Source organism: Desulfarculaceae bacterium, assembly GCA_020444545.1.
Taxonomy (GTDB): domain Bacteria; phylum Desulfobacterota; class Desulfarculia; order Desulfarculales; family Desulfarculaceae; genus Desulfoferula.
Genome location: JAHLKT010000003.1, coordinates 1 through 57,671 on the forward strand (window position 1 = coordinate 1; position 57,671 = coordinate 57,671).

The 57,671-nt window shown below is 53.5% G+C and carries 41 protein-coding genes, 2 pseudogenes, 1 riboswitch and 2 other annotated features; of the genes and pseudogenes, 20 read left to right on the plus strand and 23 right to left on the minus strand.

The features are described 5' to 3' along the window. Window positions 1-261 precede the first annotated feature (261 nt). Entirely contained in the window at window positions 262-708 is a 447-nt protein-coding gene (locus tag KQH53_08460; GenBank protein ID MCB2226697.1) for a hypothetical protein, read from the minus strand. A 554-nt stretch (window positions 709-1,262) separates the two neighbouring features. Here KQH53_08460 and KQH53_08465 point away from each other — a divergent pair. The 8 genes from KQH53_08465 to KQH53_08500 all read left to right on the plus strand — a co-directional run bounded on the left by KQH53_08465 (window position 1,263) and on the right by KQH53_08500 (window position 16,317). Further along, window positions 1,263-2,870, plus strand: coding sequence for an efflux RND transporter periplasmic adaptor subunit (locus tag KQH53_08465; protein MCB2226698.1), 1,608 nt, complete (start codon window positions 1,263-1,265; stop codon window positions 2,868-2,870). Between the two features lie 3 nt (window positions 2,871-2,873). Beyond that, on the plus strand, window positions 2,874-3,560 hold the full coding sequence (locus tag KQH53_08470) for an ABC transporter ATP-binding protein (protein ID MCB2226699.1): 687 nt from the start codon (window positions 2,874-2,876) through the stop codon (window positions 3,558-3,560). Then, window positions 3,547-4,794: an ABC transporter permease gene (locus tag KQH53_08475; protein MCB2226700.1), complete on the plus strand. Its 1,248-nt coding sequence runs from the start codon at window positions 3,547-3,549 to the stop codon at window positions 4,792-4,794. Before KQH53_08470 ends, KQH53_08475 begins: the two co-directional genes overlap by 14 nt. A gap of 207 nt (window positions 4,795-5,001) precedes the next feature. Beyond that, window positions 5,002-6,348, plus strand: a complete 1,347-nt coding sequence (locus KQH53_08480; GenBank protein ID MCB2226701.1) for a TolC family protein — start codon at window positions 5,002-5,004, stop codon at window positions 6,346-6,348. A 380-nt stretch (window positions 6,349-6,728) separates the two neighbouring features. Further along, on the plus strand, window positions 6,729-9,425 hold the full coding sequence (gene fdhF, locus KQH53_08485; GenBank protein MCB2226702.1) for a formate dehydrogenase subunit alpha: 2,697 nt from the start codon (window positions 6,729-6,731) through the stop codon (window positions 9,423-9,425). 426 nt (window positions 9,426-9,851) lie between these two features. Next, complete coding sequence (locus KQH53_08490; GenBank protein MCB2226703.1) at window positions 9,852-13,007, plus strand: FAD-dependent oxidoreductase; 3,156 nt, start codon at window positions 9,852-9,854, stop codon at window positions 13,005-13,007. Continuing rightward, complete coding sequence (locus KQH53_08495) at window positions 12,997-13,794, plus strand: hydrogenase iron-sulfur subunit (protein ID MCB2226704.1); 798 nt, start codon at window positions 12,997-12,999, stop codon at window positions 13,792-13,794. Before KQH53_08490 ends, KQH53_08495 begins: the two co-directional genes overlap by 11 nt. Window positions 13,795-14,370: 576 nt before the next feature. Next, a riboswitch (cobalamin riboswitch) is annotated at window positions 14,371-14,551 on the plus strand. Between the two features lie 275 nt (window positions 14,552-14,826). Next, on the plus strand, window positions 14,827-16,317 hold the full coding sequence (locus KQH53_08500) for a hypothetical protein (protein ID MCB2226705.1): 1,491 nt from the start codon (window positions 14,827-14,829) through the stop codon (window positions 16,315-16,317). A 1,086-nt stretch (window positions 16,318-17,403) separates the two neighbouring features. Here KQH53_08500 and KQH53_08505 read toward each other — a convergent pair. The 3 genes from KQH53_08505 to KQH53_08515 form a co-directional block, all read right to left on the minus strand. After that, on the minus strand, window positions 17,404-17,577 hold the full coding sequence (locus KQH53_08505; GenBank protein ID MCB2226706.1) for a hypothetical protein: 174 nt from the start codon (window positions 17,575-17,577) through the stop codon (window positions 17,404-17,406). Window positions 17,578-17,706: 129 nt separating this feature from the next. Next, the gene (locus tag KQH53_08510) at window positions 17,707-18,324 is read right to left on the minus strand and encodes a zinc dependent phospholipase C family protein (protein MCB2226707.1); all 618 of its coding nucleotides are present in this window, start codon (window positions 18,322-18,324) and stop codon (window positions 17,707-17,709) included. A gap of 28 nt (window positions 18,325-18,352) precedes the next feature. Then, window positions 18,353-18,694: a hypothetical protein gene (locus tag KQH53_08515; protein ID MCB2226708.1), complete on the minus strand. Its 342-nt coding sequence runs from the start codon at window positions 18,692-18,694 to the stop codon at window positions 18,353-18,355. Between the two features lie 626 nt (window positions 18,695-19,320). On the opposite strand from KQH53_08515, the gene KQH53_08520 reads away from it, so the two are divergent. After that, window positions 19,321-21,300, plus strand: coding sequence for a DUF262 domain-containing HNH endonuclease family protein (locus KQH53_08520; protein MCB2226709.1), 1,980 nt, complete (start codon window positions 19,321-19,323; stop codon window positions 21,298-21,300). A gap of 888 nt (window positions 21,301-22,188) precedes the next feature. Here KQH53_08520 and KQH53_08525 read toward each other — a convergent pair. Further along, window positions 22,189-23,070, minus strand: coding sequence for an IS110 family transposase (locus tag KQH53_08525; GenBank protein ID MCB2226710.1), 882 nt, complete (start codon window positions 23,068-23,070; stop codon window positions 22,189-22,191). Between the two features lie 405 nt (window positions 23,071-23,475). Between KQH53_08525 and KQH53_08530 the strand changes: the two are divergent. After that, a pseudogene (locus KQH53_08530) lies at window positions 23,476-24,694 on the plus strand (IS3 family transposase). Further along, window positions 23,754-23,870, plus strand: a sequence feature (AL1L pseudoknot). It overlaps the preceding pseudogene by 117 nt. A 141-nt stretch (window positions 24,695-24,835) precedes the next feature. On the opposite strand, the gene KQH53_08535 reads toward KQH53_08530, so the two are convergent. Beyond that, window positions 24,836-25,261 carry a hypothetical protein gene (locus KQH53_08535; protein ID MCB2226711.1) on the minus strand — a complete coding sequence of 142 codons (426 nt, stop codon included), beginning with the start codon at window positions 25,259-25,261 and terminating at the stop codon, window positions 24,836-24,838. Between the two features lie 436 nt (window positions 25,262-25,697). Between KQH53_08535 and KQH53_08540 the strand changes: the two genes are divergently transcribed. From KQH53_08540 to KQH53_08580, 9 genes are all read left to right on the plus strand, one after another. Beyond that, window positions 25,698-26,183 (plus strand): hypothetical protein, encoded by a 486-nt coding sequence (locus tag KQH53_08540; GenBank protein MCB2226712.1) that lies wholly within the window; start codon window positions 25,698-25,700, stop codon window positions 26,181-26,183. After that, window positions 26,180-27,694 (plus strand): type I restriction-modification system subunit M, encoded by a 1,515-nt coding sequence (locus tag KQH53_08545; GenBank protein ID MCB2226713.1) that lies wholly within the window; start codon window positions 26,180-26,182, stop codon window positions 27,692-27,694. Before KQH53_08540 ends, KQH53_08545 begins: the two co-directional genes overlap by 4 nt. After that, window positions 27,684-28,889, plus strand: coding sequence for a restriction endonuclease subunit S (locus KQH53_08550; protein ID MCB2226714.1), 1,206 nt, complete (start codon window positions 27,684-27,686; stop codon window positions 28,887-28,889). The genes KQH53_08545 and KQH53_08550 overlap by 11 nt, the downstream gene beginning before the upstream one ends. A 37-nt stretch (window positions 28,890-28,926) precedes the next feature. Beyond that, complete coding sequence (locus KQH53_08555) at window positions 28,927-29,811, plus strand: haloacid dehalogenase-like hydrolase (GenBank protein MCB2226715.1); 885 nt, start codon at window positions 28,927-28,929, stop codon at window positions 29,809-29,811. Next, window positions 29,808-33,092 carry a type I restriction endonuclease subunit R gene (locus KQH53_08560; protein ID MCB2226716.1) on the plus strand — a complete coding sequence of 1,095 codons (3,285 nt, stop codon included), beginning with the start codon at window positions 29,808-29,810 and terminating at the stop codon, window positions 33,090-33,092. Before KQH53_08555 ends, KQH53_08560 begins: the two co-directional genes overlap by 4 nt. A gap of 1 nt (window position 33,093) precedes the next feature. Continuing rightward, entirely contained in the window at window positions 33,094-33,822 is a 729-nt protein-coding gene (locus KQH53_08565) for a M48 family metallopeptidase (protein MCB2226717.1), read from the plus strand. A 104-nt stretch (window positions 33,823-33,926) separates the two neighbouring features. Next, the gene (locus tag KQH53_08570) at window positions 33,927-35,195 is read left to right on the plus strand and encodes an SIR2 family protein (protein ID MCB2226718.1); all 1,269 of its coding nucleotides are present in this window, start codon (window positions 33,927-33,929) and stop codon (window positions 35,193-35,195) included. Continuing rightward, on the plus strand, window positions 35,185-37,023 hold the full coding sequence (locus KQH53_08575) for an ATP-binding protein (protein MCB2226719.1): 1,839 nt from the start codon (window positions 35,185-35,187) through the stop codon (window positions 37,021-37,023). The genes KQH53_08570 and KQH53_08575 overlap by 11 nt, the downstream gene beginning before the upstream one ends. Window positions 37,024-37,032: 9 nt before the next feature. Then, window positions 37,033-37,245: a KTSC domain-containing protein gene (locus tag KQH53_08580; protein ID MCB2226720.1), complete on the plus strand. Its 213-nt coding sequence runs from the start codon at window positions 37,033-37,035 to the stop codon at window positions 37,243-37,245. Window positions 37,246-37,592: 347 nt separating this feature from the next. On the opposite strand, the gene KQH53_08585 is transcribed toward KQH53_08580, so the two are convergent. The 17 genes from KQH53_08585 to KQH53_08665 all read right to left on the minus strand — a co-directional run bounded on the left by KQH53_08585 (window position 37,593) and on the right by KQH53_08665 (window position 56,445). Continuing rightward, window positions 37,593-38,564 (minus strand): methyltransferase, encoded by a 972-nt coding sequence (locus KQH53_08585; GenBank protein ID MCB2226721.1) that lies wholly within the window; start codon window positions 38,562-38,564, stop codon window positions 37,593-37,595. A 97-nt stretch (window positions 38,565-38,661) separates the two neighbouring features. After that, window positions 38,662-40,026, minus strand: a complete 1,365-nt coding sequence (locus KQH53_08590) for a radical SAM protein (GenBank protein ID MCB2226722.1) — start codon at window positions 40,024-40,026, stop codon at window positions 38,662-38,664. A gap of 49 nt (window positions 40,027-40,075) precedes the next feature. Continuing rightward, entirely contained in the window at window positions 40,076-40,810 is a 735-nt protein-coding gene (locus KQH53_08595; GenBank protein MCB2226723.1) for a creatininase family protein, read from the minus strand. 1 nt (window position 40,811) lies between these two features. Further along, window positions 40,812-41,933, minus strand: coding sequence for a Gfo/Idh/MocA family oxidoreductase (locus KQH53_08600; protein MCB2226724.1), 1,122 nt, complete (start codon window positions 41,931-41,933; stop codon window positions 40,812-40,814). 74 nt (window positions 41,934-42,007) lie between these two features. Next, window positions 42,008-42,961 carry a GNAT family N-acetyltransferase gene (locus tag KQH53_08605; protein MCB2226725.1) on the minus strand — a complete coding sequence of 318 codons (954 nt, stop codon included), beginning with the start codon at window positions 42,959-42,961 and terminating at the stop codon, window positions 42,008-42,010. 69 nt (window positions 42,962-43,030) lie between these two features. Next, a complete protein-coding gene (locus tag KQH53_08610; GenBank protein MCB2226726.1) occupies window positions 43,031-45,328 on the minus strand; it encodes an SPASM domain-containing protein in 2,298 nt (765 codons plus the stop codon). A 168-nt stretch (window positions 45,329-45,496) separates the two neighbouring features. After that, window positions 45,497-46,444, minus strand: coding sequence for a methyltransferase (locus KQH53_08615; protein ID MCB2226727.1), 948 nt, complete (start codon window positions 46,442-46,444; stop codon window positions 45,497-45,499). A gap of 42 nt (window positions 46,445-46,486) precedes the next feature. Then, on the minus strand, window positions 46,487-47,368 hold the full coding sequence (locus KQH53_08620; GenBank protein ID MCB2226728.1) for a radical SAM protein: 882 nt from the start codon (window positions 47,366-47,368) through the stop codon (window positions 46,487-46,489). A 25-nt stretch (window positions 47,369-47,393) separates the two neighbouring features. Continuing rightward, window positions 47,394-47,882 (minus strand): hypothetical protein, encoded by a 489-nt coding sequence (locus KQH53_08625; GenBank protein MCB2226729.1) that lies wholly within the window; start codon window positions 47,880-47,882, stop codon window positions 47,394-47,396. Window positions 47,883-47,970: 88 nt separating this feature from the next. Further along, window positions 47,971-49,092 (minus strand): radical SAM protein, encoded by a 1,122-nt coding sequence (locus tag KQH53_08630; protein ID MCB2226730.1) that lies wholly within the window; start codon window positions 49,090-49,092, stop codon window positions 47,971-47,973. Between the two features lie 21 nt (window positions 49,093-49,113). Next, window positions 49,114-50,289, minus strand: coding sequence for an aminotransferase class I/II-fold pyridoxal phosphate-dependent enzyme (locus KQH53_08635; protein MCB2226731.1), 1,176 nt, complete (start codon window positions 50,287-50,289; stop codon window positions 49,114-49,116). A 74-nt stretch (window positions 50,290-50,363) separates the two neighbouring features. Beyond that, the gene (locus KQH53_08640) at window positions 50,364-51,071 is read right to left on the minus strand and encodes a sugar phosphate isomerase/epimerase (GenBank protein MCB2226732.1); all 708 of its coding nucleotides are present in this window, start codon (window positions 51,069-51,071) and stop codon (window positions 50,364-50,366) included. 154 nt (window positions 51,072-51,225) lie between these two features. Beyond that, a complete protein-coding gene (locus KQH53_08645) occupies window positions 51,226-52,563 on the minus strand; it encodes a hypothetical protein (GenBank protein MCB2226733.1) in 1,338 nt (445 codons plus the stop codon). A gap of 168 nt (window positions 52,564-52,731) precedes the next feature. Next, entirely contained in the window at window positions 52,732-53,493 is a 762-nt protein-coding gene (locus KQH53_08650; protein ID MCB2226734.1) for a hypothetical protein, read from the minus strand. A 36-nt stretch (window positions 53,494-53,529) separates the two neighbouring features. After that, window positions 53,530-54,663 carry a glycosyltransferase gene (locus tag KQH53_08655; protein MCB2226735.1) on the minus strand — a complete coding sequence of 378 codons (1,134 nt, stop codon included), beginning with the start codon at window positions 54,661-54,663 and terminating at the stop codon, window positions 53,530-53,532. Between the two features lie 253 nt (window positions 54,664-54,916). Beyond that, on the minus strand, window positions 54,917-55,657 hold the full coding sequence (locus KQH53_08660) for an integrase core domain-containing protein (protein MCB2226736.1): 741 nt from the start codon (window positions 55,655-55,657) through the stop codon (window positions 54,917-54,919). After that, window positions 55,543-56,445 (minus strand): IS256 family transposase, encoded by a 903-nt coding sequence (locus tag KQH53_08665; GenBank protein ID MCB2226737.1) that lies wholly within the window; start codon window positions 56,443-56,445, stop codon window positions 55,543-55,545. Before KQH53_08665 ends, KQH53_08660 begins: the two co-directional genes overlap by 115 nt. Here KQH53_08665 and KQH53_08670 point away from each other — a divergent pair. Then, window positions 56,438-57,656, plus strand: a pseudogene (locus KQH53_08670) (IS3 family transposase). The gene KQH53_08665 and the pseudogene KQH53_08670 sit on opposite strands and share 8 nt — an antisense overlap. Beyond that, window positions 56,716-56,832: a sequence feature (AL1L pseudoknot), on the plus strand. Its footprint overlaps the pseudogene before it by 117 nt. Window positions 57,657-57,671: the final 15 nt, after the last annotated feature.

Here is a 57,671-nt window from a genome sequence, read left to right on the forward strand (position 1 = left end):
TGGCCTACTGGCCCAAGCTGGCAACCTGGCTCCCCAGCATCGTCTACGACTAGGCAGGTAAGCCCGAAGAAAAAACCAGGCCAGCCGTTGCCGGCTGGCCTGGTTGATAAAGGAACGGGGAGCCAACCGCCGAGGTAGGCTCCCCGTAATTATTCGGCGCCCCCAGCGGGGCTCGAAGCATGTTTTGGGCGCGAGGGGCGGCCCCGGGGGGCGGCTATATCCTGGCCGGTTTCTTTAGCGATCCGCCCCCCCGCGAACCAGCTATGGCAGGGTAAAGGTGACGCTTCCCGAAACACCCTGGCCAAAGGACCCTTTTTTCACCACGTATTGGGCCGGTTTACCACTAAGGTGCTCAACATGGATTTTCCCGGCTTTGAGTTTTGCATGGCAAATCCCCTGCCCCACTCTGTAAACATAGCCAATATTATCCGAGGCATCGGCGTCTTGCTTGTAGATGACGATCTCGCAATCCGGCCCGTACAAAGCCAATTCGTCAACCGGTTCCAATAGAATCCATTTGTCTTGCACCCGGGACGCCTTGCCGTGACGGCAACTGTTCGCCTTGACAAACCAGCCTTCACCGCCGCCTTCAACTATAACGTTCAAGATGTCGCATTGAGCGGTGGGGTCGGCCGACGCCTGGCCGGCAAATCCCAAGGCCAGGCCAAAAATCATGGTCAGGGACAGTAGCGCCGCTTTTATCTTCATGATCGATCCTCTCGTTGTTCAGTTCCCGCGCGGATTCCGGCAAGCAAGAATTATGCGCCACATGCCGCATAGCAGCGCACCTCGAGCCGCCCGACACAGCTCATCACAAGGCTTATGCCTCAATGTCGGCCGGGCCGGCGTCTTTGGCCTTGAAGGTCCCCTTTGTCCTGAAAGTACGGTGAGCAAGCGTTTGGGGCAAGGAGTTTTTCAGCGCAGGGCAGTACACCCCCACAGCGTGTAGACAAAGAAAATTTCACCCAACCCGGCGGTGGGGGCAAGGCGGATACATCTTGCGCGGGCGGCGGAGGCCTGCCGTCCGCGAAAAAACCCCGGCCGCTGGCGCAGAACGGCCTCCGGCAACGCAACCTTGCTTGTGCTTCTGGCAACCCCTCCTGATGATTAACGATGCTGGATCCGCTTCCCAAGGGCCTTGGGAGCTTTGGGCGGCCTGGCCGTGGCGGACTGCCCATGAGGGGTGGCCGCGAACCCGGCCCCATCAGGCCGAGGGGGCCGGTGAAAGACCGCCCACAAGGGTTTCAACAGGACGGGGCGTAATGAAAAAGACTTGGCTAATCTCGGCTGTCCTCCTCGCGGCGGCCCTAGGGCTGGCCGCCCTCCTGATGGGAGGCGGCGAGGGGGACGCGGAAGCTTACCGCACCGTCACCGTGCGCAGGGGCGATATCAAGTCCACGGTGGCCTCCACCGGCAAGCTGGCTCCCCTGCACACCGTGGAGGTCGGGAGCCAGGTGTCGGGCAACATCAAGGAGCTGTATGCGGACTACAACTCGGCGGTCAAAAAGGACCAGGTGATCGCCCTCATCGACCCCGAGATCTACCAGGCCCATGTGAACCAGGCCAAGGCTCAGGTCAAAAAGGCCAGGGTGAACCTGCTCAGGAGCAAAAAGGAGACCGCCGCCGCCCAGGCCGCCGAGAACAACGCCAGGGCTCAACTCTTTGCCGCCCGCGCCGTCTTCCGGGAGGCCGAGCTCGACTACCAGCGCAAGGCCAAGCTCACCAAGCGCGGGGCCATCTCCGCCAGCCAGATGGACGCGGCCCTGGCCCGCAAGGACAACGCCCAGGGGGCGGTGCAAATGGCCCAGGCCAAACTGGTATCCGCCCAGGCCCAGATAGACCAGGCCCTGGCCCTGGAAAAGTTCGCCGCGGCGGAGATCGCCGCCCGGGAGGCGGAACTCCAACTGGCGGCCATGAAGCTGGACTACTGCACCATCCGCTCACCCATTGACGGGGTGGTCATCACCCGCAACGTGGACGCGGGGCAGACCGTGGCGGCGACCCTGCAATCGCCGGTGCTGTTCACCATCGCCGAAGACCTGAAGCACATGCAGGTGGAGGTGGATGTCAGCGAGGCGGACGTGGGCCAGATCAGGCCGGGGCAGGAAGTGGAATTCACGGTGGATGCCTTCCAAGACCAACGGTTTCAGGCCAAGGTCAATCAGGTGCGCAACTCGGCCACCAGTATCCAGAATGTGGTGACCTACAAGATCGTGGCGGACGTGGGCAACGACCAGTTGTTGCTGCGGCCGGGCATGACCGCCAACGTGACCATCGTGCTGGCCACGGTGGGCGACACCCTCAAGGTCCCTAACGCCGCCCTGCGCTTCAAGCCCCCGGGCAGGATAGGCCGGGCCAGGGAAAGCAAGCGGCCCCCCATAAACGAGAGGCCCTTATACAAGAAGATTGTCCAGGCCCTGGCCCTGGACGAGGCCCAGGCGCGGGAGCTGGTCAACATCCTGTCCCGCAGCGAGCAGAAGCTCAAGGCGGCCTATTCCCTGCCGGAGGACAGCCGGGACCTGCCCCAGGCCTTGCGCGCCTTTTTCAGGCAGGTTCTCAGCGAACTCCACAACATTCTGCGTCAGGACCAGTACGCCAAGTTCGCGGCCTTTCGGGCGGCTTTGAAAAAGGTGCGCAAGCGGTCGGACCGAGGCCAAGGCCGCCGCGCCACGATCTACGTGGCCGGAGAAAACGGCCCCATGGCCCTGCCCATACGCGTGGGCATATCCGATGAAACCGAGACCCAGGTGATCGGCGGCGAACTGAAGGCGGGCGACAAGGTGATCGTGGGGCTGGCCTTGGTTTCGGAGCGGGACGCGGCCTCCTCGGGGGGCGGCATGCTCATGAAGTTTTTCCGCAAGGGGAACTAGGCGATGGACGCGCCGGTGATCCGTTTCGCGGGGGTGGCCAGGACATACCCCATGGGAGGGGAAGAGGTCCAGGCACTGCGCGGCGTGGACCTGGAGATCGGGCAAGGCGAGTTGCTGGCCATCATGGGCCCTTCCGGCTCGGGCAAATCCACCATGATGCACATCGCCGGCCTGCTGGACACCCTGAGCCGTGGCAGCTACGAGCTGGAAGGCGAGGACGTCTCCTCCCTTTCCAAGAACCAGCGGGCGGACATCCGCAACCGGCGCATCGGATTCATCTTTCAGAGCTTCAATCTGCTGGCTCGTTGCAGCGCGCTGGAAAACGTGGAGCTGCCCATGCTCTATCACCGTCCCGGCTTGAATCAGCGCCGCGAGCGGGCCCTGGCGGCCCTGGAGGCGGTGGGCATGGCCGACCGGGCCCTTCATCTGCCGCGGCAGCTCTCCGGCGGCCAGCAGCAGCGGGTGGCGGTAGCCCGGGCCTTGGTGAACCGTCCGGCCCTGATCCTGGCGGACGAACCCACCGGCAACCTGGACACCCGCACCGGCCGCGAGATCATCAGGCTGCTGAGCTCCCTGCATGAACAGGGAATCACCGTGGTGCTGGTCACCCACGACCCCGAGGTGGGCCGCGCCATGCGGCGCCGGGTCTTTTTGCGCGACGGCCTGTTGGAAAGGGATGAGGCGTCCTGAGATGGAGATGCTGGGCACCGTCATTCGCCTGGCTCTGCGCGGGCTGCTGGCCTACAAGGCCAGAAGCCTGCTGACCATGCTGGGCATCATCATCGGCATCGGGGCGGTGATCGTGATGATCAGCGTGGGCCGGGGAGCCAACGCCAGCATCCAGAAGCAGATAAGCGACCTGGGGGCCAACATGCTGGTGGTCTACTCGGGCTCCGCCAAAAAGGGCGGGGTCAAGGGCGGCTACGGCAGCAAGCCCACCCTGCGGGTAGGGGACGCCCAGGCCATTGCCCGCGAGTGTCCGGCCGTGGCCGAGGTGACCCACATGACCATGCGCAGCGCCCAGATCGTGGCCGGGGAGAAGAACTGGAACACCTCGGTCTACGGGACCACGGCCAGTTACCCGGTGGTGCGTGACTGGCCCATCCAGGAGGGGGAGTTTCTGACCAACCAGCACCTGCGCTCGGCCTCCAACGTGGCCGTGCTGGGAAGCACGGTGGTGGAGAACCTCTTCACGCCCGGGGAGGCGGTGCTGGGGCGCAAGATACGCATCAGCAACGTCCCTTTCACCATTATCGGCGTCCTGTCGCCCAAGGGGAGCGATCCCCGCGGACGGGACCAGGATGACACCCTCTACGTTCCCTACACCACCTTTTCGCGCAAGCTGCACGGCCGCCGTCTGCCCGGAGTGGTGAGTATCATCTCCCTCTCGGCCCAATCCAAGCGTCTGGTGCCCGAGGCCAAGCGGGAGGTGGAACAGCTGCTGCGGCAGAAACACCGCATTCCGCCCGGGGCGGAAGACGACTTCTCGGTCCGGGCCCTGGACGAATACGCCCAGATGGCCGACAAGACCATGGACATCATGACCATCCTGCTCACCTCGGTGGCGGCCATCAGTTTGGTGGTGGGCGGCATCGGCATTATGAACATCATGCTGGTCTCGGTGACCGAGCGGACCCGGGAGATCGGCATACGCATGGCCGTGGGCGCGCGGGAGCGCGATGTGCTCATCCAATTTCTGACCGAGGCCATGACCATGAGCCTGCTGGGCGGCATTCTGGGCACCCTCCTGGGAGTGGGCGCCGCCAAGGCGGTGGGCTGGATGACCGGCTGGATGAGCCCCATCGACCTGGACGCCATCCTGCTGGCCACCCTTTTTTCCGCCGGGGTCGGGATTTTCTTCGGCTATTACCCGGCCCGCCAGGCCTCGCGCATGGACCTCATTGAAGCGCTGCGCTACGAATAAACGCCCCAAGCCGAGGGAGCCGGCCCGGGTGCATCGGCGAGAGCGAGGGATATGGTGAACCGGAAACCAAAGGCTTCGCAGAGAGCTTTTTCAAAAAGAGACTGGGCTGCCACTGGGCTAGCCTCTTGCCGCAGCGCGAGGGGGCTTGGGTGGTGGCTGAAGCGCATCGCGGGCTCGGGCCGCGGCTGGACCGCCCTGGGGCTCGGCTTGATAATGTTGCTCCTGGCCACCGCCCCGGCCTTGGCCCAGGAGAAGGCGATCCCGGCTCCCGGCCGGGAGATAACCTTGACCCTGGCATTGACCATGGCCCTGGATTACTCGCCCAACATCAAGCAGTACTTGGCGGCCATGGACAAGGCGGCCAGCCAGCAAAAAGAGGCCTTCACCTATTTTCTGCCCTCGTTTTCGACCAGCTACGGATGGCAGAAGACCCAGAACCCGCCCGAGTTCCGCACCGAAACCATCCACGTGGCGGTGAATGAAAACGAAATTTACAAATGGTCCACCGGCCTGAGCCAGCCCCTGTTCACCGGCTTCCGCCTATCAAGTCAATACGAACTGGCCAAGCTGGGGGTGGATTTGGCCGAGGTGAACCTCTTTCTGGCCTACCTGGACGTGGCCTTGAAGGTGAAGGAGCAGTACTTCCTGCATTTGCGCAACATCAAGGGGGTGGAGGTGGCCCGGGAGGCGGTGGGCCAGCTGGAGGCTCAGCTCCAGGTGAGCCGCGACTACCACGAGGTGGGCATGATCCCCATCAACGACGTGCTTAAAACCGAGGTGCGCCTGTCCGACGCCCGCCAGCGTTTGGTCAGCGCCAAGAACGACCGCGCCCTGAGCCGGGCCCGTCTCAACCGCCTGCTGGGCCTGCCCGTGGAGCGTTCCCTCCGGGTCAAGGACATCCTCAAATCCTACCCAATAGAACTGGACTTTCAGAAGTTCCGCCTGGTGGCCCTCAACGAGCGCCCGGAGATAAAGGCAGTGGATCTGCAACTCAAGCAGGCCGACCAGAGCATCAGGAAGGCCCAGAGCGGTTACTACCCCATGGTGAATCTCAAGGCCTCCTACAACTTCACCTCCAACGACGCCACCCTGGGCGATAGCGAATACAACGACCCGACCAACTGGGCAATCACCACCCAGCTGGACTGGGCCTTCTGGGAGTGGGGCCGCACCGCCCATCAGACCAGCCAGCAGCGGGCCGACAAACGCCGCCTGCAAGCAGCCAAACAGGAGCTGGTGGACGAGGTGGCCTTGCAGGTGAAGGAGGCGGCCCTGTTCTTGGGCGAGTCCCAGACCAACATCGTCACAGCCACCACCGGTGTGAAGCAGGCCCAGGAAAACTACCGCGTCACCTTCGAGCTCTATCGCGAGCAGCTGACCACTAACACCGAGCTGCTTGACGCCCAGCTGCTTTTGGCCCAGGCTCGCAACAGTTATTACAACGCCCTGGCCACCTTCAACATTGCCGAAGCCCGTTTGCAGCGGGCCATGGGGCATGGCCTGGCTCGGGTGGGCATCAAACCACCCCGGCCGGACACCAGCGTCTGGCCATGATCCGCCTGGAGCCGGGAACCGGTTTCTCTCTGCAAAGGGCCCCCGCTTAGTGCCGCTCGACAGTAGAAACTTCTATTGAAATATTCGATTTTACTTTCTTGATAAGCCATTCAATAATTTCGCATCTGTCTCACCCCAACCACATGGCGGCTGTCCATGCGACTGTTTTTCGGCTTTACCTGAACCTGCCCCTCGGAGTCTACCCGGGTCAGGTAGGTGGGAAAGCCAACGCCGCGTCTTAAGCTCTTCATTTTTCCCCGGCATAAAAAGCCCGTCCTAGCCTGAACTCCCGGGGTGCCCCGGCTCCGGTAAGCGGTATCGACCAGCAGCCGCCCGGCCGTACGCGGGCCCTTGTCCAAATCCAAGAAGGGAAAAAGAGCATGAGCTCCACCCAGGCAACCATGACCCTAAACGGCGCCACGGTCACCTTCACCCCTGGTCAGACCATCCTGGAGGCGGCCCGCGACCACGGCGTGAAAATACCCACCCTCTGTTATCTCAAGGGCTGCACCCCCACCGGGGCCTGCCGGGTGTGCCTGGTGGAGGTCAAAGGCGCCCGCACCCTGGTGGCCTCCTGCGCCATGCCCGCCGGAGCGGGCATGGAGGTGGAAACCGACACCCCCAAGGTGCGCACCGCCCGCAAGCTGGCCATCGAGATGCTCCTGGCCAGCGGGGACCACAACTGCCTCATCTGCGAGGCCAACGGCGAGTGCTCGCTCCAGGCCCTGGCCTATGAGTACGGGGTGGACGCGGACCGCTTCCCGCCCACCATCCCCGCCGAGCCCCTGATGGATGACAACCCCCTAATCATCCGGGACCAGGCCAAGTGCATCCTCTGCGGCCGCTGCGTGCAGGCCTGCAACGAGGTGCAGGTGAACCGGGCCATCGGCTTCGGCTACCGGGGGGCCCAGGCGCGCATCATCACCACCGGGGACCGCCCCCTGGACCAGAGCGACTGTGTGTTTTGCGGCCAGTGCGTACAGTCCTGCCCCACCGGCGCGCTCAGCGAGAAAAAGGCCAAGGGCCTGGGCCGCCCCTGGGAGACCAGCAAGGTGCGCACCACCTGCCCCTACTGCGGGGTGGGCTGCCAGCTCTGGCTGCACGTGCATAAGGGCCGCATCATCAAGGTCACCGCCGTGGAGGAGGCCCAGCCCAACCGGGGCCGCTTGTGCGTGAAAGGCCGCTTCGGCTACGACTTCGTGCACTCCTCCGAGCGCCTGACCACGCCGCTTATCAAGGAGAACGGCGAGTTCAGGGAGGCCTCCTGGGACGAGGCCCTGGACCTGGTGGCCACTAAGTTCTCGGCCATCATTGCCGAGAGCGGGCCCGACGCCCTGGCCGGGGTTAGCTGCGCGCGCAGCACCAATGAGGACTCCTACAACATGCAGAAGCTCTTCCGGGCGGTGATCGGCACCAACAACATTGATCACTGCGCCCGGGTGTGCCACGCCCCCACCGTGGCCGGCCTGGCCCGCTCCTTCGGCTCCGGGGCCATGACCAACAGCTTCGCGGACTTCGACCAGGCCAAGATGTTCTTCGTCATCGGCTCCAACATGACCGAGGCTCACCCCGTGGCGGCCACCTTTGTCAAAAACGCGGTGATGAACGGGGCCAAGATGGTTTTGGTGGACCCCCGGCGCACCGCCCTGGCTGAGTTCGCCACTTCGCATCTGCCGCTCAAGGTGGGCAGCGACGTGGCCCTGATCAACGGCCTGATGCACGTGCTGATCAACGAAGATCTCTACGACAAGGAGTACGTGCAAAGTTGCACCGTGGGCTTCGAGGAGCTCAAGGCCAAGGTGCTGGAGTATCCGCCCGAGCGGGCCGCGGCCATCAGCGGGGTGAGCGCCGAGCGCATCGTGGAGGTGGCCCGTTTGCTGGCCGCCAACAAGCCGGCCATGCTCATCTACACCCTGGGCATCACCGAGCACACCTGCGGGGTGGACAACGTGATGAGCACGGCCAACTTGCAGATGCTCCTGGGCAACGTGGGCTTCCGCTGCGGCGGGGTGAACCCCTTGCGCGGCCAGAACAACGTGCAAGGAGCCTGCGACATGGGCGCCCTGCCCAACGTGTATCCCGGCTACCAGAAGGTGGACGACCCCGCGGCTCAAGCAAAATTCCAGGAGGCCTGGGGCGTGGAGCTGGACGGCAAGATCGGCCTGATGATGCCGGCCATGTTCCGGGGCCTGAGCGAGGGCAGCATCCGGGGCATGTACATCTTCGGCGAAAACGTGGCCAACACCGAGCCGGACATAACCCACGTGGAGCGCTGCCTGGAGCAGGCCGAGTTCCTGGTGGTCAACGACATCTTCCCCAACGAGACCACCCGCTTCGCGGACGTGGTGCTCCCCGCCGCCGCCTGGGGCGAGGACGAGGGCACCTACACCAACAGCGAGCGCCGGGTCAGCCGGGTGCGCCAGGCGGTGGAAGCCCCTGGCGACGCCAAGCCCAATTGGTGGATCTTCAGGGAGATCGCCCGGCGCATGGGCCAGGAATGGGACAGCGCCTCGGGCCAGGAGATATGGGACAACGAGGTCTCGGCCCTGGCCCCCCAGATGGCGGGCATCAAGTATCGCCGCATCGAGGACGACGGCCTGCAATGGCCGGTGCCCGACCTGGAGCACCCGGGCACGCCCTATCTGCACAAGGAAGGCTGCTTCACCTGCGGCCTGGGCAATCTGGCGGCCCTGGATTGGCGGCCTCCCGCCGAGGTGCCGGACCAGGACTACCCCATGGTGCTATCCACCGGCCGCAGGCTCTACCACTACCACACCCGCACCCAGACCGGCCGCTCCGGCGGGCTCAACCAGCTGCTGGGCGAGGAGACGGCCGACATATCCCCGGCCGACGCGGCCAAGCTGGGCCTGGCCAACGGCGACAAGGTGAAGGTTAGCTCGCGGCGGGGCTCGGTGAAGGTGCCGGCCCGGGTGACCCCCGAAGTGCCGCCGGGCCTGGTGTGGATGGCCTTCCACTTCCGGGAAGGCTGCGCCAACTGGCTGACCAACCAGGCCTACGACCCCATCTCCCAGACCGCCGAATACAAGGCCTGCGCGGTGCGCCTGGAAAAGCTCTAAGCGATTGCCACCCCGCCGCCGGGGAGTCTTCCCGGCGGCGGGCCCATGGCCCAAAGCGATAGGCACCTAGCGGCCACATCGATATTAAGTATTTGACCAAAGGCGGGGCCTTGCGCTGTAATATAGCTATATTATAGCTCCAATCAGGCGGTAGGACATGCCAGTTCGCTTCGGCTTCACTTGAGTGCCCGTGGGCCACGCTACCCGGGCACGGTAGACCGAGAATGCCGAGGCTGTCCTAACCTAGTCCACGGGCCTTCGCCCGCCAGCCTTATTCAATCCTCCCTCCACCTCCCGGGTCGGCCCCCATCGGGGCCCTGGTTCCCTCCGGCGGTTTCGCCGGGACGCGTAGCGATAATTTCAGCCGACGCCCATAAGGCGGCAAGAACCCAAGCAGGCGGCTAGCCCGCCGGGGAAAAACAGACCATGAGTGAGGTGCTCAACGATCAAGTCCGGCAGCTCTGCCGTGGGGCGGAGAACGGCGAGTTCGGCGACGTGATGGTGGTGGGCGGCGGGATATCGGGCATCCAGGCCGCCTTGGACCTGGGCACTGCCGGCTTCAAGGTCTACCTGGTGGACAGCGCGCCCACCATCGGCGGGCACATGGCCCAGCTTGACAAGACCTTCCCCACCAACGACTGCTCCATGTGCATCGAGTCGCCCAAGTTCGTGGAGTGCAACCGCCATCCCAACATCGAGATAATGACCTACACCGAGGTGGATTCGGTGGAGGGCCGGGCGGGCGACTTCACGGTCACCCTGTTCCAGAAGCCGCGCTACATCATCGAGAGCAAGTGCACCGGCTGCACGGTGTGCGTGGAGAACTGCCCGGCCACCTACCCGGACCAGTTCAACCAGGAGATATCGGACAACAAGTCCATCCACATCTACTTCGCCCAGGCCATCCCCCTGAAGCCCTACATCGATCAAAGCTGTCTGTACCTGAAGGAAGGCAAGTGCCGGCTCTGCGAGGCGGTGTGCAAGACCGGGGCGATCGACTTTCACCAGAAGGGCGAGAGGCTCCAGGTCAAGGTGGGGGCGGTGATCCTGGCGGCCGGTCTGGAGCCCTTCGACCCTTCCGGGCGGCCGGAGTATCACTACGGCGAGTTCGCCAACGTGGTGACCAGCATGGACTACGAGCGCCTGCTCTGCGCCACCGGCCCTTACGAGGGCGAGATTCTGCGGGCCTCGGACGGCAAGCACCCCCACAACATCGCCTGGATCCATTGCATCGGCTCGCGCCGGGTGACTCCCGGGGACAACGGCTACTGCTCGGCGGTGTGCTGCACCTACACCCAGAAGCAGGTGATCCTGACCAAGGACCACGACGCGGAGGCCCGCTGCACCATCTTCCACAACGACATCCGCTCCTACGGCAAGGACTTCGAGCGCTTCTACGCTCGGGCCGAGGCTTTGCCGGGCACCCGCTTCATCCGGGCTTACCCCAGCATCGTGCGCGAGGACCCGGAGAGCAAGAACGTGACCCTGCGCTACGCCACCCCGGAAGGGGTCAAGGAAGAGGAGTTTGACATGGTGGTGCTCTCGGTGGGGCTCAACCCGCCCAAGGGCATGACCGCTTTGGCCGCCAAGTGCGGGGTGGAGCTGGAGCCCCACGGATTCTGCCAAAACCAGCCCTTCAACCCCATGCAGACCTCGCGGCCGGGCATCCTGGTCAGCGGCGCCCTGCAAGGCCCCATGGACATCCCCGAGGCGGTGGTCACGGCCAGCGGGGCGGGCTCCCAGTGCGGCCAATTACTCAACTACCGCCGGGGCAAGCTCTCGCGGGAGCGGGTCTACCCGGCCGAGCGCGACGTGTCCCAAGAAGAGCCGCGCATCGGGGTGTACGTGTGCCACTGCGGGGCCAACATTGGGCGCATCGTGGACGTGCCGGGCACCGTGGAGTACGCCAAGAGCCTGCCCCACGTGGTGCACGCCGAGGAGAGCCTGTTCATCTGCTCCACCGAGGCGGCGGCCATGCTGGCCGAGGACATCGAGCAGCGCGGGCTGAACCGGGTGATCGTGGCCGCCTGCACCCCGCGCACCCACGAGCCCCTGTTCCGCGACACCCTCAGGGAAGCGGGCATTAACCAATACTATTACGACATGGCCAACATTCGGGAGCACTGCTCCTGGGTGCACTCCAAGGAAAAGGAAGCGGCCACGGACAAGGCCCAGGACATCATCCGCATGTCCGTGGCCCGGGCCCATTTCCTGGAGGCCCTGCAAGAGTTCGACCTGCCGGTGGACGACCGGGCCCTGGTGGTGGGCGGCGGGGTGGCGGGCATGACCGCCGCCCTGTCCATCGCCGAGCAGGGGCACGAGGTGTTTTTGGTGGAAAAGGCCCCTGAGCTGGGCGGCCTGGCCCGGCGCATCCACCACACCCTGGAGGGCCGGGAAGTGGGGGGCTTTGTGCGCGATATGGCCGACAAGGTCTTCAAGCACCCCCTGGTCCACGTGTACACCAAGGCCGAGATCAGCGAGGCCAGCGGCTATGTGGGCAATTTCTTCACCAAGGTCGTCTCCTCGCGCGGCATCAGCGAGATCCGCCACGGGGCCACGGTGATCGCGGTGGGGGCCGAGCTCTACGAGCCCACGGAATACCTCTACGGCCAGGACCCCCGGGTGATGAACCACCTGGACCTGGAGGACAAGATCGTCGGGCACGATCCCCTGCTGCGCGAGGCCCGAGCGGTGGTGATGATCCAGTGCGTGGGCTGCCGCAACGAAGAGCGGGGCTATTGCAGCCGGGTGTGCTGCGGCGAGTCCATCAAGAACGCCCTGGCCCTCAAAGAGGCCGACCCTGAGCGCGAGGTCTACATCCTCTTCCGCGACATGCGCACCTACGGCTTCAAGGAGGACTATTACCGCGAGGCCAGCGAAAAGGGGGTGCGCTTCATCCGCTACACCCCTGAAGACCCGCCCCGGGTGGAGGCGACGGACGATGACGAGGGCCGGCCCGTGCTCAGGGTGTCGCTGACCGACCCTGTCCTGGCCGAGGAGCTGGCCATAGACGCGGACCTGTTGGCCTTGGCCGCGGCGGTGGTGCCCAACCAGGCGGCCAAGCAGATCGCCCAGATGTTCAAGGTGCAGCTGGGGCCGGACGACTTCTTCCAGGAGGCCCACGTCAAGCTCAGGCCCGTGGACTTCGGGGCCGAGGGGGTGTTCCTCTGCGGCATGGCCCACTACCCCAAGTACCTCTCCGAGACGATCAACCAGGCCTATGGCGCGGCGGGCCGCGTGCTGACCCTCTTGGCCAACGACACGGTGGTGGCCTCGGGCTCGGTGTGCGCGGTGGAGGCGGAGCGCTGCATGGGCTGCGGGGCCTGCGTGGAGGCCTGCGCCTATGGGGCCATCGAGCTCAAGAACACCAAGCAAGGCCCCAAGGCCGAGATCATCCCCATCCTGTGCAAGGGCGACGGCCTGTGCAACAGCAAGTGCCCCACCGAGGCCATCCAGCTGAAGCACTACACCGACCAGGAGCTGTCCCACCAGATACGGGCCGCCCTGCACCAGGAGTTGGACCTGAACCAAGGCGCGGAGCCCGCGCCCCCGGCCGGAAAGGCGGCTTCCCATGGGTGCTAGCGCAAAATTCACTCCCAAGATGGTGGGCATCATCTGCAACTGGTGTTGCTACGGCGGGGCGGACCTCTGCGGGGTCTCGCGCTTCCAATACCCCCCCTACATCCGTCTGATCCGGGTGATGTGCTCGGGCCGGGTGGACATGAAGCACATCCTGGGGGCATTCGCCGAGGGCGCGGACGCGGTGTTCATCGGCGGCTGCCACCTGGACGACTGCCACTACATCACCCACGGCAACTACGAGGCGCTGAGCATGGTGCAGCTCACCCGGCGTTTGCTGGAGCACGCGGGGGTGGAGCCGCGCCGCCTGCGCATCGAGTGGGTCTCGGCCGGGGAGGGCATCCGCTTCGCCAACCTGATGAACGAGTTCGGCCGGGAGATGGAAAAGCTGGGCCCCCTGGGGCAAAGCGAGGGAGTCGAGGCCGGGGAGCTGCAAGCCAGGCTGGGCGAGGTGCTGCGCCTGGTGCCCTACATCAAGATGGCCCAGCGGGAGAAGCTGGCCCTGCACCTGCGCGACAACCCGGCGGACTATGAGCAGCTCTACAGCGCGGAGGAGGTCGAGCGGCTCCTGCGCGAGGTCCCCATTTATGAGATCGACCCGGAGAAGTGCCAGGCCTGCATGATCTGCGCGAAACGCTGTCCGGTGGAGGCCATAACGGGGGCCAAGAAAACCCCGCATGTCATCGACCAGTCCCGGTGCATCAAGTGCGGCACATGTTTGGACGCCTGCCCGCCGCGCTTCGGGGCCATAAAGATGGAGTCCCCCCTATCTGAGGGAAGCCTCCCATAGCACGCATAAGGTGTCCGGAGGTGTTTCAAGGAGAGGCATGCAGGCCTGATAATGGCCAAGAAGCATTAACCTGCCGCCCACTCTTCTGATCAGTCATGAATCACCTCCGTCAAGCAAGTTACTCGCTTGGTTCGGTGTCCGACAAATCTGGGCTGGATCATCTGCCCAGCGGGTTTGTCCTTGAGTTGGCGCTTGGCCCGGCCCAGGATCGGCCCTACCCGTGGAACGCACCATGGCTTGTCCGCCTCGGGTTAAGCCGCGGGAGCCGGCCCCATAGTCCGCATGACCGCCGGCGTCACCCATCCTGCCGCGACCCGGAGCGGGGAACCCTTTGGTTTGTGCGTAAACAACTGGTCATTTTAGGTTATTATGCAAAGCTCCAACCGCACCCCAACCGCTTTGCTTTTATTTGCCACGTGACCGGCCATATAACCGTTCTATAAATTTAGCGTAAATTTATTTGGCCTACCTTTGGCCCCCGCCCTGACGCGCAATGGGGGGAGGCGGTCAATAACCTGTCAATAACAGGTTTTTACTGGAAAGGCCGAAAGATATATTGAATGCTCGCCCCTGTTTTGTTACAAAAAGAAATCCGGTGCCCGCAAGGGCTCAAAAGGGAAGACGGTAACAAGCCGTCGCGGTCCCGCCGCTGTAGCCGGGGACGAACGCCGCGAAATGTCACTGCCGCAAGGCGGGAAGGCGCGGTCAGTAGGGAGATCCGGGAGCCAGAAGACCTGCCGGACAGAACACGAGGACCCGCCATTGCCGCCGCAGACAGCGGTTCATGGGTTCACCATGGCCTATGGTGGAGGGCGCGTCCGGGAGACCAAGCGAAATCAGGGTGCAATCTCCCCAGCCCAAGCAGGGCTGGGTTTTGTTTTTGGCGGGGCGCATAGGCCCCGCGAGGCAAAAGGCGGCTTGGTTGGGTCAGCGCCCGGCCAACCGTCTGCCCGGCCCGAAAACACGGCACAGCCAAGGAATTCAGCGGTAAGACCACGATCCCACAACACATCATTAGGAGAACCACAAGAGATGATGACTAAAAAGAACGGCCTGCTGATAATTTTCACCCTGTTGCTGGCGCTGGGGGCCGGGTCGGCCTTGGCCGACCACCCGGTGGTGCCTTACAACCAGGGCCATCCCATCGCCTTTCCGGTGGTGACCACCTGGGTGGAGCCCCCGCTGGTGATGGCCAAGCCGGTGAACCCGGTGTACGTGCCCACCCTGCCGGGCCTGCTGGCCGGCAAGCCGGCCGTGAACTTCATGGGCGGCAAGATACCCAAGCACGACGGCCTGACCATCAAACAAAGCAAAGTGGCCGGAGGCAAGGTGACCATTCCGGTGGGTGGCTTTGTGTTCAAGTGGGATACCACCCGGGGCATCCTGCCGGTGGTGGGCTCCACTGAGTATGTGTTCGGCCCGGAGAACCTGTGGTACTACGTGGACTACCCTGGCGCGGTGATCGTCAAGGCCACCAACGTGACCCTCAAGAGGGGCGAGAAAAAGGTGGTGGGTGACAATGTCTTCCATTACCTATCGGCCACCGGCCACGGCTGCTTCCGCAACCCGGTGGTGGACCTGCGCACCGAGTCCGGGGTGGCCTGGGACTTCGTGGGCATGGCTCCGGCCACCTTCACCGTGGGCCTGACCAAGCAGGACCCGGGCAAGGACTTGCACTACGGCTATCCCGCGGGCAGCAAGCCCGGCGGCCCGCAAGAGGCGGTGCTGTTGGACTACAACCAGCTTTTCGCCTCGCGGGATAAGATCAGCGGCAAGCAGATCACCCTGGACACCATTTACAGCACCGACTTGCAGACCTGGACCATGAGCCCCACCCTGGCCTTCAAGGGCCGGGTGGCGGACGGCAAGACGGTCAAGGCCGGCGCTTATCAGGTGCAGGTGACGGAGGCCAAAGCCACGCCGGACAAGCAGAGCGCCAAGGTGCGCTTGCTCAAGGACGGCAAGGAGCTGGCCGCCAAGACCCTGGTCTGGCGCCCCAAGGCCGACCGCTACCTCTCGCCCTACAATGTGAAGTGGCAGAAGAATGTGCTGCTCAAGCACGATGGGGTCATCGTGCACCTGCTGGCCGCCCACTACCCCAAGATGTCCAACCCGGTCAACGCCCAGGGAGCCGAGCTGGCGGTGTACACCGATTGCATCGAGGTCAGCGACGGCAAGCCCTGCCCCTGGGACAAGCGCTTCGCCTTGGACTTCCAGCAATGCCCCCAGGGCCACGGCTTTGGCACGGTGTTCTGGAACACCATGCCCATCGTGCTGGACGCCAAGAATCCGGTGTTCAAAGGGCCGGCCGGTTACCTGAGCCTGGTCATCGACAAAATAGAGGGTGACCAAGTCACCTTCCATCTGGCCACGGCCAAGGGCAAATCCCTGGAGTTCACCAAGACCGGCAACGTGGACCTGATCCTGGGTCAGGGGCGGGCCCAAAAGGACCTGATCCGCGATCTGAATCACGCCACCGAGCGCGAGATGTACCGTCAGTTGGAGAAGAGCCGGGCCAAGTAGAGCCCAACCCGCGTGACCAAGACAGAGCCCCCGGCAACGGGGGCTCCGTTCTTTTCTAGGGGCATGCCTCGGCGGGCGGCTGTTCAGGTCCGCCGGGAGGGCGGGAGGTTGCTTGATCCGCCGCCGGCCGCAGGAAGAGATAGACTACATCCTGGCAATAGTAGGGGTGACTAGGGCCCTAGAATTGCCCCTCTCTTTGGTGGAACTGGCCCAATTATCCCGGGATGCCCGGTGCCAGCCTCCTGACCGATCATTTGTCCTCGCCCGCCGAGCTTAAAGTTAAAACCCGGGGTGCGCCGAACCCACGGCGATCTTTGCCCCGGCTCGGCTAAAAGTCCAAAATTTTCCTCAGAAATTCGCGCGGTTTTTCAGGCAATGGCAAAGAAAAGAGGCCAGCCGCAACCGGCTAACCTCTTTATATAATTTGGCAGTCCCAACGGGGTTCGAACCCGTGTCTTCGGCGTGAGAGGCAGCCCAGGGGGACGGATTCCGCCATTTTAAGCCGGTTTGGGCCGGTTTTTACCCCTTTTTACCGAGTAAACTGTAGCCAGAACTGTAGCCAAGACTACGATGCAGAAGTTGGAGAAGGTGTTCTCTGGCTTGTTTTCAAGGCCGTGAGGGTGAGTGAATCAAATTTTGGGACCTCGCTGGCTTATGGCTCAGATCGACATACAACCGCCGGGTCCAAAGTAAAGGCACAAGGCTGGCCCTGCTGGGCCTGCCAGTGATGGACCTCGAAGCGCGAGGTACAGCCGGCATCTTCCCAAAGAGCGGTCCGCCCTCGCGGGTCACAGACCAGCAATACAGCGTGACCCTGCCAAGTCTTGGTTAGCATCACGTCTCCCTGAAAATTAATTAGGAGGTCGCTGCTGTCAGCGCGATTCAGGCAGCTTGCAACCAGCTCTCGGTTCGCCAAACCTGGTGGCGGCCCACTTGGGTCTTGTAGGCAAGCCTCCAGAATACTAGTAACGCGGGAGAGTTCCGCTGCCCTTTGGTATATTGCCTCTGATTTGGGTTGACCGCAAATCGCACATCCTATGGTCATCAACAAGGCAAGGCCGGCCAGACAGCCCAGTGCCGCACGCATCACGCTTCCTCCCAGTAAACATGCTCACCATCGGCCTGGCGACCTGTGTCCAGGTTCCAACCCCGTGACGCCGATAGCGTTGGCTCTTCGGATCCAGCCAATTGCCGGTCAATGAGTTGCCACATGCCAAGCACGTTTTTCTGCCCGCGCTGGAAAATATCGTCGTAGCTCATGGGACCTTCTGGAGTCGCTACTCCATCTAAATATTGACGTTCCACCTCTGGCGGGCGTGGGTAGTTGAGCCCTAAACCCATGCTGAGATGCCTGGCCCACGTGACAAGCCGGTAGCCTTCGGAAGCGATTTAATCCATGACAAAGAGAAAGCCTCGGTGCCAGAGATCAGGGTCCGGTGGGTTAGAGGCAAACGCTTCAGAGTAGGCATCTTGCAGCATTCCTTGCCACAAGCCACGCACTCCCTCATGTATAGCCCTAGGACTTTGCTTGGATGTGCACCGAGCAATTCCGGAATCAAAGTATTCTGGAACCCCGACTTCGCCCAGGTTCAGCTGGGGAAAAATGAAAGCGTCTTGATGCAGTTCGCATATACGGTGCGCGGTCTCATTACCCTTGTATGGCCCGACCTTGAGCTCCACTACTGGATGCACGGTCATGTCCAAAACCACATGGGAAGCGTAGCCAAGAAACCAAGCCAAACATTTGCGCCGCTCATTACCTTGTAGGTTGCGCAGCCGGCTCACACCTGCGTTTAGAAGCTCAACGACTTGTTCGTAGTGCATCAGATCGGCCCAATCGTTGGCAGCTTCGTTGCCTAAGGCAAGGTAGGGGTAGTCAGGACTCACCGCCCCCAAATCGCAAAAGTGCGGGTAATAGAGAAAAGACGCGCGTACCTCGTTCGGGAGCTCCTGCATGTGGTCCCGCATTTTGGCGATAAGAGTCAGATGGGCATATGACGCCGGCATGGTCGTCCCCCTTTACCCTAACAAGGCGCTACCCGCCTGAAGCCAGCAGGCTAAATTGCTCTCGCTGCATGATAACAAACTGAACGACTTTGTTGTCACCCCGGCTCCAAACCATTTCCGCCCGCTCCAGCGGATTATCTCCTCTCTGAGAAAATCCGTTGGGGGTGGCGAAGCCAATGGAATGAGATTTAGGGACAAAACAGGCAAGCAAGACAGAGCTGGTCTTCACCTGCCTACTCTGCCAGATGGCGATCACGTCATGATCGCACTCAAGCTCTCTTGAGCCGAACCGATTAGCAAAATTAGCAGCATTAGCAGCAGTAGCATCAAAATATGGTTTTCGAAATAATGCAATATTGATCATGCCCAAGCTAGTCTTGCTAATCTTGCTAATCTTTTAAAATTAGGCAATTTTTCAAAGATAGTTACGGCAAGAATCAATTCAGCTTCACCAAACCGGAGACAGGGAGCCGGTGTAAGCTTCAATAACCTCATACATAGGTCCAGTGCAGGATCTTAGCTAGGTTGAAATATTGAACTGAGCGTCAACTTATTACTTGCAGGGCCTCCATTAAGACAATCTGGAGGGCAGAGGCCAGCACAGTAGGTCATAACGCATAGGCAAAACGACAGTTGACCACGGGCATATAGATGAATTAGCTTGGATGTGTCGGGAAACGAGATACTCTGGGGGGACCGTGACTATTATTCTACCCGCCAGTTTCCAAGCCAATCATCGCGATTTAAATCACAGGCGCAACAGGCTATTAGAACGCGTTAGCGATGATCGGCCGTTCCGAAACTTGTTTTGCATGTTGCAGAATCGTGGATTTGTTTAGGATATTTTACTTTAGGTTTGGCTCCTTCCACTTAAGTATTTATAAGTTTACGCTTGTGTTTCGGTGCCGTTAATGATCATGCTTAGTTAATCTGATGTAATTTTTAAGTTATTACCATAGCTCTGCTATAATAATATAACTCAAAGGAGAAGTGTAAGTGGAAACGCAAAAACCAATATTGGGCAATCTACTTAATAAGCAAATAAGATATGTTGTACCTGTGTTTCAGCGACACTATGTATGGACTGAAGAATATCAGTGGAAGCCTCTTTGGGAAGATATTAAAAATAAAATTGATGAACGGATTAATAATAATAAAATTCACCCTCATTACACAGGATCGATAGTCCTTAATCAAGAAATTGTCACTACTGATGTTCTGAGTACATACTGTGTTATAGATGGCCAACAACGCCTTACAACTTTCCAACTTTTTTTGATAGCCTTCAGGGAAGTATGCAGAGAACTTGAAAATAATGAAATTCTTTTGGGGTCTATAAACAAATATATTTTTAACGAACCAGCATATGGTGACAGCAATTATGATGCGCAAAAATACAAATTAATTCCCACTAAATTTGATATTGAAACCTTTAAGGACATTGCTGATTTAACATACGATGAATTTTTCAAAAAACGATTACAGCCCATTTTGAACGAGTATGGAATGGGGCCAAAAACATATAGAAATGAAGCGAAGAAAAGAAATGTAATTATGGGAGCTTATATGTTTTTTTACGATGAATTGTTAAGATATTTTAAACAAAATATTCACAACTTAGAACGGCCAAATTTGATTAAAACAATTCTTTTGTCTGTAACAAATGATTTTCAGTTTGTTGAAATCGGCCTTTCCCCTAACGATGATCCTCAAATGATTTTTGAAACTCTTAATGGGCGAGGCGCATCACTCACAGAAACAGATTTGATCAGAAATTATATTTTTATGCGGGCAGATTCTAACGGTGAGAACCTAAACGGTATTTACGAGAAGTACTGGGATGAATATGACGATCCTGTGTCTGAATATAAATGGCACAACAAAATGACAAGAGGTCGCTTTAGTGAGTCCAGGCTTCAATTTTTTCTAATTGACTATTTGATAGTAAAAATTCAAGAAGAAATCAGATATGATCAAATCTTTTACCGATACAAATCATTTATTGTTAATGCCGCCCCATTCCTCACAGCAGAAGAAGAACTTAAAGAGCTATTCAAATACAGTCGAATATTCAAAAAAATAACCAATCCATCCAATGATTCTGTTCTAGAGAAGTTCTCTATAAGATTGCTGGCTATGGATACAACAACAATATTTCCACTCCTTCTTTTTGTTGAGGGCGATGACGAAATAACTCAACCAGATAAAGAAAAAATATATTCAACTTTAGATTCGTTTATAACGCGAAGGTTCCTGTGTGGTTCTACGGCAAAAAACTACAACAACGTATTTTTAGACTTGCTAAAATTCATAACAAAAAACAAAACTGCAGATAGCCTGGTCACTTATTTGCAAACTAAAACAGCAGACTCCAATAATTGGCCTAATGACAATGCGTTAAAAGAAAAGATCATTAATCGTCCTATCTACAAGGAAGAAAAGGGGAAATCTAAAGTAATTATTAATATACTACTAGAGGTTGAACGTTCGCTGAGGACCTCAAAACAGGAGTCTATAGATATCTCGCCTGCCAATCTGACAGTTGAACATATTTTGCCTCAATCATGGTATGAACATTGGACCATTGGTAGCAAAGTTGTTACCGAAGAAGATTTTAATTTATCCGGGCAAAAAGTCTGGGGAGAAGATGATGAAAATGGTATTTTTCATCAAATCGAATATAGAAAAACTGCATTAAATACTATGGGTAATTTGACGATAATGACAAGTTCATTAAACCCCAGTATCAGCAACGCATCCTACACGATTAAAAGGCCAGAAATATTAAAGCAGTCAACTCTAATTCTCAATTCTTACTTCCAAGATATCCCTAATTGGGATGAGGACAATATTATAACGAGAGGAGATAAATTATTTGAAAAAATAAAGAACTTATGGAAACACCCTAACAAAATAGCAGAACAACCGGCTCAACCTTATTTCGATAACGTTGGCGGTGATGACACAGCTAATTGAGGTGACGCAGCGGCTTAGTCCGACGTTACATTTGATACATTATAGGAATCAATGGTGAATATCTCTGCGCGTTACACTCTTTAATATAAAAACACTAACGGGCCAGCCTGTTCGGTTTAAACATAATTATCCAATACAGGTTTTTTCATTTAGCTCAAACGCAGCAATACATAATGAATCAGGAAAACAAGTGAAGGATATTCGGTGTATTTATTTTGTCGCATTGTGAGTCTGTGTTGGGCATCTGAGAGCATCATTTTAATTAGGATATCAGAGGAGGCCTCTGCTGTTTGGACAGTTCAGCGGCGTCGTTAAGGTGGATTGCGTTTGTTGTTTTCATGCCGCCGCTTCGATCATAACTTCAACCAGACGTAAAGACTCATACATGATGGACGAATTTGTGAAAAACCTGGTCTTGTATAATGTAAATGCAGTATGAAAAAATCGTTTAATCTGATCAGTTAACCTTGTCGGCTTGTCTGAGCGTGGTCGTTTTGTAAAGGCAAAAAATATAGCGATAGTCTTCTTCCTTTTTTCAGGAAAGGCTTGATATCAGTTGCGGTCATGTCTTCATGCTTGTCTTCGTGCTCTGACCCTTGGGCTGGCACATGGATGGAGACCGAGGATCAGCACCCCTAATCTACAAAGCTAGGTAGTCACGATGCTACAAGCCGACACACAGGTTCGGTGCTGATCTCGGAAAGCGTGTCCGCATTTTTTGCTTTTAGGACCTAACCGTATTTAATCCCGGGTAAGTCGGGTTATAGGCCTCGCCATTTTTCCAAAGCCGATGGCCCAGGATAAGGAGCCTGCGAGCCAGAGCCACCATGGCGACCATGGCACCGCGTTTGACGATAAGTCTCCGAGTCCATTTCTGCAGGTCGGGGGTCAGCTTTTTATTCCGCAAGGCCGCCAGGCTGCTTGCACCATAAGGTATCGAAGCATGGATCTGCCCTGGTGGGTGATTCCACCTCGTTTCTGACTATCGCCACTGTCACGCGCAGAGGGGACCAAGCCTGCATAGCTGGCCACTTGGCCCGAATGCTTGAAGCGAGTTGGGTCATCGAGGCTGCTAAGGACCGCCAGGGTAACCACAGGTCCGTAGCCCGGAATCTGGCGCAAAAGCGGAGCCTCGGGCCAGCCGTCCTGCTCCTGCACGACCATGGCGTCCAAATCGTGCCGTTCGTTGTCCAGGACTTCCCAGATATTGCGATAAGACACCAAGAGCGGCTTCATCCAAATGGGGATGGCAGGGTTGTCCAGCAATTCCTCCCAATGGGCTTGTTTGCGCCACTTGTATTTGCTGATTGATACCCCTACTGAGCGAAGTAGGCTTCGCGCAGCATTCAAGGTGGCCGTGGCCTGCTTTACTACATGGTGCCTGGTCTGCATCAAGGACCGAGCACGGCGGCCGCGTTCACTGGGTATTTGCACTGAGCAGTTTTCAGCAAGGCCGGCCTTTAGAGCTTCGGCCAGGGTCCGAGCGTTTCGCCGGTAGCTCTTCTTCTTGCTGTCGGCGATCATCTTAAACTGGCGGGCATCGACTACCACCGGCTCTATGCTTACGCTGCGAAGGACATCCACCACCCACCAAGTCATGCCACCAGTCTCGATAGCCACCCGGGTCTCATGTGGAGGCCAATGCTTTACAATATCGAGCCAACCGCTTTCCCCGCTGGTGACTTTGCCTCGGCGAACAAGCTGGCCTTCATCGCCCAAAGCGCAAAAGGTGGTGGTCCGCTTGTGCACATCCATGCCAACATAGATCATGGTCGCCCTCCTGGTAGATGGTTTGTTATCCCGACGACCATTTTAGAACGCCGGGAGGACGACCACGCTCATCTCATCTATAAATTTTATTTCAGCGGCTTTGATAAAATTTAACCTAGGATTTGCAGGCTAAATTAGGGCTGCCCATCAGGGCAGTGCAGGGTGCTTACATAAGGTTGGTTGTATTGGGTCGCTATTAGGTGCCGATAGAGCCGAATATATCTCACTCATCCCCAGACGACGTTTTTAAGAAAATGCATCAAATCTTAAATCAGGAGTCGGAAATTATACCAATTAAGGAGCCTGCCAAAAACCTACCTGGATATCCCCCCCAACCCTAAAGCGCCACCCAAGTTGAATCGTCCCGGGATTGCCGGAGACTCCATTACTTGAGAGGATGGAGTCATGTCCAAGCGAATCAGATATTCCCCAGAGGTTAAGGATCGGGCGGTACGGATGCTCCAGGAGCACCAGGATGAGTACCCGTCCCAATGGCAGGCCATCTGCTCTATCGCGGCCAAGATCGGCTGCACCGGCGAGACTCTTCGCAGCTGGTTGCATCATGCCGAGCGCGACCAGGGTATCCGGGCTGGCCTGACCACGTCGGAGCGCGAGCGCCTCAAACAGCTTGAGCGAGAAAACCGGGAGCTTCGGCGGGCCAATGAGATCCTGCGCAAGGCGTCGGCATATTTCACCCAGGCGGAGCTCGACCGCCGACCGAAATGATGGTGTCTTTCGTAGACGCCCAGTGCCAGGTCCACGGGGTCGAGCCGATCTGCGCTGTACTGCCGATCGCCCCGTCGACCTACTACGAGCACAAGGCCCGTCAAGCTGATCCCGAGCGCCTTCCCGAGCGCGCCAAACGAGACGCGTATTTGCGGCCTGAGATCCGCCGGGTGTGGGAGAGCAATTTCCAGGTCTACGGTGTGCGCAAGGTTTGGCATCAGCTGAATCGGGAGAAGATCGAGGTGGCCCGCTGCACGGTGGAGCGGCTCATGCGCGATATGGGCCTGCATGGGGCAGTGAGGGGCAAGAAGTGCAAGACCACCTGCCGGGCAATTCCGCCGACCGTCCTGCCGATCTGGTTAAGCGAATTTTCAGCGCCAGCCGTCCCAATCAGCTATGGGTGGCCGACCTGACCTACGTGGCGACCTGGCTGGGCTTTGTTTACGTCGCCTTTGTCATCGATGTGTTTGCCCGCATGATCGTGGGCTGGCGGGCTTCCAATTCACTGCGGACCGACCTGGCCCTGGACGCCCTGGAGCAGGCGTTGTGGGCTCGTGGAGACATTGACGGCCTGGTCCACCACAGCGACCGCGGCTCCCAATATCTCTCGATTCGTTACACTGAGCGCCTGGCCGAGGCGGGCGTGGAGCCTTCGGTGGGCAGCGTGGGCAATTCTTACGACAATGCTTTGGCAGAGACGGTGATCGGCCTTTACAAGACAGAGGTCATTAGAAGGCGGGGCCCCTGGCGTAACCTCGATGCGGTGGAATTCGCCACCCTCGAATGGGTCGACTGGTTTAACAACCGGCGCTTGCTCGAGCCCATAGGAAACATCCCACCCGTGGAACTCGAGATGGCATACTATCAGTCACTACAGGCCCAGGCCATGGTGGCCTGACTCAAACAAAAGAGCCTCCGGGAAAACCGGGGCGGTTCAGGTCCTTACTCAACCTTTGATTTTTATTGAGCTGTTCGGATCGGGCTTCTCGAACCGCTCTTCGCTTATCTCCGTGGCTAGGTGGTAGCTGATCACGTTCGCCTACCGCCATTTCATTCTGGTGGTGTGCAGGTATACTTCCACTATCCTGCCCGCTGTTACCAGAGGAGCCAAGAAGTTCAAAGCATTGCCGGGCAGGTACAGCGTTATGATGGTGTCGTATCCCTTGCGGGACTCAACCCTTCCCACGGCGATTGGCTTCGCCTCGCTCTCCCCCCGGCGTTCCTCACGCATGTCACTTCTGGGACTGCAGAACAAGGTAAGTTCGTACTCCGGGCTGTACCTGTAACCTTCAGTGGTGATCTTTCCTATCAGTTTCATTTGACGGCACTCGCTGTATGGGCCCGGCAACCAATCCACTGGGTTCAAGCCATAGCTGTATGATCCCTCCCACCTATCAACGGTGAGATAGTGCTCTTCATATTCAGGTTGAGGACTCCGCTTTTTCTTTGATTTGCGCTTTGGCATCGCCTACCTCCACTACGGCTTTTGGGATTTTCCGATAGGCTGAAGGCCGCCTCAGCCCGCCTTGGCTTTCTCTTACCGATGTGACATTGTGACTACCGAGGAACAAATGTTCCGACTTCGCCTTCCTGTTGCCCTGGCGGTCTCTCGTAGTCAAGCCAACACTTCCGCTCCCCCGCGCCGCCCCTCAGCTATCCCTTAAATCATCCTATATCTAGTTAGTTACTAGATTGACCGCCAATGCGTTTGGCTAAATAAATATTCATTGGCAATGATGCAAAAAAAGAGTTGACAGGCAGGAGGTGATTCGATATGATCTCATCATCGTCAATGGAGCAGTCAAATGCAACCTCTTCATAAACTCGTCACGATCAGGCCAGGACACCCCTTCAGAGGTCGGATACCCGAGGTGCCTGGCAGCGAGGTGCGGGTTGTCCAGATGAAGGACGTCGACCCCGAGCAAGGGCTGGACTGGTCGTCTACTTATTGCACGACCATCACTGGCAGACGTAAGCCTGATTGGCTGCAGCCGGGCGATGTGCTCTTTTTAATGCGAGGCAGGAACAACTTTGCGGTCCATATTGCCCATGTCCCATCGCAGGCTGTTTGCTCACCGCAATTCATGTTGTTGAGGGTCAAGCTCGATTCCGGCCTACTGCCCGAGTTTTTGGCGTGGCAGATCAACCAGATTCCTGCTCAGAAATGCCTCCACATGGCATCGGAGGGCACTCTACAAACGAGCATCCGCCGGGGTGAGCTGGAGCACTTGCCTTTGGTGGTACCGCCAATAGTTGTACAAAAGACCGTGGTCCAACTGGACCAAGTGGCCAGGCAAGAGGCCGGCATATACAGGGAGCTTATAGCCAACCGGCAGCGCATGATGCATGCCGTGGCCAAAAAAGTTTTAGAGGAGGACGAGGGATGACTAGCAAGGTCAACCAGCAGCAAATCAACAACGCCGTTTGGGCGGCGTGCGACACCTTCCGGGGGGTGGTCGATCCCAGCATCTACAAGGACTACGTCCTTACTATGCTCTTCCTGAAATACATCAGCGACGTGTGGCGGGACCACTACGAAAAGTATCAGGAGGAGCATGGCGATCATCCCGAGTTGATCAATGAACTCATGAAGAATGAGCGCTTCGTTCTACCCAAGCAGGCCAGCTTCTATTATCTACACGAGCACCGCCACGAGCCGGGCAATGGCGAGCGCATAGACAAGGCGCTGCACGCCGTGGAAGAGGCCAACTTAGACAAACTGGCTGACGTCTTCCAGGACATCAGCTTCAACTCAAACAAGCTGGGCGACGACAAGCAGAAGAATGATTTGCTGCGCTACATGCTGGAGGACTTTGCCAAGCCCGCCTTGGATCTACGCCCCAGCCGTGTGGGCAAGCTGGATATCATCGGCAATGCCTACGAGTTTTTAATCAAGAACTTCGCCTCCACCAGCGGCAAAAAAGCCGGCGAGTTCTACACCCCACCCGAGGTGTCGGAGCTAATCGCGGCCCTGGTAGATCCCCAGGAAGGCGACGAGATATGCGACCCGGCCTGTGGCTCCGCCTCCTTGCTCATGAAATGCGGCCGCAGGGTCAGGGAACAGCACAAGGGTTCCAAAAAGTACGCCCTGTACGGCCAGGAAGCCATCGGCTCTACCTGGGCCTTGGCCAAGATGAACATGTTCTTGCACAGCGAGGACAACCATCGCATTGAGTGGGGAGACACCATCCGCAACCCCAAGCTGCTGGATGGCGAGGACCACCTAAAGCATTTCGACGTCGTGGTGGCCAATCCGCCCTTCTCCCTGGACAAGTGGGGCCATGACATTGCCGATGCCGACCGGTTTGGTCGCTTCCGCCGGGGCATCCCCCCCAAGACCAAGGGAGACTATGCTTTCATCCTGCATATGATCGAAACCATGAAGCCGGTCAGCGGCCGCATGGGCGTGGTGGTGCCTCATGGCGTCCTGTTCCGTGGTTCTTCCGAGGGCAAGATACGCCGTCAGCTCATCGAGGAAAACCTGCTGGACGCGGTTATCGGATTACCCGAGAAGCTCTTTTACGGCACCGGCATCCCTGCCGCCATCCTGGTTTTCCGCAAGAAGAAGAAGGACAAAAGCGTTCTGTTCATCGATGCCTCCCGCGAATACAAGGACGGCAAGAACCAGAACCTCCTTACCGAGGAGAATCTGGCAAAGATTCTGGAAACCTATAGTACGCGCCAGACAGTGGATAAATACAGCCACCTGGCCACGCTCGACGAGATCGAGGAGAACGACTTCAATCTCAACATCCCCCGCTATGTGGACACCTTCGAGGAGGAAGAGGAGATAGACATAAAGGCGGTGCTTGAGGAGCGCAAGAAGCTAAGGGAAGATCTAGAGGGATTGGAAAATGAGATGAAGGGGTACCTGAAGGAGCTAGGTTATGTTGCCTGAGGGTTGGGAAAGCCGAAGACTCGGCGATATGCTGGAGAAAATATTTGATTACAGAGGCAAGTCTGTTCCTAAATCAGACAATGGCATCCCTCTCATCACAGCTAAAAATGTGCGCCAAGGATATCTGGATTTTACAGAGCGGGAATACATTGGTAGCGATGAATATGATGCATGGATGACCAGAGGTGTCCCTGGGAGTAAAGACATCCTGTTTACTACTGAGGCCCCCCTCGGTTACGCCTGTATGTACCCTGAGGACGGTAAATTTGCTGTGGGGCAAAGGACAATAACCTTGAGAGTTAAGGTTAGTGTTATTGATCCAAAGTACCTACTTTATTTTATTTTATCGAAATACGGTCAGCGCTTAATTCACAAACGCGCCAGTGGTTCTACGGCTAAGGGAATCAAATCCAGTGAGCTTAAGAAGGTAGTAATTATCTGCCCCCCTATTGAAGAACAAACCAAAATAGCCCGCATCCTGTCTGCCTGGGACCGGGCCATTGGGACTACCGGAAAGCTAATTGAAAGTAGCAGGCAGCAAAAGCATGCTCTTATGCAGCAACTGCTCACGGGCAAGGGTCGCCTGCTGGGGTTTAAGGACAAGTGGTCTTTAATTGAAGTAGCCAAGATGGGCAAAATTTATTCTGGTGGGACTCCAGATACTAATAATGCTTCGTTTTGGGGAGGTGACATACCATGGGCCACTCCCACTGACATCACACAATTACATTCAAAATTTATTGACAGTACCGCTAAATGTTTAACTGCGGAAGGTGTCAAGAATAGTGCGGCAAAGCCTATGCCTCCAAATTCTTTGCTTGTTTGCACACGCGCAACCATAGGGTTTATGGCAATCTCAGAAAAGGTTATGTGTACCAACCAAGGGTTTAAAAACTTGGTGCCTAACGATAATTTTGACATCAACTTTCTTTATTTTTTGTTCGCATTTAACAGGAAATTATTGGTGAAATACGCGTGCGGCTCTACTTTTTCTGAGCTTTCCGGGAGGGATTTTAAGCGTTTAAAATTTATGGTGCCTTCTAAAAAAGAACAGATAGCCATAGCTGAGGTTTTGCTGAAAATCGATCAGGTTATCGAACAATATGAAGGACTCAAAGATAACCTAGCAGATCAAAAACGGGCTCTCATGCAGCAACTCCTAACCGGCAAGCTCCGTGTGAAGGTGGACGAATAATGCCTGCCACTCCCATAAGACGAAAGGAGGCTGTGGTATGGCTGCTAAACATACTCCCATGGCCATCTGCTACGACTTCGACGGCACGCTGTCGCCGCGAAACATGCAGGAGTACGACTTCCTTCCTCAGCTTAGCTTGAAGTCCAACGCGTTCTGGCGGGAAGTGGCCGATAAGGCCAAAAAGCACAAGGCAGATAACATCCTGATTTACATGACCCTGATGCTGGAAAAGGCGCTGGCATCAGGTGAGGTGCAGGTGTCCAGGTCAGCATTTGCTGAGTATGGCAAGACCGTGGAGCTATACGATGGGGTCGAAGGATACTTTGATCGTATCAACGAGTACGCCCGGCGACACAAGGTGAACCTGCAGCATTTCATCATCTCTTCTGGCCTGAGGGAGATGATCCAGGGCAGCCCCATCGCAAAACACTTCAAGGAGATATACGCCTCCGGATTCCGTTATGACCAGCACGGGGTGGCCAAATGGCCGGGCATTGCTCTCAACTACACCACCAAGACCCAGTACCTGTTCCGCATCAATAAAGGCGTGCTGGACGTTTGGGACAACGAGACCATCAACGATTACGTGCCCAAGGCCGATCGCCCGGTCCCCTTCCACCGCATGATCTATATCGGTGACGGCACCACCGACGTTCCCTGCATGAAGCTAGTAAAGGAGCAGCGAGGGCACTCCATCGCCGTTTACAGGCCTCGCTCCAGTGACAGCAGACAGTTGGCCGCCACTTTGATGAGCCAGCAGCGCGTCAACTTCATCGCTCCCGCCGATTATCGGCCAGGAAAACCCCTGGACCACCAGATCAAGGCGATCATTGATAAGGTCGCGGCTGACGCTATGGTGGAGAGACTGGAGAGGGCCTGCGTGCCCAGGGTGCCCTCTCAACCAGGAGATTATGAACCATGAGCCTGACGCCTGAAACCAAGGAAGAGTACAGCGCCAAGATACCTGCCCTGCAGGTCCTCATGGCCATGGGCTGGGAGTACCTTTCGCCGGCCGAGTGTCTTGCCAAGCGCGGCAACAACCGCGAAGTGCTTCTCAAGGACTCGTTAGTACAGGAGCTTCGTGAACGGCGCTTCGAGTGGGGGGGTGAAGAGCATCCCTTGTCGGCCAACGCCATCGAGCAGATAGTCCGAGACGTCGAATCACATGGCCTAAACGAGGGGCTGCTCACGGCTAATGAGCGCATCTATGACAAGTTGGCCCTGGGCATCACGGTCACCGAGTTCATCGATGGCAAGAAGGTGCAGCCGACTATCCCCATCATCGATTGGGACCACCCGGCCAACAATCGCCTCCAGGTCACAGAAGAGTTCGAGGTGCTGGATACCTCGGGGGTTCATAAGCGCATCCCAGACCTGGTGCTGTTCGTAAACGGCATCCCTTTGGTGGTCATTGAGGCTAAGCGCCCCGAATCGGGAAACCCCAATAAATCCATGGTGGACGAAGGGGTCAGCCAGCAGATACGCAACCAGAAGAATGAGGAGATCCCCCTCCTCTTCGTCTATGCCCAACTGCTCATGGCCATCAGCGGCACAGATGGCCGCTACGGCACCATCAAGACGCCGGCCAAATTCTGGTCCGTGTGGCAAGAGGAGGAGCTGGAAGAAGCCCACTTCAAACGCATTAAGAATACTGCTTTGATAGATGAGCAGAAGCAGGCTATTTTCGCCGGTCGGCCGGCCAAGGTGCGTTCGTACTTCGAAAGCCTTTGGTCCCACGAGATGGTTGCTAGTGATCAGGACAGGCTCCTTATCAGCCTCGCCTCGCCTGCTCGCCTGCTTGAGACGATTCGTTTCTTCATGATCTTCGATAAGAAAGCGGGCAAGATAGTTGCTCGGCACCAACAGGCTTTCGGTGTCAAGAAAATGCTGGAGCGCGTGACCAAGCTGGATTCCCGAGGGGCCCGACAGGGCGGCGTCATTTGGCATACCACCGGCTCAGGCAAATCTTTTTCCATGGTCTTCCTCAGCAAGGCTCTTCTGCTACACCCTGAGCTGCGAGACTGTCGGATCATTGTGGTCACTGACCGTGTGGACCTTGAAAAGCAGCTTTCTAAAGTGTTCATCAGCGGTGGGGCCTTTGGCTCGGCCATTGCCTCCAAGAAGGAGGGAGCCAGGGCGAAGGCTCGTTCGGGCAAGGACTTGGCTCGTCGCATCGGCAAGGGCAACGAGCGCATCATCTTCACCATCATCGACAAATTCCAGACCGCTTCCAAACAAAAGGAATGTTACAACCCCAGCGACAAAATCATCGTGCTTATTGATGAAGCCCACCGCAGCCAGGAGGGGGAGACCCACGAGCGCATGCGGCAGGCTCTACCCAACGCTGCCTACATCGGTTTCACTGGTACCCCACTTCTCAAAAAGAACAAGACTCAGAACCGCTTCGGCCCCATCATCCACGCCTACACCATGCAGAAGGCCGTCACCGACGGCACGGTCACCCCACTGCTCTATGAGGAGCGTCGGCCCGAGCTGGTTGTCAACGAGACGGCCATAGACAACTGGTTCGACAAACTGACCCAGAAGCTGAGTGAAGAGCAGAAGAGTGACCTTAAGAAGAAGTTCGCTAACAAAGGGGCAGTCTACGGCTCTGAGAATCGGATCGAGCTCGTTGCCTGGGACATAGCTTCTCACTTCGTAGATAACTACAAGGACCTGAACACCGGCCTGAAGGCTCAACTGGCGACCGACAGCAAGCTATCTGCAATCCGCTACCAAAAGTTGCTGGAGAAGACTGGCCTGGTGAGCAGTGCCGTGGTGATCTCTCCTCCCGATACCCGCGAGGGTCACGAGGATGTGGACTCCGAAGAGATACCCGAGGTGCAGGAGTGGTTTAAAAAAAACATAGGCCATGCCTCGGACGCCCAGGAATATGAGCGCCAGGTGGTCGAAGATTTCAGCACCGACGGCAAGCCAGACATCCTGATCGTGGTGGACAAGCTCCTTACCGGCTTTGATGAACCTAGAAATGCAGTGCTCTACATTGACAAGCCCCTTAAACAGCATGGACTGATACAAGCCATCGCCCGCGTCAACCGCCTGCACCCGGCTAAAGACTATGGGTTGCTGGTTGACTACCGGGGCATCCTAAAGGAATTGGACACGGCTATTAAAGAATACCGTGACCTTGAAACCGACACTCAAGGAGGTTATGACGTGGAAGACTTGGCTGGTCTCTACAGCCAAGTTGGGACGGAGTATAAGAAGCTCCCCTTGCTGCATGACAAGCTGTGGGCCATCTTCAAGGATGTTAGGAACCGTCGTGACTTAGAGCAGTACCGGCAGGTCCTGGTGCCAAAATACGAGGATGATGAGGAGGGCAACACCTTCGATGCCAATCAGAAGGTTAGAGATGATTTTTATCAGGCCCTCACCGAGTTCGGCATGTGCCTCAAGATGGCGTTGGCATCGCGCTCCTTTTACGAGGATGGCAGTTTCGGCGAGAATGACATTGCTACCTATAAGGGAGACCTGCGTTTCTTCACCAACCTACGTAAGGTGGCCAGGCAGGACGCTCAAGAGACCATCGACTACAGCGAGTATGAGAAGCATATCCGGCTCCTGGTGGACAAGCATGTCGTGGGCCAAGCAATCAAAGAATCTGAAGATCGCTATCTGATCGACGAATTGTTAGAGACCGAAGACCCGGAAAAATGGAGCGAAGAGAAGACGCGCAACGAGACCGAGATAATACGCTCCAGGATAAAAAAGACCATTGAGCAGGACCTAGCCGATGATCCGTATGCACAGCAGGTCTTCTCTGAGCTATTAAAAATGGCTATTAAGGAAGTCGAGGCCCAGTTTGAGCATCCCTTTAAGCAGTTCTCGTTATTCAAGGAATTAGAGAAGCAGGTTGCAGAACGGGAAATGGAAGGAATTCCCCCGGAGTTGAAAGATAAGCCCAAGGCTCGTGCGTATTGGGGCGTCTTACGCATGGAGACAGATGCTAAGGGTTCCGAGACTGCAGGCGATGATCAACTAGCTGGGGAGGCCCTGGAGATCGACAAAGTGGTCACCACAGCAGTGGCCGAACATTCTCTCAATCTCAAAAGTATGGAGGCCGAGATAAACAAAGGTTTGCTGCCAAGGCTGTTCGACATGTTCGGGATAGAGGTGGCCAAGAAACTGATAGAGGAGATTATCAACATTACTCGCATCAGGCTCAGCCGGGATGCCGCTTAGTATGGGTATGCAATCGCTATCGTATGGAGGACAGCTTATCCATTACCGGGTGGTGGTGGCTCCAAGCTGCAAAAAAAAGATTTCCATACAGGTAAAACCAGATGGTTCTGTCCAAGTATATGCACCAGAGGCGGCAAAGCCAGATCAGTTGAGGACCGCCGTACAGAAAAGAGCTAGATGGATCGTTACCCACGTAGCGCGGGCCAGACAGCGCCGAGAACATATGTTGCCACGCAATTATGTAAGCGGTGAAAGCTATTTCTACCTAGGCCGGCGGTATGTGCTCAAAGTGGATCATGGCAACGAAGGGACGAGAGATGTGAAGCTCAAATCGGGCCAATTTTACGTCCATACCGATGATAGCTCGCCAGAGATGGTCAAGACCCTGCTCAGGCAATGGTACAGAGATCATGCAACCCAATATCTTAGTCAGCAGTTGGAAGGTCTAGTCTCTCGGCTTCCCTGGGTTACTCAGATTCCCCCGTGGCGATTGCGACACATGACCAAGCGATGGGGAAGCTGCTCTCCTAAAAGGACGCTTTCGCTCAATCTTCAATTGGTAAAGGCGCCCAAAGAGTGCGTGGAATACGTCCTCCTCCATGAACTGTGCCACCTCAGGGAGCACAACCACAGTAAACGGTTCTACGCTCTCCTGAATAGGCACATGCCTAACTGGCGTCTTCTGAAGGAAAGATTGGACGGAATGGCTGAAATGTTGTTGAATGAATAACATATTTGAGAACTATCCGATAAAAAGAATAGGCGTTGAATTAGACCTTAAATTTATCTGATGAGTGGAACAGCAATGGGTGCCTAACGAATTGGAAGGCGGATATGACGGAAACAACGATACATAACCCTGACCGGTATATGGTCGATTTGAGACAGATCTTGTCTCAGGGGCGGAAGCGAATTGGTTTGCTCCTTGGAGCGGGTGCGCCAGTATCTGTTAAAGTGAATGCAGATGGAAAACCGGATGAGGCAGGAGAGCCTCTGATACCAGATGTTGCGAGGCTTACCGAAACTGTTCTAAACCGTTTGGAAGAAGCAGACAAAACAGTAATTAATGCATTTTTACCCGAACTTGGGACATGTCCGAATATAGAAACAGTTCTGACTCGTGTCAGGCGGTTATCACAAGCGATTGGCAGCGCAGAAGTGCATGGTATTAACGGTGACGGTTATAATGCGCTGGCCGAGAAAATATGTGACAAGATTGGAGAGATTGTTGCACCTGAATTACCTAAAGAATCCAATTCATATACCGAACTTATATCGTGGATCGGTGGTACGCATAGAGAACACCCAGTTGAGATTTTTACACCAAATTATGACTTGTTAATTGAAGAAGCATTTGAGCGAGCTAAACTGCCCTATTTTGATGGATTCTCAGGTGCACATCGGCCATTTTTTGATGCAGCAAGCATATCAAATGATTCGCTTCCTGCGCGTTGGTCACGTTTGTGGAAAATTCACGGTTCGCTTGGCTGGGAAGTCGAGGAAGATTCCGTTATTAGAACAGGTAGCAGAAAAGCAACTAAATTGATCTACCCTGACCACCTGAAATACGATCAGATAACACGACAACCTTATTCGTCACTTTTTGAAAGGCTTCGTGAATTCCTGACTACGCCAGACGGTTTATTATTGTGTACCGGCTTTTCGTTTTTTGATGCGCATATCACATCAGTTTTGGATGAGGCGTTAGCGGCTAACACACACACCGCTATCCTTGCCTTCCAATTTACTCCGCTCAGTGAAGCACAATCAGCCATTAAGCTTGCACAGCGCCGCCCTAATCTGAGTGTTTATGCGAGAGATGGTGCTGTGATATCCGGTGTTCAGGGAAAATGGCAACCCGGTCAACCACCAACTGATGAGTGGGGAGCTATTCGCAAAACCTTCTGGAAATATGGGGCAGCCGGAAGTGAGGGGGAATTTCTGCTTGGAGACTTTGCTAAACTGGCGCGTTTCTTCGCACTGGCTGCAGCTTTTGAGTTTAAGGACGAGACATGCGATATAAAGATAGTAGAGGAATCTGAAGAGAGTGGCTCGGCAGAAAGTATCAATATTAATAGTGCAGTAGAAGATCATGATGTGTAGCCATGATCCTACATACCTGGGGACAGTGGCATCAGTGTCCGGGTCAACCGTCAGTGTTCATTTGTCGAAATCTGTTGCATCCGGTCTGTCAATCATCGAGGGTAGAAGCTATAGAATAGGCCAAGTAGGAAGCTTTATCCGTATTCCTCAAGGATACCAAGATTTATTTGGAGTAGTCGCTGAAGTAGGTGCAAAAGCTGCGCCCTTCGCTGATGATATAAAACTTGCAGAAACAGGCCGCTATATGCAAGTTCAGTTGGTTGGGGAATCGATTGGGGGGAATTTTGAGCGAGGTATCAGCCAGTACCCAAATATAGGGGATGCTGTTCATATAACTACGGAAAGCAACCTAGCTCGAATATATGGAGCTGCAGACTTCGGAAATATCACAATTGGGACCCTCGCCAGCGCGGAAAGCATACCAGCCAAACTGGCAGTGAACGAGTTAGTAACTCGACATTCGGCAGTATTAGGTTCTACCGGATCTGGTAAATCAACGACTATCGCCAGCATTGTTAGATCAATTACATCTGCAAATGATGACACTCTAAGATATCTGAGTGCTCGAATATTAATGATTGATATCCATGGAGAGTATCCGAATGCGCTTGAGGATGTCGCATCAGTTTATTCTGTTGATCCACAACCTGGTGAAGAGAGGCTGTTAATACCATATTGGGCTTTAGATTCCACTGATCTCCTCGAGTTTCTGACCGGAGGAGTAGACGGTCCCAGAGAGACCGCATTTACTGACAAAATCTTTGAGCTTAAAGTGGCGTCGCACATTGCTTCAGATTTCCCAGGCGTTGAAGAAAGTTCAATAACGGTAGATACCCCTCTTCCATTTAGTCTCAAGAAACTTTGGTTTGACCTTATTGATTTCGAAATCGCAACTTTCGAAGGTCCAAACCGTGACCAGCCAACAAAACAGGATGATGGTGACGCGGACAAGCTATTGTCCCCCAAATATAAACCGCATGCTATGGGAGCACAAGGACCATTCTTGAACCAACAAGCTGTAGGAATACGGCGGCAGCTTAACTTATTACGTTCTAGATTACTTGATCGACGTTATGACTTTCTGCTTCATCCAGGTCCGTGGGAACCAAATCTTGATGGTACTGTAAATCAGGATTTAGACACTCTTCTGTCAGGATGGATTGGTGGAGACAAGCCCATAACTATTTTAGATCTTTCTGGCGTGCCTAGCTCTGTATTGGAAAGACTCGTAGGGTCAATTCTCAAGATTGTTTATGAGTCATTGTTTTGGAGCCGTGAAAAATCTGAAGGTGGTATCGCCCGTCCTTTACTTGTTGTAATGGAAGAAGCGCATCGTTACTTATCTGGTGAAGCAAAGAATCTAGCGGCAGAAACCGTGCAGAAAATAGCAAAAGAAGGACGTAAATATGGCGTAGGAGCTATGATAATAAGTCAAAGGCCTTCCGAGGTAGACGAAACGATCCTGTCTCAATGCGGAACCTATTTTGCGCTTCGTCTTTCAAACCCGGCTGATCGTGCTCGAGTTCAGGGGACACTCCCAGATGGACTTGTAAGCCTGCTTGATGTCCTCCCCGTACTTCGTACAGGTGAGGCTATTATAATGGGCGAGTCAGCGAAACTTCCTATGCGGTGCCGCATCACACTGCCGGCTGAAGAACATCGGCCCAAAAGCACAGATCCGAAAGTTAGTCAGCAATGGGAAATCCCCCGCCGAAAAGAAGGATATGAACGTGTAGTAGCATCATGGAGAGCCCAAAGACCGCGCGCGGTAGTGCATGACTTGTCAATTGAAAGACAACCAGTAACCGATGAAACAGATGAGGGTTAGGGGGGCATTATGGAGCGATCATATGTACCATCTACTAATATAGCATCTATTGGATACGATGAAGCGACAGAAACACTTGAGGTTGAATTCTTAAATGGTTCAATTTATCAATATTACAACGTACAATTAAATATATATCAACAAATAATGCAGGCGGGTTCTAAAGGGAAATTCCTGAACACTTATATTAAAAACGGATATCCATATTCTCGAGTTGGTTAAATAGTACTTTTAAGAAAATGTGTGTTTTCTTAAAAATGCCACGTTGATGATCTTAACTTATATAGAGTCTTTCATTATCTCATATCGAAAAACGAGGATTACATAAAGGAAATGCTAACCTCCCAGTGCGAGCTGACTGAGGGCCTTGCATTTTAGCACTTTTTCCGCTAACCAAGGGAGGTTTACACGTCGCCTACAAACTAAGATTAGCAATAAGTACCAACCATTCCACGTTATATCATTTGAGATATTGTTTGATAACGTAGCAGTTTTGTCGTCATTCCAACGAATAGCGGACAGACTATTAATCAACCTGTTGGGATTCGAAAGCCAATTGGGTTAGGCAGCTAATGCAAGGCCTGCCAAACGTGAAAGCTGGAACTCTTTCGAATTCGGCATACGTATTTATACCGTTCCTCCAGCCAGGGTCGGATAGGGATTCGTCCTTGTACGACGAGTACAAGACACTTTGAGCGTTCTGGTGCTCCATCAAGGAAATCGCGTAGAAGCCGATAGTCTTCGGAAATGCCCCTGTGCAATGGAGGGTTGCTGACAATCATGTCCCACGATCCTTTATGACCAACGGCATGCCAGCCGTCACCGAGATGCGTCCTAACTTCGGGCACATTGGATTGTGTTGCTTTGATTGCTAGGGCATCCGAGTCGAGCGCATCCACCCTAGAGGCACCAAGGACCAGCACCCCGTAAGATAACACGCCAGTGCCACATCCATAATCTAGCACCGAACCATGCACCTCCAATCCTTCAAGCAGAAGCTTTGAAGCCCTATCAATACCGCCCTTTGCAAATAGGCCAGGATAGCTCATCCATGGAATGCTATGCCCATCAAATAGTATATGACTATGTTCGGCCCAATGGTCCAGGGTGCGGTATAAGTCCTTTACCCCATGTGCCCGGATAAGTCTGCATTTACTCCGACATGCAATGATCTCGACCTCTTCGAATATAGGAGCCAACAATTTGCCAACGGATCGAATGCCCTCATCATTGGATCCATATATGTAAAATTCTCCTTTTGGATCGATCACGCTTGCCAAAGCGTGCACTGCCATTTCAACCGCGCGGCGGGCCTTTGGAATCCTCAATGTGGCGACAGCAAAGGGGCCTTTGGGTGGCCAGAGCGTTCCAGGGCGGCCTGGTTTCGACCAGCGGCTCCACAGCGGGGCAGCGAGGGCTTGGGCCAGCTGCGCATCTTCTCCGACGATAACTGGTCCGTGTATACCTATAAGCTCTTCTAAGGCGAAACTACTAATGCGGTTTTCCCGGCGTTCCATATACACGCCCAATCGCTTATTCATTTTTCTCCCATGGTATGCTTATCATTACGCATACAACATAAACAATTCAAAGCGGGCTAGTTGAAACTGACAGAAAGATTCGGAAAGGACTTAGAGGTCAAAAAAACGCGTTCAGCGGATCGTTCGTGTCCATTCCACCGGCACCATGATGTGCGGTATAGTTTTTCCCGTGTGCCCGGCAATGTTCTATCTTGCAGTATTCATCCCCTGGCTGCCGAAAATAGATCTTGAACTGCCGTACCGCCATGGCGATAAGGTTAACTTCGTCGTCGAGCTTTCCAAGCCTCACCCTGGCATCGTCTGGCCTAACATTGCACGGTTGCACGTTGCCATCAGCCCTTATTTGTCGAAACACTAAGGCCAACCCACACGGTGCCTCATTTCGGGGTGTATGGGAGCGCGTTGCCTGAAGTAGGTCCTCAACATTGGTATTCCGCACTAAAAAAAACCCAAAATCCGAATCGGACATTATTTGGCCCAACGCCTTTTTTAAAACTTCCATATCCGCATCGGAAACATCCAGTAGGGGATCTCTGGTTTTAGCGAGGATAGGTGGTTGTATATGGCTACGGTATTGCACCGAAACACTCTGCAACCGTGATGGCCTCCTGGTTTTCACAAAGTTCCAAATGAATCGTGCAAATTCAAGCCCATATCGCAATGAATCCCTGGTTACCGTAAAATTGAAGGCAATATGTCCTATGTTACAGTCCAGATAGCGAAGGCTCGTGTCCAACGCTTTGTGGAACGCATCAATTCCTTTAATTTTTTGATAATCCTCGCGGTTTATAGCCCCGAGCGACAAGCGAGCAAACGTGAAATGACGGTACCAGTCTCCTTTTGGCCAGTGGATACCGTTCGTGACCAACCCCAAAGCCATTTTAGGCATAATCTGCTTTAAATTTGAAACCAAGCCATTGAAATCACATGAATTGTTTTTGTATATTGTTGGTTCGCCACCCCCCACCAGAACCATGGCCTTAGGGTCGAAGACTTTCAGAAGCTCAAGTTCATCAGCGGGATAGATGGCTGCCCTGTCACCATGCGGGTTGGACATGGATCGAATGCACCCGCTGCACTTTGCATTACACACGTCTGTGGGATGGAACTCGACCATCCCTGCCTTGAGAGTCTGCAGGAGTTGCGCTCGAGCCTCCTCAACAGATATAGATGCGTGGTGGGATATATATTCAAGGAAGTCAATACATTCTATGTCACCGCTTAAGAATAAACCGGCTTCATGAGAAAGTCCTTCATGCTCGCTCAGCACCCCCAGCGTTGCCGCCACATGTAATTTATGAATGATGAGATTATTATAATTGGCGATATTGTTCATTGTCATAAAAGAGCGGCTTGACGGATCGATGCCACTGTTGCGACAGTGGAGTATCATGTCCCTTCGCTCATCAATAAGCTCATAAGCGGGATTGAGGCGTGCAAGAGTATTCAACAAATCAACCATATGAACAACCACCTTTAAGTCATAATAATAAAATTGTACAGGTTTCGAGCTAAACGGCGGGGATCTCTGGGGGTATATTTTTAATAAAATCGACAAAGGTTTCTTTACCAATCCGCAGAATATCGTTGCACGCTTTCTCCGGGGCGGTGGTGCAGCCCGATTCCATGGCATCCGGGAGGTAATGTGGTGCAAGCCTAGGATTTATAGGAAATGGAGGAAAGTCTGGATGTTCCACAGGAGTCATCTTTTGCGCCAAAACAGGTTTGACCCGCGTGATTTCGTGGTTTTCGATCCAACTAGCATGGCCGTTTGGCGGGTATCCCAGCTCGTTGGCCCAAGTTATCGACACGGCACTGACGGCCTGCCATACGTTCCAATAATAAATACATGACCTAGGTAGTTTTGCCATCATCTCCGAGAGCAAGCCGGTAATCACCTCATTACCGCCATGCCCCGTGATAAATATCATACGCCTAAACCCCTGCGTGTATGAAGACTGTATAAGGTCTTCGATGATGCCAAGCATCGTCGATGTACGCAACGTTAGAGTGCCCGGATAGTTGAGGGCAAAAGCTGAGCACCCGAAAGGAAGCGACGGGGCCACAAGCACACCCGTCGCCTCTGAGGCAACGAGGGCGATTTCTTCAGCAATCAATGTATCCGTGCATACGCTAAGTTCGGAGTGTGCTTCCGTAGCACCCAAAGGAAAAATAAGGCGGCAATCATGTTCCACAGATGCTTTGATATCCTTCCAAGACAGGTTCTTATACTGGGCTATTGCCATCCTACTCGTCCTTTGCCCACGCCGGAGGCGGTGGCAACACTTGCGGTTCTCCAGAACGTATAGTCTTGAGGGCATCATACGCATTTAGTATATGCCATGCATCCTTAAGTCCGGCTGTTTTTACCGGGGTGTCATTAACGATACAATGGCAGAAATATATCAATCCACGGGCATAGCCTTGATAGAACAAATAATTGTTGTAGTGCTCACCAGAATATCCATCCATTTCCCATATTCTGGGGGCGGTTTCGGACAGGCCACCAAAATCCACGTTTTGGCCATACGCCATCGGGACCACCCCCTTATGTCCCGGCGGGTAATAAACTAGGCGCATGTTGCGTTCCAAAACGACATTCGCACCGCTTCCAATGATCTCTAAACGCTCCATGGGTGAAGTGCCGGATTGTCCCCATGGCATATGCAAGCAACCACATACAGATGAGGCGTATCGCAATGCTAGCACGCAGCCGCCGTTGGGTGCCTCTTCAATGTATATCCTCACCAATGTACCAAACAATCGCCTCAATATAGAAAGTGGATGGACGATGTGGTCGACAAACAACTGCATGACAGCGTGGTTGTGTCTCTTTTCAAGCTGTGGCATGAGTTCCGGATCACGTAAATTGAATGTTGTCGGTACTCCGAATTCTTCCTTATTATTCATGAGGCGAATAATATTCTCTAACCCGGTTGAAAACATCTTCATGAAACCAACGCCAACTTTTTTATCTTTCTGCTGTGCAAGCTGAGCCAATTGGTTTATTTCTTCAGCGCTGGATGCAGGTGGCTTTTCCATCCAGACATGGCAGCCTGCTTTTACAGCAATTTGAGCCAACTCAGAATGCACCGGACGTTTATCATAATCATAGCCCACGGCAAGAAAGACGACATCCGGGGACAAGTCTGCAATCATGTCCGCCATGCTGCTCCCGTAAACTTCGGTCCCGAGCATTGCGGCAGCACATTGGGCACGCTCCACATTCACGTCGCAGGTTCCAACTATCTTTGCAGGGGTGAATCTCAGAGAAGGGAACAGATTTCTCATTGCATGAGAACCGCAACCAACCCAAAGTGCTCTGATTTCTTTTGTGAATTCATGCTTGTAACAGACGGTTTTTTCCATGGGCCGTTTCCTCTGTTTTTATGACGGTTAGAAAGGGTAATGCTAGAGGCATCGCTAATGTAGTTTCTTCATGGCTAATCTGATAGTAAAATAACATTTTTCCGCTTTTTGTTCGTATAGTGCAACTTATATGGATAGTCTCCGCGCATGAAATCTAGCTCCGCTATGCCCATTCCGGGAAACTCTTCAATCATTCTATTCAGCATGAGGTGACCTGGTGACAGCTTTCTGTATTCCAAGGAATACGCAGTGCGATATCCTCCGTACCAATTCCCAATTTTAAAACCATAATACATGGCTATCGGTTCGCCATTGAGAGTGAGCTTTGTCAACAATAACATCCCTTTCTCTGCCAAGGCAATACCAGCGGTACGAAATTGGTCATCCACTACGCTGCCATCGAAAGGCGCAACAACGTCATTCCGATCGCGCCATTGACGCTTATGAAGGGCAATGAAAGAAGGCATGCCCGCTGCTACGCCCCCGGGAGTACTTTCATGGATACAAGCCACCTCCCCAAGTCGGCACAACCGGCGCCATTTGATTTGGTATTCCTTCCTAGAAAGGAGGCGGTGGCATGTTGCTGTATCGGCCAAATCTAGGCTAGACACAGTAGTTCCCGGCTGTATTACACCTCCCAACTCCTTCCAAGCCGTGCACAGGGGGCTGTCTAGCGGGACCTCCGACAAATTCCATTTATCAGTGAATCTATTGCGAAGGCTTTTCACGAGCCAGCGCACACCCCACGGCCGTAACTTGCCCGGCTCATACACCAGCCCTGCATAGTCGCACCAAGGAAAGCCAAGCATGAATACTCTGTCCCGATTCTCTACACTATGCTGTAAGGCTAGGCCCATAATCATATCTTGCTTATCAAAAATCTGAGCAATGATGGGTACAACACCTTCATTCTTGGAAACAACACGTATCCAAGGCCGGAGCCATGCAGAATTTGCAAAGATGCTCGGTTCTGGAGTCGCATTTGCCAAGCTATCCCATGATTCATTTAGGGCTTCCAATGCCTGCATGAAACCCTCGTAAATGAGCATCGTTAGACCGAGACTTTTGCATTCACTAAAGGTTACCAACGGTTCGACCTATTTCCTTGCGGGATTGAAGCCTTCATATTTGAGAATGCGGTTAGACTCCGGATTGTGCCACTCCAGATTTTCTTCGCGGACCCAGTGAAACCGCATGACGCCAATCCGCTGTCGAGTCTCGCGAAGACGCGCATGTGAAAAATTGCATCTCCGGCACAATGATGTTCGCTCATGCCCTTGCCGAAAGGCTTTGACAGCCGTAGAGTCCCAGATTTGTTGCAATGTCTGGTGGCTCAGGTCTCCTAAAATAATTTCTCCGTTGTAATCATGGCAACACGGCACTACACGACCGTCCCATAAAACAACTACCGACTCGAAGGGTCGGCGGCAAAAGTCATGAGTGTGGCGGGTTTCGTCAACACCCAAGTTTGCTGCGGTATCGTCCTCGAAGTCCCACCTGCCCACCGGCACGACTACCGCATGGTCAACTCCAACGCTGGTGGCATATTCTAAAAATGCCTCTCCCTCGTCGTGGTTGATATTCATTTGGATCATTTGTAGGGTAATGCACGTTGAGAAGCCACCCTCATCCCTCTTCCGTACAAAGTTGCGTATGTTTGCGTCTGCAAGTGCTAGGTCAGCGGTAGCTCCCCGGATTCTTTTAAAACGGAATGGGTTGAGAGAATCTAGGGAAAGCACGATGTGGCTCAGCCCCGCTTTGAGGATATTCTCCCCTTGGCTATCTGTGAGAAGCTGCGGATTACCACTGAGGCCAGTTTCCACGCCCACTTGTGCTGCAAGGGAAATGTAGTGAGGCAATTGATTGTACAAGAGGCTGTCACCGAAATGGTGGAGACCAATGTATTTTTGTTTCGGACTCATCTGCTCCAAAAGGCGGATAAATACCTTTGGGGCCATCCAGCCGACAGGACGTTGCATCTTGGGCCTTGCGCACATAATACATTGGAAGCAACATTGGTTGGTCAGCTCAACTTGATCAATTAAGGGCAGGGTAGGCTGTTGACTGTTGAGGACGTGGTCTCGCCATTGTTTGCCCTCTGCTTCGGTGTCAAATAGAATACGGCACTCCTTTAACTTTTCAATCGCATCATTAAGCGAGTGTTCCTCGGTCCACATGCATTTGCCCGCCAAGGCATCCCAATCCCTCCGTTTAATGCTCGTCTGCTTATCGGCAAAGACGTTTTCAATACAAACTCGCCCATCCTTACCGCGTGCATTCCAGCCCAACATGATACTTCCGAATTTTTCCAGTCGGGAGGATCGAGTAGATTTGAGTTTGTCCACAGCAATAAGTGGCCGCATCTGCCTCCATACCGCATATGCTGACAAGCCATCGCGGCATGGTGCCGCGCAGTGGTCATAGTATTTAGTGCAAGTCCCGGCGACACGGTCCTGGTGTCTGCAGTTAGCGCCTTGTGGACTCCATAGGTTTAGGCTCTTGGGGTTACGGCTACCCCAAAGAGTCGGGCACGTGCTAAAATATAGTCCAACCGTAGGTAAATCCAAGGCATCCGCCGCATGCACGGCCCACGTATCGTTGGAGATTAAGATGTCCAACGCAGCAAGGCTATTAATGGTAGAGAGTAGACTCTTGGCGGGATGGTGCGAAATCGCGGCCATAACTTTGCCACCGCGTTTGGCCATGCACTGGAAAAAGGCTTCCGCATCACGCTTCTCGTCTTCTTTTACTCCTGAAAATACCATAATGTGGGAGTTGGTCCGTTCCAACAGTAATAGGGCCAGTTCAACCCACTCTTTAACTTTCCAACGCTTGATGACTTGGCTGGCTGGCAGAAAGAAACCGATACGCAGAGTAGGTGCTGTGCCTCTTTTCGGGAAAACCGACCTCAGATATGCCTGTTCGTGAAAAGGTAAATAGTTAATGTACTCCACTCCCAGCGTTTTGCTTATGCACTGAAAAACATGTGCGCCGCTCGCGATCCAAGGAGCGGATTGCTCGTAGAGAGAAACCCAAGATACCTTAGCTAATCCTTGATGTCGAAAATTTTCGTAGCCCGTGTCACTATCCGGAGACAAGCAACGCAGATTGACAATGGTGTCAATGTTGGACTGTGAGACAAATGAACGGATATCTTTGATCTCTTCATCCCTGAATCGCCTCCACGTGCTTGGAAATTCCCCTAAAAAGCGACACAGTCCCCCATGCTGGGCAGAGATTATTTCACTTAAGAAAGGATTTTCCAGGTGGTAGTAGCTTACATTCGGATTGCTTTGCTCATACGCCTTTAGGATTGGAAACATAAGAATGCCGTTTCCAATGCCGTAATGATTAACCATCATTACGTTACGCGTGTTGCCAAATCGAGAAATCATATGATAATTTGCCCCCTCATGCTTCATTTGAAGACGACACAACGCTATGAGTTGTGATCAGAGAAACCAATTCATCACTTTACATTTCACGTCGTGTATAGGTGTAACGGTTAATGCTTTTGTGAAATCGGCCGAAGCAATGACTGCCAAACAACTCCGTATCGCCCACTACCATAGCCGAAGCACTTTAAAGCCGTCTTGTGAACCAACCTTTTCCAACCTTCCGAGGGGGGCAAGCCATTTTTCATAGTTGAGTTGCTCACGAATGACAATGAGGAGCTGCCCGCCAGGTTTGCACAGTTTGGCCATGTCCATGAACAACTGTCTTAGAATATCACTCCCAGCATGGGTGGGAGGGTTGGAGACGACATAATCCATGGGTGGGAGAGCAAGCTTAGATAGAATGTATTCATGCCGCACGTCCGCCGTGAGTCCGTTTTGCTCCAGATTTTTTATTGAGTAACGCACTGCCCTCGCATCGCTGTCCATCATAGTGACGGAACAACCTCGGGCTGCCAGCGAGACACCCAGCAGACCGTAGCCGCACCCGACATCCATAACGGATTCGCCTCGACCGGCATCGCAACAGGAAATAAGCAGACTGGACCCCAGATCCGGGTGCTTATAAGAAAAGAGCCCTGGAACCGTGGTGAATAAGAGTTCGGTTGAGGCACCCTCAGGGGTATATGACCAGTTAAGTTCCTCGATCTGGTACGTACCAATGGTTGGCGAACTCAGCAAGATGACATTGCAGTGTTTTTCCAAAAACACATCGTCGAAAAATTTGCGCGCCAGCGTACGGACCATGTTGCGTACTTTCGGGGACGGCAAAATGACTTGCGCTTGTCCGCCAGGCGCAAGCAGCCTGCCAACGTTTGCCAAATCGGCTTTCAGTTGGGCCTTTGGATATTGGGCGGGCATGGCGATTACTATGCTGCTGAACAGTCCATCAATTTTGTCGAGTAGTATGGCCTGGCGATTGTTCGCCCCGACTAAGGACAGGCGCACAACATCGAAGTCTGCATAAAGCGCATCACTGAAACCGGAAAGTGGTTCTCGTGCCATGTAAATAAGTTTTTTTTCTTTCACGGGCTTATTCGAACTCTCGCGTTTCATGTTATCATTCCTGCAAGACATCATCGCACCTTGCTCAGATGGCTAGAAACTATCACAAGTGCGGCAAGGAGCTGGTATACGCCCTGCCTCGATTTCTTTTGCCCAGGCTATTCGAACCTCCTCTATGGAGCGAGAAAACACGTTGGGCACAGCAGAAAGCCCGGGAGCGTCGTTGGTACACAGAACATATCTGCCCAGGGCATCAATGCACACTGCAGCAGTGGCATAGCCGCAATTTTTGCCTCGCTCTGCCCAGCCGCCTGCATAATGGCGATACTGTCCCACCCTGCCATGGGGTAAGTATATATCCACGAATCCAGGCACAGTCCGGTTGGATACGTTAGACATGCGGATAGAGAACCGAGGATAGATATCCTTTGCCGCCGCATATCCGACAGAAGCTGAGTTGAGGGAACAATGGACGATATAGAGAGTGATCTGGCATTGACGAGACTCGGTCATCTTATGCATGCGGCGCAGGCTTCGATGTAAATTATGATAGAAATCACGCTGACAAATGCTCCTATGTTCACCACGATCCATTGAATGGATGCTGACGATGATTTCGTCGCACAAGCACATCAATTCATCTTCCCCAATGGAGCCAAGACGTGAGCCATTTGTGTTAAGCATGACTTTGAAGCCTCGTTTGGTAGCTTCAGACATGTGGTACAAGATGCCTGGATGAAGTGTTGGTTCACCAAAACCGGCAAATTTGACATGCGTAACACCTGACTCTTCCAAGCGGTCCAGCGACCTAGAATAGGTATAGTCATCCATATACCGGCTTTCACCGATCACGTGGCGAGGGCAGAACACACAGGCAGCATTACATTGGTTCGTAAGCTCCAATTCTGCTAAATCTGGAACGTTAGAGAATGATATTGCGTCCTGTTGCATCGCCTGCGAATTATCTTTGATCATGGATACGCATCCCACTCAAGCCTAACTACAGCAGGGATTCGATTATATCGACGACTGTCACAGGGTCGACAGTTTCAACCGGAAAGTGATGACGGTTGGGTGCAAGCCATTGCGTAAGGTTCAGAAGAGGAAAGTCGCCGATAAGAATAAGTGGCTTTCCGATGTCGCTGCACAATGATATTTCCGTTGCCGTTCCAAAATGACCTTCAAAGGCGATAACTGCATAGGAACTCCAAATAATAATGTCGTTTCGAGCCAGGTCCATGGAGGTGGGAATTGTATAGTCCAGATAAGGATTTCCCCCGCCCAACACGTTTCCTTTGAGAATTCCAATGGTGGTGCCACCGGCCTCTTGGCATCCTTTGCAGGCAGCCTCGGGTGCCCCGTTATCACCACCACATACGATGCTGAACCCTCGCTGGGCCAGGATGCTGCCGATAGCTTCTGCAGCTTTGCAAGCTGCGGGGGTAGTGTTTTGGACACGGCCGCCGATGATTCCAATCGTTCTTTCCACCTGTCTTTCCTTATCGTTACCTTCTTCGTTTACTGCGGTCTTCTCGGAGTGCCCATGCACAGAAAAGCCTCATTCCTATCCCTTTTCCTCATGGGGACCAGGCCACCTCTGAGAAAGGACCGGTCCCCAGACCATTCGAAATGGTGGCACAAGCGTCCTGGGCAGCCTGTAAAGAGCCCTCATTCCGAAATGAAGGTATCATTCGCAGGTCGTCTCCACTAGCCGTCTCATCCACCATGATGTTGAGCGATTCATAATGCGTAAAGCAACTTCGGCAGCGAGGATCAAGCTGTCCATATTTGTTTGGCTGAATTTTGCAAGACTTGTTCCTTGGGGCTGTGGAGCCAATGCGCTGCAATTGGTTTTTCTTGTCCCAACTGGGACGTGTGTGTCCGAGGCAGGGACAAACTAGACGCCTGAGCCTTGGGCCAACGCCATAGTTGAACCTAGGCACATGGCAAGGCCAAAGCCGCTTTCCGGAGTCCATGAAAATCAGCAAGCGCTCCATATACCTCTGGCCGGGCAGGACAATGGCAAATTCATCGTACCTGTCCAGCACCATCTTCCGCAATTGGCTCACTTGGGCAACGGAAGCCGGGACCACCTCGGAGGAGAGGCCAGAAAAAGGACGCACCGGGAATGGCTGCACGACAGCCATTCCTTTGTATCTCTTCCATACCTCTTTAAGCATGCGAGGAAAATCGTCAATGTTACGTCTGGTCATGACGCAATTAATTTCTAGTCTGTGCCCCCTGTTTACAACTATATCGGCAAAACGCCACATTGCGTCGTGGAGGCTCCTGTTGCCACCGCATCGCCAAGCATTGGTCTCATGTGTAAGACCGTCAATGGTAATACAAAAGACAATGTTTGGAAGCCTGCAGAGTTTGCTGAGAAGCGCCATGTTCATGGTTCCATTTGTCATAACCTGTACAGTTGAAATATAAGATGATGTGTAAGCTAATAATTTATCAATACCTCCCCACAAAGAGGCTTCGCCGTAACCGGAAACCTTGAACACGCCGGGTCGGGCACTTTCTAGTACTACATTTACGCTGGCTATGGCGTCTTCAATGGACACAGCTTCGGCAACACCCTCGTTGTTTGTACGGCAATATGCACACGTGAGGTTGCATCGTTCAAAAACGCAAAAATCAAGGTAGGCATATGGACGCCTTATATCATCCGAAGGGTGTCTGTTGGTTGCCAACTCCAGAAACTCCTTGATAAATCATATTTGGTTAAGTGCCCGTTCAACCGCCAACCGAAAGGTAAATGCCACTTTAATAATTTCTTCGCGGGAACTGTGCGGGTTAATGCCGAAGCCGCTTCCTAAGTAGGAGTCAGACACACCGACAGATAAAATCAAGCTTCGTGAAAGTATGCCGTCTGTCTGCGGCAACATGCCTTTCTTGTATAGGCTTTCACCACCTGGGATAGAAGAAACTTGTGAGAGTGCTGCAATGTTCCCGTAATAGTGTTTTCCTGAATGGATGATCGTCCTAATACCTAGTTCATTAGCCACTTTTATGGCCAGCTCTTCTTGGTCAAAAATCCAGGCCGCAACAGTGGCGCACTCGCCACGCGGATCATTGATCTGACGCCTGACAGCACCGGGCAACCCGTCCAATGCTTCGAGAAACAGTGCCTTTTGATGATGTAGGGCTGAAAGGATCACAGGAAGCTTTCGCAACTGTACCCAGGCAACAGCACCTGTCAATTCATGCATCCTAAAATTGAGACCTAGGGCGTTCTTTGCATCGGCTACACCTCTTCGTAATGGCTTCGATCCATGGTCATGCAGGGCAAAGGTTGTGGCATAGAGGTCCGAGTCGTCAGTGATGAGCACGCCTCCATCCCCGGCGGTCAGGATCTTGAATACGTTGAGCGAAGTCACACCCGCCAAGCCCCAAGTCCCTAATTTACGTCCTTGAAAACTCCCGCCGAATGCCTGGGCCGTATCCTCCAACAACCATAGTCCATGACGGTCTGCAATGGCACAAAGTCTATCCATCCGGGCAGGCGCACCCAGCATGTGCACGGCAATAATGCCAACTGTGTTTCGATTGACACATGACTCCACTCCGCAGGGATCCAAGGTCAGCGACTCATCAATTTCACACAGAACCGGGGTTCCGCCGGCAAAAATCACAGCAGCAGCCGTAGCCACAAAAAGGTAACCTGGTATGATTACTTCATCACCAGGCTGCAGCTTCAGATGCATCAGGGCACTCCATAAAGCCGAAGTGCAACTATTCATTCCTAGGGCATGCTTGACGCCAAAGCTAGACTCAAGGTTCCGCTCAAATCTATAGACATAAGAAGAATTACTCGGTTGATCATCAAAGCGGTATCGGCTCATATTTCTTGATCGCAAAACGTCGAGAACGGCCTCCTCTTCTTCCATGTCTATGAAGTGTATTCCTGGTCCGGTCATGCCTCACTCCATGTGTTTGCCGCCCATAGCTTTCCATTCATGATCTATGCGGCATTGAAAGTACTTCTTAGGAATGAAAACGCCTGCTCGGCAGTTTCCCATGAAAGAGCTTCATCCGCAGAAGGATGTAAAAAAATCTCAGGAACAATAATGCCACTATATCCAGCCTGCATCAGAGTCTTGCGGACTGCCGTCCAAGGGATGTTGCCACTTCCCAATAAGCCTCTATGGTGCTCGGAGGCGTGGAAATGCACAAGATGTCCAGCCGATTTCTCTATCGCTTCAACCAAATCCATCTCAGTCTTATTCAAATGATACGTGTCTAGGAGAAGCCCGACATTGTCGCGCCCAACTGCTTTCTTGAAATCCAAACCCTGTCCGATAGTATTTATTAGTGCGTTCTCTTCCTGGTTCGTCGGCTCAAAGCAGAGCGCGATGCTTGCCTCGGCAGCATGATCGGCAAATTTCTGGTAAAGGGCAACAATCTCTTCCCACATCATGCTTGACACCATTTGGCTCTCTGGACAGCCGACGCCCGCATAATTGACTCCGGCTATGGTCGTGGCACCCAATTCCGACGCATAGTCTATGAGACGTAACAACCAATCGCGACCTGCGATGCGCCTTTTCGGGTCTCTACTTATCAAATCATGCTCGGGCTGTAACGACCAGCCTAGTATCGCACCTAGTCCGGCATCTGATAGCATCTTGCCGAAATCTCTCCTCTCATGCCGTGCGTATTCAATGGGCACTATTTCTATGCCGGCGTACCCTATATCGCGTACGCGGGAGAGCCTACCTGCATGAAACAGATACTTAGGGTTGGGGAAAAGCATGCTATGCAAATAGAATGGAGAGGAATAACTGATGTGCATTATGAGCCGTCAGGTTTGGCTTATGAGGTGTTTATTGATCAAAGTGCTGCTTCCATAATACGTCGAATAACTCTAACCCTTTCCCTCCTGTTAATGCCTTCAGCACTGCTGCTCCTTCCGCAGGGCTATAGCAATAGGAATGACGGTAGGTCTTTCGCAAAGCAACGACATTAGAGCGCACGCGATCCGCTGGAGCTGTCTTCAGAATGATTTGGGCAAGGGATTCGGCCAAATGCGCCACTCCATCTGTCCGCATTCCCAGCCGTGTGGGTTCATTAAGGCCGATACGTAGGCACCACCCGCCCTCACCGATAGCAGGTGCCGGTGAATGTGGATTGACGACGATACCGGCCTGAAAAAGATCATCAGCCAATGCATGGGGATTGGCACCTTCGGGTATTGAGATCCACACTTGGTGGTTGTCTGTGAACTGCCTCCCTTTCTGGTACAGTACTTGAACGCCATGCTCTACTAGGCAAGCTGCCATATGGCGTGCATTAACCACCATCTGCTGAGCGTAATCTCCTCCATTGCACTCATCAAACTCCATAAGAGTAATAGCCAACGCCAATATGGATGCAGTATGGTGATGACTTATGGTGTTCACTGCAGTCATAGTGAGACGGTGCTCAAGGTCATCATCATTAACGAAAATCACAGCCTTATGAGGGCCGGGTATAGTTTTGTGCGTGGAACCACCGTATGAATGTGCTCCGCAGTTTAAAGGATTAGGATAAATCTCAGCCCAAACTAACGCATTCACATGGCTAGTATCGGCATGAAGGTGAACTTGCGAGCCGGCGTCCTTCACAACGCTGGCAATGCCTTTAATATCAAGTGGATATAAGCTAGTAGCGTGGTCAAGATATATAAGAGATACGTCCTCTTTTGCCAAACGTTTTTCCAAGGCGGAAAGGTCCACGGTAGCCCAATCACAAAAGGGCAAACTCTCTGGAGTCATCCCAAGGCGTTTTGCAACATATGCTGTGTCCGGGTGTCCCCCCATTGCAGTAGGGATGGAAAGCATTACAGAACCAGGCGTTCCTCCAAAGGCCATTTGAGCCAAAATCATACCACTAAGGCCGGATACAGGATGTAGATTTACATGAGAGGCCTGTCCGTATTTGAGCAACAAGGGGAGCAGGATATCTGTTTGCACAGGACCAATCAAGCTTCCACCTTGAAAGCTCCACCGGCCAAACACCTCATTTTCATTAAAAAAATAGCGGCTATACGCATCGGAAATATAGACGAGACGAGCAAGGGGAGATAATGAATTCTCACTCGCAATTAAACTGAACCCATTGTTAAAATATGATTCATGGTTTTCTAGCAGCCTAGCAAATAGATTTATTTTTGACATGGACATAAATACCCTCCTAACCTATTTGTAGTTTCATGTGGTGTTTTCTGTGGCATCTAGTTAACCTTTAGATATCTTCTTTATAATGTAATTTTGGTTGGATTTACCTTGTAAAGTATATACAAAACGTCATTTTTGTAAAATCACCAGGGACATTTATGATAGTCTGCGAGATTATTCGTCTGCTTCTCCCGACAGAAATGGTTTTACCAGTTTCGCAAAATTCGTTTTAGAATTCATCAATCCAGCGATAGAAAGTTTTTTTAAATATTTGTCCCAAAATTTTGACTCCCAAAGATGCCTACAATAGGCTGAGGGCCATTTATTCCTTGAATTAATAAACATTTCAACCCCATCTTGCGGACGCCAAAGAGGCCAGTGAAAAGCATATTTATTTTCTATATGCAATATACCAGGATGTTCTTTTGCAAGCTTAGCAGGGTAATAACATGATATTTCATTCCACATCCAAGGTTCAAAATATTTCCAGCCTTCAAGACAGAGTCCAAGAAACTCTGAATCAGGCTGCGCAAGTATGACACCGTTACACAAACATTTATCAGACTCTTCTTCCCCCCAGACACAATCATGCATTGTAAGCTTGGTAAATGGTTTAATACAAATTATGTCTAAATCGAGATATATACCTCCCATTTGAATCAGTTTATTCAGTCTAACAATATCGGCCCGATGCGCGTATCTATTTATTTTATCACCAAATTTTTCATCTGCCTCATTAATTATCTGAAAGTCAACATATAGTTTTGATTTTTCCCACCAGTATCCATGTGGTATGTATTTATACCAGAGTATAGAGCAGTCTGGTTTATTGATAACAACTGCAGATTTGATTGATAAGTAATGAATTAATGAAAAGGGCTTTCCCCCGAAGTCTTCAGTCATCCCAAAAACAAAATGTAAAATATTTGGAATCATAGGTCACGCTCCGGTTATGTGTTGAGTAAATATGTTTTATTCTGTTGGGTGGGTTTTTAAAAACGATTCATATCGGCGATAAATATGTTTCTTCATTAGTAAATTACGAACATCAACAGAAAACTTTTTATTAAATTTGAATTGGCTCTTGGCTGCATTACCAATATTTTTCCTAGTTTCTGGGTTCATGACAAGACGAACAAGGATTTTATTAATTGTAAATAAATCTATGCCCCGGCTAAATTGTGGGTACGCTGCAGGATTTTTGAACTTAACTTTGAAACCTGTGACACCATCTTCAATTACTTCAGATACAAAGGGTGAACTCGGTGCATCGGCAGCAATACAACATAATCCATGATACATAGCTTCGAGAAGAGCAAATCCCGTTGCGTCTGCCCTAGTTAAAAAAAGAAAAATATCCGCGAGGCTATAAACATTCCACAGTGCTGATCTCGAAAGCCTTGGTAAAAAATGAATTTTCTCAGAAAAACTGTAATTATCATATTTATTACTAACCAATACAAGATGTGCATCTATACCTTGCCCAGACAGAATATTATGACATTGGACAGCACTATTAATATTTTTTCTGCCTTCTATTTCGCAAACACCAGGTTGTGAATCTATTGCAAGAAGAACTATACAATTAGGACTTAAGTTTGACTGTAAGGAACCAATAAAAGAAAGCTCTTGTGTAGAGGCTACTTCAATGGGCGGAATCACGCTAGGATAAGCCACACATATATCTTCGATACCACGCAAACCATATTTAGCAAATAAACCTTCTATCGATTGTTTGGCTGATATAGACCATGCAATCACACCCATCAGGTACGGCGACGACAATGACCTAATTATTAAACGTTCTGCCAAAGGCCTTTCAATCTCCTGATGCCGTAAGTGCCTGTAACTTCTGATTTGCTCAAATATATATTCAATATGATCAATGTCAAACACCCAAAAATTCGTGCCGCCTGGAAAAAGGCTAGAAGCATGTATCCACTCATTGGGTAAAGAAGAAAAGTTAGCCCATGGCCTACCAATTTCTAAATTGAAATCGATATCTGTTTCTCTGTAAGACCACTCAAGTGGCGGTGAATCTACTAGACTTCTTGGGTATGCATAGTGGTCATTATATATACCTGAATAACAGAACTCAATTTTCATTGTACTTACAACTCGTTGTCCATATTGTGTTGCACCCGTCCTGTTCCACCATTTCTTTATCCACCGATGTCCCAGTTTAGAGTGAAGCCCAACGAGACGGCATAGAAGGCCTTCGTCTTAAAATTTTTTGAACGTTGCTTGTCGAGACAGGGCAGGCAGATAAGTATTCCCAACTTTTATAAGAGTAATAAAATGCCCGCACATATGTCAACCACAGTACATGTAAAAACGTCTTTAACCCCTAAATGTATGATTATCTTTCAAATTTCGCACCAGGGGACAGATTGGGATTTTCTTCCTTTGAGGTAATACCCGTTTCGAGTCCAAGTGGGATGGTAGATTTCCAGGTTTTTGGAGGTAACCCCGAATTAGATCCGGGCAATAGGGGAGGATTTGGCCCATTTGGACACCCTCCGGATGGGGTATTGGGCAGGTGGCATCGAGCAAATTCCCGAGGCGTCCGTTCTCCCAGGGAGGTGTGAGGTCGGCTATCATTATAGTCCCGCCTCCAAGTTTCGATCTCAGTTTTGGCATCTTCCAAAGACAAGAACCAATTCACATTGAGGCATTCATCGCTAAAATGGCCGTTGAAGCTTTCGATCAGTGTGTTGTCCCTGGGCTTGCCAGGCCGGGAGAAGTCCTGGGTTATACCATTTTCATAAGCCCGCAGATCCTGAGCTTTACTGACTAATTCTGGGCCGTTGTCCAGGAATATCCTGTCAGGCAGTCCACTCATTTCAGAAACCCGCTCCAGCACCTGGACTACTCGCTGGCCGGTAATGCCCTGGCCCACTTTGACGGCCGGGCTCTCCCGGGTGAAATTATCGATCACGGTCAAGGCCCACAGGCGGGAGCTAATGTCAAAAGTTGTGTTTCGGCTTATGCGGCCTTCCGTTCTTCCCTGACTCCATCCACAGACCTGATTCCCTGGATTACCTCGGCCATCCGCTTGGACCCATCCAGGCGGCGCCATTTTTTCTGGGCGCTCAGGCATAGCCTGAAAACCATGGTCAACATGGTTTGCCGGGAGCAGCAGTTCTTGGTCCTGTAGGTCCGCTGACGCACCGTGGCAAAAGTCGATTCAATGGGGTTGCTGGTCCGGATGTGCTTCCAGTGCTCAGCCGGGAAATCATAAAAAGCCAAAAGATCATCCCGATCCTTGTCCAGGCAGCCGGTGGCCTTGGGGTACTTGCTGCCGTAGGCATCCAGGAAAAAGTCAAAGGCCCCCTCGGCATCGGCCCTGGTTTCAGCCATCCAGATTTCATGCAGATGCGCCTTGGCCCTTTGCTGCACACCCTTGGGCAGCTTGTTGAGCACGTTAGCCGTCTTGTGCACCCAGCAGCGTTGGCGGCGGACATGGGGATAAACCTGGGGCAGCGCCTTCCAGAATCCAAGGGCACCGTCTCCCACCGCCAGCTTGGGAGGAATTACCAGCCCTCGTCGCTTGAGGTCCAGCAAAAGCTCACGCCAGGATTGTTCGCTTTCCCGGTAGCCGTCCAAAAGGCCCACCAGCTCTTTCCTGCCGCTCTCATCGGCCCCGATGATCACAAGGATGCACTGCTTGTCCTCTTCCAGGCGCACGTTGAAATAAACCCCATCAGCCCAGAAGTACACATAGCGCTTCCTGAAAAGGTCCCGCCCCTGCCAGGCCCGAAGCTCTTGTTTCCATACATCCTTGAGACGCCCGATGGTCGCGGGTGACAGGCCGGGGGCACCCGGTCCTATGAATCGTCCCGGGATTGCCGGAGACTCCATTACTTGAGAGGATGGAGTCATGTCCAAGCGAATCAGATATTCCCCAGAGGTTAAGGATCGGGCGGTACGGATGCTCCAGGAGCACCAGGATGAGTACCCGTCCCAATGGCAGGCCATCTGCTCTATCGCGGCCAAGATCGGCTGCACCGGCGAGACTCTTCGCAGCTGGTTGCATCATGCCGAGCGCGACCAGGGTATCCGGGCTGGCCTGACCACGTCGGAGCGCGAGCGCCTCAAACAGCTTGAGCGAGAAAACCGGGAGCTTCGGCGGGCCAATGAGATCCTGCGCAAGGCGTCGGCATATTTCACCCAGGCGGAGCTCGACCGCCGACCGAAATGATGGTGTCTTTCGTAGACGCCCAGTGCCAGGTCCACGGGGTCGAGCCGATCTGCGCTGTACTGCCGATCGCCCCGTCGACCTACTACGAGCACAAGGCCCGTCAAGCTGATCCCGAGCGCCTTCCCGAGCGCGCCAAACGAGACGCGTATTTGCGGCCTGAGATCCGCCGGGTGTGGGAGAGCAATTTCCAGGTCTACGGTGTGCGCAAGGTTTGGCATCAGCTGAATCGGGAGAAGATCGAGGTGGCCCGCTGCACGGTGGAGCGGCTCATGCGCGATATGGGCCTGCATGGGGCAGTGAGGGGCAAGAAGTGCAAGACCACCTGCCGGGCAATTCCGCCGACCGTCCTGCCGATCTGGTTAAGCGAATTTTCAGCGCCAGCCGTCCCAATCAGCTATGGGTGGCCGACCTGACCTACGTGGCGACCTGGCTGGGCTTTGTTTACGTCGCCTTTGTCATCGATGTGTTTGCCCGCATGATCGTGGGCTGGCGGGCTTCCAATTCACTGCGGACCGACCTGGCCCTGGACGCCCTGGAGCAGGCGTTGTGGGCTCGTGGAGACATTGACGGCCTGGTCCACCACAGCGACCGCGGCTCCCAATATCTCTCGATTCGTTACACTGAGCGCCTGGCCGAGGCGGGCGTGGAGCCTTCGGTGGGCAGCGTGGGCAATTCTTACGACAATGCTTTGGCAGAGACGGTGATCGGCCTTTACAAGACAGAGGTCATTAGAAGGCGGGGCCCCTGGCGTAACCTCGATGCGGTGGAATTCGCCACCCTCGAATGGGTCGACTGGTTTAACAACCGGCGCTTGCTCGAGCCCATAGGAAACATCCCACCCGTGGAACTCGAGATGGCATACTATCAGTCACTACAGGCCCAGGCCATGGTGGCCTGACTCAAACAAAAGAGC

Coding starts and splice junctions, on each gene's coding strand:
- KQH53_08495 (MCB2226704.1), top strand. CDS start 12,997: ATGGGTGCTAGCGCAAAATTCACTCCCAAGATGGTGGGCATCATCTGC.
- KQH53_08545 (MCB2226713.1), top strand. CDS start 26,180: ATGACTAGCAAGGTCAACCAGCAGCAAATCAACAACGCCGTTTGGGCG.
- KQH53_08540 (MCB2226712.1), top strand. CDS start 25,698: ATGAAGGACGTCGACCCCGAGCAAGGGCTGGACTGGTCGTCTACTTAT.
- KQH53_08655 (MCB2226735.1), bottom strand. CDS start 54,663: ATGAAAATTGAGTTCTGTTATTCAGGTATATATAATGACCACTATGCA.
- KQH53_08585 (MCB2226721.1), bottom strand. CDS start 38,564: ATGAATAAGCGATTGGGCGTGTATATGGAACGCCGGGAAAACCGCATT.
- KQH53_08575 (MCB2226719.1), top strand. CDS start 35,185: ATGATGTGTAGCCATGATCCTACATACCTGGGGACAGTGGCATCAGTG.
- KQH53_08490 (MCB2226703.1), top strand. CDS start 9,852: ATGAGTGAGGTGCTCAACGATCAAGTCCGGCAGCTCTGCCGTGGGGCG.
- KQH53_08565 (MCB2226717.1), top strand. CDS start 33,094: ATGGGTATGCAATCGCTATCGTATGGAGGACAGCTTATCCATTACCGG.
- KQH53_08595 (MCB2226723.1), bottom strand. CDS start 40,810: ATGGCAATAGCCCAGTATAAGAACCTGTCTTGGAAGGATATCAAAGCA.
- KQH53_08660 (MCB2226736.1), bottom strand. CDS start 55,657: ATGCCTGAGCGCCCAGAAAAAATGGCGCCGCCTGGATGGGTCCAAGCG.
- KQH53_08580 (MCB2226720.1), top strand. CDS start 37,033: ATGGAGCGATCATATGTACCATCTACTAATATAGCATCTATTGGATAC.
- KQH53_08470 (MCB2226699.1), top strand. CDS start 2,874: ATGGACGCGCCGGTGATCCGTTTCGCGGGGGTGGCCAGGACATACCCC.
- KQH53_08650 (MCB2226734.1), bottom strand. CDS start 53,493: ATGATTCCAAATATTTTACATTTTGTTTTTGGGATGACTGAAGACTTC.
- KQH53_08475 (MCB2226700.1), top strand. CDS start 3,547: ATGAGGCGTCCTGAGATGGAGATGCTGGGCACCGTCATTCGCCTGGCT.
- KQH53_08500 (MCB2226705.1), top strand. CDS start 14,827: ATGATGACTAAAAAGAACGGCCTGCTGATAATTTTCACCCTGTTGCTG.
- KQH53_08465 (MCB2226698.1), top strand. CDS start 1,263: ATGAAAAAGACTTGGCTAATCTCGGCTGTCCTCCTCGCGGCGGCCCTA.
- KQH53_08560 (MCB2226716.1), top strand. CDS start 29,808: ATGAGCCTGACGCCTGAAACCAAGGAAGAGTACAGCGCCAAGATACCT.
- KQH53_08505 (MCB2226706.1), bottom strand. CDS start 17,577: ATGAGCTACGACGATATTTTCCAGCGCGGGCAGAAAAACGTGCTTGGC.
- KQH53_08550 (MCB2226714.1), top strand. CDS start 27,684: ATGTTGCCTGAGGGTTGGGAAAGCCGAAGACTCGGCGATATGCTGGAG.
- KQH53_08635 (MCB2226731.1), bottom strand. CDS start 50,289: ATGGAAGAAGAGGAGGCCGTTCTCGACGTTTTGCGATCAAGAAATATG.
- fdhF (MCB2226702.1), top strand. CDS start 6,729: ATGAGCTCCACCCAGGCAACCATGACCCTAAACGGCGCCACGGTCACC.
- KQH53_08460 (MCB2226697.1), bottom strand. CDS start 708: ATGAAGATAAAAGCGGCGCTACTGTCCCTGACCATGATTTTTGGCCTG.
- KQH53_08510 (MCB2226707.1), bottom strand. CDS start 18,324: ATGCCGGCGTCATATGCCCATCTGACTCTTATCGCCAAAATGCGGGAC.
- KQH53_08590 (MCB2226722.1), bottom strand. CDS start 40,026: ATGGTTGATTTGTTGAATACTCTTGCACGCCTCAATCCCGCTTATGAG.
- KQH53_08615 (MCB2226727.1), bottom strand. CDS start 46,444: ATGAAACGCGAGAGTTCGAATAAGCCCGTGAAAGAAAAAAAACTTATT.
- KQH53_08555 (MCB2226715.1), top strand. CDS start 28,927: ATGGCTGCTAAACATACTCCCATGGCCATCTGCTACGACTTCGACGGC.
- KQH53_08610 (MCB2226726.1), bottom strand. CDS start 45,328: ATGATTTCTCGATTTGGCAACACGCGTAACGTAATGATGGTTAATCAT.
- KQH53_08605 (MCB2226725.1), bottom strand. CDS start 42,961: ATGCAGGCATTGGAAGCCCTAAATGAATCATGGGATAGCTTGGCAAAT.
- KQH53_08525 (MCB2226710.1), bottom strand. CDS start 23,070: ATGATCTATGTTGGCATGGATGTGCACAAGCGGACCACCACCTTTTGC.
- KQH53_08600 (MCB2226724.1), bottom strand. CDS start 41,933: ATGGAAAAAACCGTCTGTTACAAGCATGAATTCACAAAAGAAATCAGA.
- KQH53_08645 (MCB2226733.1), bottom strand. CDS start 52,563: ATGTCCATGTCAAAAATAAATCTATTTGCTAGGCTGCTAGAAAACCAT.
- KQH53_08535 (MCB2226711.1), bottom strand. CDS start 25,261: ATGCCAAAGCGCAAATCAAAGAAAAAGCGGAGTCCTCAACCTGAATAT.
- KQH53_08570 (MCB2226718.1), top strand. CDS start 33,927: ATGACGGAAACAACGATACATAACCCTGACCGGTATATGGTCGATTTG.
- KQH53_08620 (MCB2226728.1), bottom strand. CDS start 47,368: ATGATCAAAGATAATTCGCAGGCGATGCAACAGGACGCAATATCATTC.